This is a genomic window from Acinetobacter sp. AB03, assembly GCF_058107045.1.
The window spans coordinates 3222349-3268628 of record NZ_JBUEBA010000002.1; the positions used below are offsets into that span (position 1 = coordinate 3222349).

46 protein-coding genes are annotated in these 46280 nt (G+C 43.4%); 23 read left to right on the forward strand and 23 right to left on the reverse strand.

Annotated features, from left to right (window positions below):
• The first annotated feature begins 69 nt into the window (after nt 1-69).
• Both ACY3FQ_RS16175 and ACY3FQ_RS16180 read left to right on the forward strand, forming a co-directional pair.
• Entirely contained in the window at nt 70-702 is a 633-nt protein-coding gene (locus tag ACY3FQ_RS16175) for a hypothetical protein (RefSeq protein WP_201952971.1), read from the forward strand.
• Nucleotides 703-729: 27 nt separating this feature from the next.
• Entirely contained in the window at nt 730-1041 is a 312-nt protein-coding gene (locus tag ACY3FQ_RS16180; RefSeq protein WP_125272768.1) for an ankyrin repeat domain-containing protein, read from the forward strand.
• Nucleotides 1042-1326: 285 nt separating this feature from the next.
• Here ACY3FQ_RS16180 and ACY3FQ_RS16185 read toward each other — a convergent pair whose 3' ends face one another.
• Nucleotides 1327-2022: a TIGR04219 family outer membrane beta-barrel protein gene (locus ACY3FQ_RS16185; RefSeq protein ID WP_125275085.1), complete on the reverse strand. Its 696-nt coding sequence runs from the start codon at nt 2020-2022 to the stop codon at nt 1327-1329.
• Nucleotides 2023-2153: 131 nt separating this feature from the next.
• On the opposite strand from ACY3FQ_RS16185, the gene ACY3FQ_RS16190 reads away from it, so the two are divergent.
• From ACY3FQ_RS16190 to ACY3FQ_RS16200, 3 genes are all read left to right on the forward strand, one after another.
• A complete protein-coding gene (locus tag ACY3FQ_RS16190; RefSeq protein WP_125275086.1) occupies nt 2154-3596 on the forward strand; it encodes an aldehyde dehydrogenase family protein in 1443 nt (480 codons plus the stop codon).
• Nucleotides 3597-3967: 371 nt separating this feature from the next.
• Nucleotides 3968-5446 (forward strand): sodium-dependent transporter, encoded by a 1479-nt coding sequence (locus tag ACY3FQ_RS16195; protein ID WP_125275087.1) that lies wholly within the window; start codon nt 3968-3970, stop codon nt 5444-5446.
• A gap of 9 nt (nt 5447-5455) precedes the next feature.
• Nucleotides 5456-5599: a methionine/alanine import family NSS transporter small subunit gene (locus ACY3FQ_RS16200; RefSeq protein ID WP_004691882.1), complete on the forward strand. Its 144-nt coding sequence runs from the start codon at nt 5456-5458 to the stop codon at nt 5597-5599.
• Nucleotides 5600-5773: 174 nt separating this feature from the next.
• On the opposite strand, the gene ACY3FQ_RS16205 is transcribed toward ACY3FQ_RS16200, so the two are convergent.
• Nucleotides 5774-6076, reverse strand: coding sequence for a fimbrial protein (locus ACY3FQ_RS16205; RefSeq protein WP_279692790.1), 303 nt, complete (start codon nt 6074-6076; stop codon nt 5774-5776).
• A gap of 223 nt (nt 6077-6299) precedes the next feature.
• On the opposite strand from ACY3FQ_RS16205, the gene ACY3FQ_RS16210 reads away from it, so the two are divergent.
• Nucleotides 6300-6440 (forward strand): hypothetical protein, encoded by a 141-nt coding sequence (locus ACY3FQ_RS16210; RefSeq protein ID WP_171455691.1) that lies wholly within the window; start codon nt 6300-6302, stop codon nt 6438-6440.
• A 176-nt stretch (nt 6441-6616) separates the two neighbouring features.
• Here the strand turns inward: ACY3FQ_RS16210 and rsmB are convergent, their stop codons facing one another.
• Nucleotides 6617-7921 (reverse strand): 16S rRNA (cytosine(967)-C(5))-methyltransferase RsmB, encoded by a 1305-nt coding sequence (gene rsmB, locus ACY3FQ_RS16215; RefSeq protein WP_125275117.1) that lies wholly within the window; start codon nt 7919-7921, stop codon nt 6617-6619.
• Nucleotides 7921-8880, reverse strand: a complete 960-nt coding sequence (gene fmt, locus ACY3FQ_RS16220) for a methionyl-tRNA formyltransferase (RefSeq protein ID WP_125275116.1) — start codon at nt 8878-8880, stop codon at nt 7921-7923. Before fmt ends, rsmB begins: the two co-directional genes overlap by 1 nt.
• Before the next feature lie 471 nt (nt 8881-9351).
• Here fmt and ilvD (ACY3FQ_RS16225) point away from each other — a divergent pair, with 471 nt between their 5' ends.
• From ilvD (ACY3FQ_RS16225) to ACY3FQ_RS16245, 5 genes are all read left to right on the forward strand, one after another.
• Nucleotides 9352-11181 carry a dihydroxy-acid dehydratase gene (ilvD, locus tag ACY3FQ_RS16225; protein ID WP_279691290.1) on the forward strand — a complete coding sequence of 610 codons (1830 nt, stop codon included), beginning with the start codon at nt 9352-9354 and terminating at the stop codon, nt 11179-11181.
• A gap of 436 nt (nt 11182-11617) precedes the next feature.
• Nucleotides 11618-13303 carry a dihydroxy-acid dehydratase gene (gene ilvD, locus ACY3FQ_RS16230; RefSeq protein ID WP_489774365.1) on the forward strand — a complete coding sequence of 562 codons (1686 nt, stop codon included), beginning with the start codon at nt 11618-11620 and terminating at the stop codon, nt 13301-13303.
• 71 nt (nt 13304-13374) lie between these two features.
• A complete protein-coding gene (locus ACY3FQ_RS16235; protein ID WP_114837538.1) occupies nt 13375-14673 on the forward strand; it encodes a hypothetical protein in 1299 nt (432 codons plus the stop codon).
• Nucleotides 14674-14878: 205 nt separating this feature from the next.
• Entirely contained in the window at nt 14879-16981 is a 2103-nt protein-coding gene (locus ACY3FQ_RS16240) for a TonB-dependent siderophore receptor (protein WP_489774366.1), read from the forward strand.
• A gap of 161 nt (nt 16982-17142) precedes the next feature.
• Nucleotides 17143-17880: a sulfite exporter TauE/SafE family protein gene (locus ACY3FQ_RS16245; protein ID WP_062031789.1), complete on the forward strand. Its 738-nt coding sequence runs from the start codon at nt 17143-17145 to the stop codon at nt 17878-17880.
• Here ACY3FQ_RS16245 and ACY3FQ_RS16250 read toward each other — a convergent pair.
• The 4 genes from ACY3FQ_RS16250 to ACY3FQ_RS16265 form a co-directional block, all read right to left on the reverse strand.
• Nucleotides 17877-18782 (reverse strand): LysR family transcriptional regulator, encoded by a 906-nt coding sequence (locus ACY3FQ_RS16250; RefSeq protein WP_114837491.1) that lies wholly within the window; start codon nt 18780-18782, stop codon nt 17877-17879. The two genes, ACY3FQ_RS16245 and ACY3FQ_RS16250, sit on opposite strands and share 4 nt — an antisense overlap.
• A gap of 149 nt (nt 18783-18931) precedes the next feature.
• Entirely contained in the window at nt 18932-20233 is a 1302-nt protein-coding gene (locus ACY3FQ_RS16255; RefSeq protein ID WP_058951473.1) for a solute carrier family 23 protein, read from the reverse strand.
• Between the two features lie 301 nt (nt 20234-20534).
• Complete coding sequence (gene ppc / locus ACY3FQ_RS16260) at nt 20535-23219, reverse strand: phosphoenolpyruvate carboxylase (protein WP_114837489.1); 2685 nt, start codon at nt 23217-23219, stop codon at nt 20535-20537.
• 205 nt (nt 23220-23424) lie between these two features.
• Nucleotides 23425-24051 (reverse strand): TetR/AcrR family transcriptional regulator, encoded by a 627-nt coding sequence (locus ACY3FQ_RS16265; RefSeq protein WP_419381028.1) that lies wholly within the window; start codon nt 24049-24051, stop codon nt 23425-23427.
• Nucleotides 24052-24200: 149 nt separating this feature from the next.
• Between ACY3FQ_RS16265 and ACY3FQ_RS16270 the strand changes: the two genes are divergently transcribed.
• From ACY3FQ_RS16270 to dnaJ, 4 genes are all read left to right on the forward strand, one after another.
• Nucleotides 24201-25301: an efflux RND transporter periplasmic adaptor subunit gene (locus tag ACY3FQ_RS16270; RefSeq protein ID WP_419381029.1), complete on the forward strand. Its 1101-nt coding sequence runs from the start codon at nt 24201-24203 to the stop codon at nt 25299-25301.
• Between the two features lie 2 nt (nt 25302-25303).
• Nucleotides 25304-28441, forward strand: a complete 3138-nt coding sequence (locus ACY3FQ_RS16275) for an efflux RND transporter permease subunit (RefSeq protein WP_205667437.1) — start codon at nt 25304-25306, stop codon at nt 28439-28441.
• Nucleotides 28442-28572: 131 nt separating this feature from the next.
• On the forward strand, nt 28573-28950 hold the full coding sequence (locus tag ACY3FQ_RS16280; RefSeq protein ID WP_004691852.1) for a hypothetical protein: 378 nt from the start codon (nt 28573-28575) through the stop codon (nt 28948-28950).
• Nucleotides 28951-29053: 103 nt separating this feature from the next.
• Nucleotides 29054-30172: a molecular chaperone DnaJ gene (dnaJ, locus tag ACY3FQ_RS16285; protein WP_004978425.1), complete on the forward strand. Its 1119-nt coding sequence runs from the start codon at nt 29054-29056 to the stop codon at nt 30170-30172.
• Between the two features lie 63 nt (nt 30173-30235).
• Here the strand turns inward: dnaJ and ACY3FQ_RS16290 are convergent, their stop codons facing one another.
• The gene (locus ACY3FQ_RS16290; protein WP_063454361.1) at nt 30236-30475 is read right to left on the reverse strand and encodes a hypothetical protein; all 240 of its coding nucleotides are present in this window, start codon (nt 30473-30475) and stop codon (nt 30236-30238) included.
• Between the two features lie 197 nt (nt 30476-30672).
• On the opposite strand from ACY3FQ_RS16290, the gene dapB reads away from it, so the two are divergent.
• Nucleotides 30673-31494: a 4-hydroxy-tetrahydrodipicolinate reductase gene (gene dapB, locus ACY3FQ_RS16295; protein ID WP_104221742.1), complete on the forward strand. Its 822-nt coding sequence runs from the start codon at nt 30673-30675 to the stop codon at nt 31492-31494.
• Nucleotides 31495-31553: 59 nt separating this feature from the next.
• The gene (locus ACY3FQ_RS16300; protein ID WP_058951481.1) at nt 31554-32201 is read left to right on the forward strand and encodes an START domain-containing protein; all 648 of its coding nucleotides are present in this window, start codon (nt 31554-31556) and stop codon (nt 32199-32201) included.
• A 48-nt stretch (nt 32202-32249) separates the two neighbouring features.
• Here the strand turns inward: ACY3FQ_RS16300 and ACY3FQ_RS16305 are convergent, their stop codons facing one another.
• Nucleotides 32250-32651: a hypothetical protein gene (locus ACY3FQ_RS16305; RefSeq protein WP_005401444.1), complete on the reverse strand. Its 402-nt coding sequence runs from the start codon at nt 32649-32651 to the stop codon at nt 32250-32252.
• A gap of 99 nt (nt 32652-32750) precedes the next feature.
• Here ACY3FQ_RS16305 and ACY3FQ_RS16310 point away from each other — a divergent pair, with 99 nt between their 5' ends.
• Nucleotides 32751-34202 (forward strand): aminotransferase-like domain-containing protein, encoded by a 1452-nt coding sequence (locus ACY3FQ_RS16310; protein ID WP_058951483.1) that lies wholly within the window; start codon nt 32751-32753, stop codon nt 34200-34202.
• Between the two features lie 30 nt (nt 34203-34232).
• Here ACY3FQ_RS16310 and ahr read toward each other — a convergent pair whose 3' ends face one another.
• From ahr to ACY3FQ_RS16350, 8 genes are all read right to left on the reverse strand, one after another.
• Nucleotides 34233-35255: an NADPH-dependent aldehyde reductase Ahr gene (gene ahr, locus ACY3FQ_RS16315; protein WP_178928249.1), complete on the reverse strand. Its 1023-nt coding sequence runs from the start codon at nt 35253-35255 to the stop codon at nt 34233-34235.
• Between the two features lie 36 nt (nt 35256-35291).
• Nucleotides 35292-35846: a DNA-3-methyladenine glycosylase I gene (locus ACY3FQ_RS16320; RefSeq protein WP_178928248.1), complete on the reverse strand. Its 555-nt coding sequence runs from the start codon at nt 35844-35846 to the stop codon at nt 35292-35294.
• 19 nt (nt 35847-35865) lie between these two features.
• Nucleotides 35866-36111 carry a hypothetical protein gene (locus tag ACY3FQ_RS16325; protein WP_004691836.1) on the reverse strand — a complete coding sequence of 82 codons (246 nt, stop codon included), beginning with the start codon at nt 36109-36111 and terminating at the stop codon, nt 35866-35868.
• 15 nt (nt 36112-36126) lie between these two features.
• Entirely contained in the window at nt 36127-36669 is a 543-nt protein-coding gene (locus ACY3FQ_RS16330) for a M23 family metallopeptidase (RefSeq protein WP_171253710.1), read from the reverse strand.
• A gap of 84 nt (nt 36670-36753) precedes the next feature.
• Nucleotides 36754-37788, reverse strand: coding sequence for an A/G-specific adenine glycosylase (mutY, locus tag ACY3FQ_RS16335; RefSeq protein WP_178928247.1), 1035 nt, complete (start codon nt 37786-37788; stop codon nt 36754-36756).
• Nucleotides 37789-37896: 108 nt separating this feature from the next.
• Nucleotides 37897-38259: an HIT family protein gene (locus ACY3FQ_RS16340; protein ID WP_004691832.1), complete on the reverse strand. Its 363-nt coding sequence runs from the start codon at nt 38257-38259 to the stop codon at nt 37897-37899.
• Nucleotides 38260-38333: 74 nt separating this feature from the next.
• Nucleotides 38334-39074 carry a dienelactone hydrolase family protein gene (locus ACY3FQ_RS16345; protein ID WP_063454365.1) on the reverse strand — a complete coding sequence of 247 codons (741 nt, stop codon included), beginning with the start codon at nt 39072-39074 and terminating at the stop codon, nt 38334-38336.
• Between the two features lie 167 nt (nt 39075-39241).
• On the reverse strand, nt 39242-39400 hold the full coding sequence (locus ACY3FQ_RS16350) for a DUF1328 domain-containing protein (RefSeq protein WP_004647174.1): 159 nt from the start codon (nt 39398-39400) through the stop codon (nt 39242-39244).
• Between the two features lie 202 nt (nt 39401-39602).
• Between ACY3FQ_RS16350 and ACY3FQ_RS16355 the strand changes: the two genes are divergently transcribed.
• Together ACY3FQ_RS16355 and ACY3FQ_RS16360 are read left to right on the forward strand one after the other, a co-directional pair.
• Complete coding sequence (locus ACY3FQ_RS16355) at nt 39603-40055, forward strand: YcgN family cysteine cluster protein (RefSeq protein ID WP_039890724.1); 453 nt, start codon at nt 39603-39605, stop codon at nt 40053-40055.
• Nucleotides 40056-40154: 99 nt separating this feature from the next.
• The gene (locus ACY3FQ_RS16360; protein WP_159151825.1) at nt 40155-41432 is read left to right on the forward strand and encodes a replication-associated recombination protein A; all 1278 of its coding nucleotides are present in this window, start codon (nt 40155-40157) and stop codon (nt 41430-41432) included.
• A gap of 98 nt (nt 41433-41530) precedes the next feature.
• Here the strand turns inward: ACY3FQ_RS16360 and ACY3FQ_RS16365 are convergent, their stop codons facing one another.
• Complete coding sequence (locus tag ACY3FQ_RS16365; RefSeq protein WP_178928245.1) at nt 41531-42151, reverse strand: LysE family translocator; 621 nt, start codon at nt 42149-42151, stop codon at nt 41531-41533.
• Between the two features lie 86 nt (nt 42152-42237).
• Between ACY3FQ_RS16365 and ACY3FQ_RS16370 the strand changes: the two genes are divergently transcribed.
• The 3 genes from ACY3FQ_RS16370 to ACY3FQ_RS16380 are packed head-to-tail and all read left to right on the forward strand — an operon-like array spanning nt 42238 to nt 42706.
• Nucleotides 42238-42381, forward strand: coding sequence for a winged helix-turn-helix transcriptional regulator (locus tag ACY3FQ_RS16370; RefSeq protein WP_228275924.1), 144 nt, complete (start codon nt 42238-42240; stop codon nt 42379-42381).
• Nucleotides 42369-42446, forward strand: a complete 78-nt coding sequence (locus tag ACY3FQ_RS16375; RefSeq protein ID WP_323126727.1) for a hypothetical protein — start codon at nt 42369-42371, stop codon at nt 42444-42446. Before ACY3FQ_RS16370 ends, ACY3FQ_RS16375 begins: the two co-directional genes overlap by 13 nt.
• On the forward strand, nt 42431-42706 hold the full coding sequence (locus ACY3FQ_RS16380) for an Lrp/AsnC ligand binding domain-containing protein (RefSeq protein ID WP_279731274.1): 276 nt from the start codon (nt 42431-42433) through the stop codon (nt 42704-42706). Before ACY3FQ_RS16375 ends, ACY3FQ_RS16380 begins: the two co-directional genes overlap by 16 nt.
• Nucleotides 42707-42863: 157 nt before the next feature.
• Here ACY3FQ_RS16380 and ACY3FQ_RS16385 read toward each other — a convergent pair whose 3' ends face one another.
• The 4 genes from ACY3FQ_RS16385 to ACY3FQ_RS16400 form a co-directional block, all read right to left on the reverse strand.
• The gene (locus tag ACY3FQ_RS16385; protein WP_063454366.1) at nt 42864-43640 is read right to left on the reverse strand and encodes an ABC transporter ATP-binding protein; all 777 of its coding nucleotides are present in this window, start codon (nt 43638-43640) and stop codon (nt 42864-42866) included.
• An 8-nt stretch (nt 43641-43648) separates the two neighbouring features.
• Nucleotides 43649-44362 (reverse strand): ABC transporter permease, encoded by a 714-nt coding sequence (locus tag ACY3FQ_RS16390; protein ID WP_419381031.1) that lies wholly within the window; start codon nt 44360-44362, stop codon nt 43649-43651.
• Nucleotides 44359-45048: an ABC transporter permease gene (locus tag ACY3FQ_RS16395; RefSeq protein ID WP_159151827.1), complete on the reverse strand. Its 690-nt coding sequence runs from the start codon at nt 45046-45048 to the stop codon at nt 44359-44361. The genes ACY3FQ_RS16390 and ACY3FQ_RS16395 overlap by 4 nt, the downstream gene beginning before the upstream one ends.
• Before the next feature lie 84 nt (nt 45049-45132).
• A complete protein-coding gene (locus tag ACY3FQ_RS16400; RefSeq protein ID WP_004691819.1) occupies nt 45133-45918 on the reverse strand; it encodes an ABC transporter substrate-binding protein in 786 nt (261 codons plus the stop codon).
• Nucleotides 45919-46280 lie beyond the last annotated feature (362 nt).

The following is a 46280-nucleotide window of genomic DNA, read 5'->3' on the forward strand; positions in this document are numbered from 1 at the left end:
AACTTAACGGTTAGGGGTGTTTTTTATTGCGAAAGTAATATATTGTTTGAATTTTAAACAGATATTAAAATGAAAGATTTACAAAAAATTTATACTGATAAAGTAAACGAGGCACTTTTTAGATTACAGAAGTGTGAAAGTCTTATAGAGTCATATTTCGAAATCAAAGATTTATTAGATTTAGAATCCTCAATATTACATTTACGTAAAGCATTAGAAATATTTGCTTTAGCTTCGATCGCCCCAAATAAAATTAAATATCAAGAATATCGTGCTCAAGCTGATAAAAATCCTGACTATACAAAAGATTATAAAGCCAGCTCAATTTTAAAAGCTTTAAGTGGAATAAATTCTGACTTTTACCCTATACCTTTGTTACCAACTGAGAAGTTAGAGAATGGGACTTGGCATTTTGATAGAAAAACAGGAAAATTCTTTGACAAAAATCAGTTTATTAAATTGTATGATCGATTAGGAAAATATTTACACGCTGATAATCCTTGGGGCAACAATAAAGAATGGGAAGATTTTGCTTTAGTAGTAAGGGATGGTATAAGTTCCATCCGTGATCTTTTTAAGCTGTATTTTACTGTAATACGGACACCAGAATTTACAGGTGTATGGGTTCTAGAGACACGTGAAAATGTGGTTCAATTTCTTGTTGCTGAATCTCATGGCGAATTTATCGTTGAGAATTATTAATTTGAAAGGTTATTAAAGAGAATTATTATGAAACTCAACTCTTTCTCTCCATTCTCAGAAGATGATGAAGAACTTAATTTGCCTGAACTGGTCTATTGGGCTTCTCTTGGCGATATGGAACAAGTCGAACAATTATTGGCTGACGGTATAGACCCAAACCAGACTGATGACGAAGGCTATAGTGCATTACAGGCTGCCGCCGAAAATGATCATTTGGCGGTGGTGAAGCTACTGGTGAGTAAAGGGGCAAATGTGGCTTATAAAGGCGAATATACTGCGCTGCAGCTTGCAGAAATGGCAGAGCATGATGAAGTAATTGCTTATCTTAAAAGTCTTTAAATCACGCATAAAATGATAAATAAAAAGAAGCCCCATCATCCTGACGGGGCTTCTTAGTATTCAGTTTCTTGTCGTTTAAATTCCTTATCAACGACCGCTTCCTGCGTATCTTGTTATTTTCAATGAGACTTCCTGTCTCTTTATGTTTTATATGATAGGGCAAAGTTTTCAATTGAACTATTCGCCAATGACGACGATGGTTGTAGGCTTAAGCTTACATGGCAAATATATACTTGATAATAAAAAAAGCGGAATCACCAGACTCCGCTTTTTCATTAATTTGATTTAGAAATGAATGTCTAAACCAACATATGGCCCTTTAAAATCAAATTTAAGATCATTTTTTTCATAATCATCTAATTCGATGTTTAAGATACGGTAGCCTGCTTTCAATCCTACATCGACCAATAAATTATCAATAAAGTTATATTGTAATTCTGCTTGGGCATCTGTGATTTTAGCATCATTAAAGTTGCTGTAGAGTAACTCGCCTTTAGCACTCAAACCTGTAAACGGTAGTTTGACCCCAGCTGAACCGTAGATTATTGGAATGGTTTTATCGATATCAGTTTTTGTTAAATTCAACGTTTTGACATCGCCATTCAAATTGGTTGCACCAAAACCAACATCTGCATTCACAACGTTATCGAGAATTTCATAATATAGAATGAAATCGGTATGATCGATATCTAAGTCATAAACAGGTTGACCTAAAACTTCATTTTCAGTTTGTGTTTTTAAATTCACATAACGGATTTTTGCATTTGGAATTAATGGAACAGGGTGTTCAACAGCAAGAGAAATTTGCGCAGCCCCTTTACGGTCAAGGTCTTGATCTTGAGCAGAAGTTTGGGTTGCCATATTTGCTTTACCGTCGTATGCCCAGTAGCTCACATCACCTTTGACACCAATAACATCTGCTTGTGCTAAACCACAAAGGCTTGTTCCTAAAGCAAGCATCGATATTTTTAAAATTTTCATCATATAGTCCTAATTTATGAGCATAAACCATAATGAATTGTTGTGAATTCATCATAGATTGGGCGAATCATATAGTGATCTGTAAAATTATGCAGTAGTCTAATTTTATTTTTTTGAAAAGAGAATAAGAAATGAAAGAGCAAGAAAACGTTGTTGAATATCCATTATATTTGGCTGGTAAAGCGGTAAAAACAGCAGCGTGGTTAGATGTACATCATAAATATCAGGCTCAGGTTTTCGCACGAGTTGCTTTGGCTGATGCTAAAACACTAGAAAAGGCAATTGCATCAGCTGTTAAAGCTGAAGCTGAAATGGCTGCTTTAAAACCGTTTGAAAAACAAAAAATATTGTTGCATTGCGTGAAACGGTTCAATGAATTGCGTGGTGAATTGACTGAGATTTTGATTGCGGAAGGCGGCAAGCCTCGTGGTGCAGCAAGTGCTGAGGTTGAACGGCTGATTAATACCTTCCAATTGGCTGCGGATGCAGTGACTCAAATGGATGATGGTCGAATAATACCTTTAGCTGTAACACCAGCAGCTTCTCGTTATTGTGGGATGGTTAAACAGGTGCCGATTGGCGCAGTTTCCTTAATTAGTCCATTTAATTTTCCTTTGAATTTAGTGGCGCATAAGATCGCACCTGCAATTGCAGCGGGTTGTCCTTTTGTACTGAAACCAGCAAGTTTAACGCCAATTAGTTCGCTTAAAATTGCAGAGGTATTGGCCGAAACAGATTTGCCTAAAGATTCTTGGTCAGTATTGCCTTGCGATCGCCAAGCGGCGGATATTTTAGTTACCGATGATCGTTTTAAGTTGCTCAGCTTTACGGGTTCTGATCAAGTCGGCTGGGATATGAAAGCGAGAGCAGGTCGTAAAAAGGTTACGCTTGAATTGGGGGGTAATGCTGCGGTGATGATTGAGGCGGATGCAATCATTGATGATGCTTTGATTGACCGTTTAATTGGTGCAGCTTATGGTCATGCAGGTCAGATTTGTATCAGCGTGCAGCGGATTTTAGTGCATGCTGATATTTATGCGGATCTAAAAAAGAAATTAATCGCAAAATTAAAAAAGATTAAAGTTGATGATCCAAGCTTAGCAACGACGTTGGTCGGTCCAATGATTAAAGAAGCTGAAGCGATTCGACTGAAAAAATGGATTGATAAAGCCGAGAAGAAAGGTGCAAAAATACTTGTTGGTGGTGTTTTAGATGGTGTTTGTTTTGAACCTACCTTATTGGAAAATGTTGATTCAAAGTTAGAAATTTATAAAGATGAAGCATTTGGCCCTGTTGCTATTTTAGAAAAATATAAGGATTTCGAGCAAGGAATTGCAACAATTAATCAAAGTCGTTTTGGATTACAAGCAGGAGTTTATACACAAAATCTCAATAAAATGTTGTATGCATGGGACCATTTACATGTAGGAGGTGTAATTATCAATGATGTGCCAACCTTCCGTGTCGATAATATGCCGTATGGCGGTGTGAAAGACTCAGGCTTGGGTCGAGAGGGAATTCAATCCGCGATTCGAGATATGCAGGAAGAACGGTTGCTGGCGATCAAGCAATAGATTATTCAGGTAGACCTTGTGATTCTGCACCTAATAGTTTTCTGTATCTTAAATTTATCATTTGACTATAAGGTCAACTATTGACTGAGTTGAAAAATAATCAATCGCTCGAAAAGTGTGATTTTTTCGTCAGGAATTTACAGTAAAAAGAAATAAAAACAGGTATTGTTCAGCTATTAAAAGCAGAAAAACAAAATCCAATCTTTAAGGAAGATGGTTTGGTTTTTGCTTGTTTGTACATGGAAATAAGAGACCCACAAGGTTGAACTTTCATGCAAGCAAAACAAGATTTTTACGGTACTTTTCTCTCTGTTGGATAATAACAAGTGAACGCAGTTTGAAAAGTGCCACATGAATATATTAGGTGTTCTATGGCAGATTCTCGTGAAAACTGGACATCACGATCTGGTTTTATTATTGCAGCTGTAGGTTCAGCTGTAGGTTTAGGTAATATCTGGCGCTTTCCATATGTTGCTTATGAAAATGGTGGTGGTGCCTTTCTTATCCCGTATTTATTGGCACTTATCACTGCGGGTTTACCGCTTTTATTTTTAGATTATGCCACAGGTCATCGTGCTCGTAATTCTCCACCGAAAGCTTATCGTTCTTTGTTTAAAGGCGGTGAAACATTAGGTTGGTGGCAAGTCTGTGTCTGTATTATCATCGGTTTATATTACGCTAGTGTTTTGACTTGGGCGGGAAGTTATATTTATTTTTCGATCGGGCAAGCGTGGGGTGGTGATCCTGAAAGCTTCTTCTTTAATACTTACCTACAAACTTCAAAAGCTTCAGGTTTTGATTTTCAGTTTGTTAGTCATCTATTCTGGCCAATCGTGGGAATTTGGGCATTAACACTCATCATTCTTTATGGTGGGGTTAAAAAAGGTGTTGAATTATCGAACAAGATTTTCATGCCTTTACTGTTCGTCTTGTTCACTATCCTTGTTGTTCAATCTTTACGTTTACCTGGTGCGGTTCAAGGCTTAAATGCTTTCTTTACGCCAAACTGGGCAGCGATGATGGACTATAAAGTTTGGTTAGCAGCTTATGGTCATACGTTCTTCTCACTTTCTGTAGGTTTCGGGATCATGGTGACTTATGCATCTTACCTAAAGCCAAAGACCAACTTGACTGGTTCGGGGCTGATCGTTGGTTTTGCCAATGCTTCAACTGAAATTTTGGCGGGTATTGGTATTTTTGCTGCATTGGGCTTTATGGCGCATACCGCAGGCAAAGAAGTTCAAGATGTGGTGAGTGGTGGTATCGGTTTGGCATTTATTGCTTTCCCGAAAATCATTTCAAGTCTTGGTGCAGGTGCTGATTTATTCGGTCTATTGTTCTTCTCATCATTATTTGTTGCCGGTATTTCTTCTATGGTTAGTATCTTGGAAGTGCCAATTGCAGCGATGCAGGATAAGTTAAAATGGAGCCGTAAAAAAGCAGTTACCATTATCGGTGGTGGTAGTGCACTGGTTTCAGTGATCTTATTCTCAAGTGTGAATGCGATTAAATTGGTAGATATCGTGGATCACTTTATCAATAACATTGGCATTGTGGGTGGCGCGCTTGTTTCTATTCTTTGTATTACTTGGTTTAAGCGTTCAGCATTGATTGAGCTGCGTGATCACGTAAACCGTATTTCTACCATTCAACTCGGTAAGGGTTGGGCATTTACCTTGACCGTGATTACTTCACTCGTGTTATTAACGACGTTGAGTATGACGTTATTTAATTTGGTGAAAAATGGTTACGATACTTATAGCATGAGTCTGCAAGGGCCATTTGGTTGGGGCAGTGTGATTTTCTGTGCCGTCGTCGCAATCGTACTCAGTAAAGTTAAAGATCGCTAGGAGAAAAAAATGAATACTTCAGCAATCGTAATGATGGTGATTTCGATGTTGTTTGTTTGGGGAGGACTTGTGTTGTCTATTCTCCACTTGATGAAAAATCCAGAAGAGCTCGATGATGTTCTTGAAGAAGTGAAAGACCAGCATACGTTGTAATATTGGATGAGAAAGGCAATTCATTGATTTCATGTGAAATCAGTGAACGATAAAAAAACCGAGTGAATGTCACTCGGTTTTTTATGGATTTTTAACAGGTTTAAGTAAGAATTAGACAGCTTTAAGAGAGCAGTAGCACTGACCTAATAATGGCCTGTGCTGGGATTCAATTAATTAATCGTAGATTAAGTTAACTGTCGCAATACTTTTCACAATTCCTGGTGTTACGGGAACAGTCTCGGCATAGTAGGATGCCTTTAAGGCTTTAGATACACTTTTCGAGTTCTTCAGTGTTCCAAATGTAAACTTATTATTCAGATTTAAAGGACTGATTGGAATGGGAGCATTTGATGTATCAGTTAGTCTAATTTTGATATTTGAACCACCCGAACCAGAAGAAATACTATTGACTAATATTTCATTTGGATTAGTCATTGCTGGTGCAAAATTATCGGATATGGTGGCTGAATAGCTCAAATCAATTTCCGCACGGAAAGCATGGTACACGGCGTTTTAATATTTATGTAGATGAGGATTAAAGAAGATTGAGTCTAAGTACAATTCACAAGCAAAATACCCAACCACCAATAAAAAAATCCAATGCCTGAGTGTATGGGATTTTTTATGTCTATTTTATTTTACTGAAAAGGTACGCCTTAAAATTTGGCTCAATTAGGGGCGCTTTGCATTTCAAATCTTTGTGCAACAAAGCCGTTTTGGGACCATTGGTTCTGGTGGTACGGTTTCTAAAGCATTTAAAGCGCGTTACTATTCAAATGTCGATACTGTACCAGCAACGCTGGTTCAGGCACAGGCTACGATTACGCTGATATATAATTAAACAGAAAATGAAGGGTTTATCAATTTTTGCTATTTAATGTGTTTGACTGCATGACTAAACGATAGTACGCAATCAGTAAAAATACTTACTGCATCACTTAAAAGTATAAGTTTAGGTCAAACCTAGACCCATACCAGTTCTCCATGAAAAAAGGAGCCTTTCAGCTCCTTTTATTTTTAAATCTTTTCAATGCGACAATAATAAAAACCATCGCCACGCCCTACTTGTGGGAGTAGTTGGCGACCATGAATCTGCTCAATACCCCAATCGGCATCAATTTTAATTTCTTTCGCATCCGTATGTTCAGCAAAGAAGTCGACCATTTGCTGTTCATTTTCTGCTTTCAAAATCGAGCAGGTGATGTACAGCAATGTGCCACCCACTTTGAGTTGTTGCCACATATTTTCAAGAATCTGCTTTTGCAGTTGTACCGTTTTGGCAATATCCCCTGACTGACGCAGTAAACGAATATCGGGATGGCGCCGAATCACACCAATGGCAGAACAGGGTGCATCCAGTACGATACAATCTGCAAGCTCAGGCGAGGTCCATTTCACCGCATCGGCAGCGATAATGTCGACATACTTTTCATTTAAAGCCAAACGCTCTAAGTTTTCAGAGACACGTTTTAAGCGTTTTTCATCTTGGTCGAGCGCAATCAGTTTTTTCGGCTGATACATCTCTAAAATATGCGCTGTCTTGCCGCCAGGTGCTGCACAGGCATCAATTACGAATTTGCCATTTAAGTCGGGTAACAAAGTTGCACAGAGTTGCGCATGTTCATCTTGTACTGAAAAACCACCTACTTCAAAACCCGGTAGGCTTGGGATATGCAGACTGTCATCCAGCACAATGCCAACATTTGAAAGTTCACATGCGTGTGCTTCAATGCCTTCATCTTCTAAAATTTCAAGATATTCGTCACGGCTGACTTGTAAGGTGTTCACTCTTAAGGTTAAGGGCGCAACTTGTTTCAGCTCGTAGCTAATTTCAGCCAGTTGCTCGCCCCAGTCCTTTTTCAAACGTTTGGATAACCAACTAGGCAGATTTGAGGCTTGTTCTAAGACATCGTAGAACTGTTCCGTTTCACGTGTTGCCCGGCGCAAAATAGCATTCACCACACCGCTTAAACTTTCCATACCCAATTGTTTGGCTGCTTCTACCGTTTCAGAAATCGCGGCATGCGCTGCAACGCGGGTACACAGCAATTGGTATAAACCCACATATAAACAAGTTTCAACGACTTGGTTTTCCAGTGGCTTAGTCAACAACGGTAAAGTCACTTGTTTAAGCGCATGCCATTGGCGTAAGCAACCAAGAACTAACTCATGGTACAAGGCACGGTCTTTGTCAGACACAATCGCCATGTGTTGCTGAAGCACCGATGCCAGTGATTGACCATTTTGGACAGCCAATAACGTTTTAACAACCTGAGCACGTAAGTTTAGGGTCTTACCTGAGGCGTGGGGAGATTGTTTCATTATAAAATTTGTCCAATATTCAGTTTTTGGGTTTGTAAAATTTGTACGGCATTTAGGGGTTTACCACCCGGCCATTGCAGAGAGCTTAAACACACCGCATGTTCATCGCCACAAGCGACATGAACACCTTGTTTATCAATGGCTAAAATGGTCCCTGCAGCTTGAGCTTGGGCATTTTCTTGAGACAACATCGAACCCCAAACGCGCAGATTATTGCTTTCATCCAGTGCGATAAATGCGACAGGCCATGGGTTAAATGCGCGAATATTACGGTCAATTTGCACCGCTGTTGAAGTCCAATCAATTTGCGCTTCAGCCTTAGAGAGTTTGTTTGCATAGACTGTCAAAGCTTCATCTTGCACTTCGCGGTTGTCTAAATAGTGCTGCAATGTGCTTTCAGAGGCTAAAACTTTGACCGTCGCTTCGGCCCCTTGTTGTGCCAATTTGTCATGCAAGCTTGCAGAGGTATCTGTAGCTTCAATCGGGCAGTAGGTTTTATACATCATATCGCCCGTATCCAAACCTGCGGCCATTTTCATAATGGTGACCCCAGTTTCGGTATCTCCAGTAGAAATTGCGCGTTGAATAGGCGCTGCACCCCGCCAGCGGGGCAACAGTGAACCGTGAATGTTCAAACAGCCATATTTAGGCGTATCCAAAACCACTTGCGGCAAGATCAGGCCATAAGCAGCCACCACCATTACATCTGCATTTAAGGCCTTAAGTTCAGCTTGAGCAGCCAGACCTTCTTCTGTTGAAGACTTAAAATGCAGCGGTTGATAGACAGGAATATCATGTGCTAAAGCCAACTGCTTCACGGCTGAAGCAGTAAGTTTCTGCCCACGACCTGCTTTACGGTCAGGTTGCGTATAGACGGCTACAATTTCGTGTTCTGTTTTTAGGAGAGCGTCTAATGCCACAGCCGCAAATTCGGGCGTGCCTGCAAAGATGATTTTCAAGAAATACTCGGAAAAAAGGAGAAGATTAAAACAATTATAGCAAAACTCGAGCAGCTACAGATTTATCCTGCATAAAAAGCCGATAGAGTAGTTCTAACTAGATGATGTGCGAGAGTTTTATTCAAAAAATAGCGCAAGGCTCCTTGATAGCGCATCGCTCAAAATCTGTATTTCATATAAATAAAACTCATGCAAAATTTAAAAATTATTCATAGAAGTTTTGTATTGCAAGGCGATTGAACGGGTTATAGTAGTTTCCATATGTAATTGAATGTCAGCTCATCGGTTAAAATGTAGCACGCAAACTTACTGCCTTCGATAATTTAGGTCGAGATGCCTAAAAACGAGATTTACGCAGAATGTGAATATGTTATGTTTAAATTTTTGACAGTTTGACACTCTCAGAACTCAGATTTTAGCCAGAGTGAATGTGGACATTCATCTCAAGCACAACTATGTTGGAAAAGTACAATGCCTGACTATCGTTCAAAAACATCAACACACGGAAGAAACATGGCGGGTGCGCGTGGCTTATGGCGCGCAACGGGGATGAAAGATGAAGACTTTGGTAAGCCGATTATTGCGGTAGTCAACTCATTCACTCAATTTGTACCGGGTCACGTTCATTTAAAAGACTTAGGTCAACTTGTAGCACGCCAAATTGAGGCGGCAGGCGGCGTAGCTAAAGAATTTAATACCATTGCGGTCGATGATGGGATCGCGATGGGACACGATGGCATGCTGTATTCATTGCCTTCACGTGACTTGATTGCGGACTCAGTGGAATACATGGTCAATGCGCACTGTGCTGATGCGATGGTGTGTATTTCAAACTGTGACAAAATCACTCCGGGCATGTTGATGGCGTCTATGCGCTTGAATATTCCTGTGGTGTTCGTCTCTGGTGGGCCGATGGAAGCGGGTAAAGTGAAAATCCGTGGCAATGAACACGCGATTGACTTGGTTGATGCCATGATTGTGGCAGCCGATGACAGTTTTACCGATGAAGAAGTCGCGGAATACGAACGTTCAGCTTGTCCAACCTGTGGTTCATGTTCAGGCATGTTCACTGCAAACTCAATGAACTGTTTAACCGAAGCGTTGGGACTATCGCTTCCGGGCAATGGTTCAACTTTGGCGACACATGCGAATCGTAAAAAACTATTCGAACGTGCGGGTCAGTTGATCGTTGAAATTACCAAACGCCATTACGAACAAAACGATTACAGCTTGTTGCCGCGTTCAATTGCCACCAAAGCAGCCTTTGAAAATGCCATGACCCTTGATATTTCAATGGGCGGTTCAACCAATACCGTTTTACACTTGTTGGCAGCGGCGCATGAAGCAGAAGTTGACTTTACCATGACCGACATTGACCGTTTGTCACGTAAAGTGCCTGTGTTATGTAAAGTTGCACCTGCAAAACAAGACGTGCACATGGAAGATGTACACCGTGCAGGTGGTATCATGTCGATCTTGGGTGAGTTAGACCGTGCAGGGCTATTGGATACGTCTGTACCGACTGTGCATGAAAAAACCTTAAAAGATGCTTTGGACAAGTGGGACATCATCCGTACAGAAGACGAAGACGTGTATCAATTCTTCCGTTCAGCACCGGGTGGTGTGCCGACGCAAACCGCATTTTCACAAGACCGTTACTACTCTCGTTTAGATGGTGACCGTGACAACGGCGTGATTCGTAATGCTGAACATGCCTTCTCTCAAGATGGTGGTTTGGCTGTGCTGTACGGCAATATCGCACTTGAAGGCTGTATTGTGAAAACAGCGGGTGTGGATGATTCCATCTTGAAATTCAACGGCACGGCACGTGTGTTTGAAAGCCAAGATGCAGCGGTAGAGGCGATTCTAGGTGGAAAAATCACTCCTGGTGATGTGGTGGTGATTCGTTATGAAGGTCCGCGTGGTGGTCCGGGTATGCAAGAAATGTTGTATCCAACCAGTTACTTAAAATCGAAAGGCCTTGGTAAAGACTGTGCTTTACTCACCGATGGTCGTTTCTCGGGTGGTTCTTCAGGTCTATCGATTGGTCACGTGTCTCCTGAAGCAGCTGAAGGTGGTGCAATTGGTTTGGTGGAAGATGGCGACCGTATCGAGATCGATATTCCAAACCGTAGTATTCACTTGGCGGTGGATGAAGCAACCATGGCTGCGCGCCGTGAAGTGCAAGAAGCCAAAGGCTGGCAACCTGCTGAACAACGTCCACGTAAAGTGTCTAAAGCCTTAAAAGCTTATGCGATGCATACCACGAGTGCGTCTAAAGGTGCGGTACGTGAAATTTAAGCTGTAGTCTTTGACTGATTAAAAAAGCACTCCATTTGGGGTGCTTTTTATTTAAAAGTCATTGGTTCAGCACAATGGAGTCTTAAATAGGTTTCTCAAATTGCAGTTGATAACCTTCGGTTCGACCTACTTTTGTTTCGGCAAAAGTAGGCAAAACCATTGATCGTCCGCAAAACCTGTTTATTTTCTGCATCTAAAAGAATGCCTTGAAAAAAACCGCCCATTGAATCGGCTATGCAGGTTGCGGACGACGTTTCCGTGTATCAGACAACCTGATGGATTCAAGATCAATATATTAAGACCGTGAAGAGCTTGATGGGGATTGACTCAAAAGTCTCATTGTACTTTTATGTCTAGCCTGCTTTCTATACAATAAAAACAGAAAAAATTGCCAAGACTGTAGAGCAATACGCCGCCATCGCTAAGGACAAATACAATGAGTAAAGACAATATCCGCGAACATTCAGCTCCTGTTTATGAAGGCATCGAAAATGCACCCGCACGTTCCATGATGCGTGCCACAGGCTTTAAAGATTCCGACTTTACTCGTCCCTTTGTCGGTATTGCTTCGACGTGGGCCAATGTCACGCCGTGTAATATGCACATTGATGGTTTGGCACGTGAGGCTGAGAAAGGGGTCAATCGAGCCGGCGGAAAAGGCATTATTTTTAATACCATCACTATTTCAGATGGCATTTCTAACGGCACCGAAGGCATGAAGTATTCATTGTTGAGCCGCGAAATTATTGCAGACTCGATAGAAGCCGTGGTGGGCTGTCAGGCCTATGATGGGGTGATTGCCATTGGTGGCTGTGACAAAAACATGCCGGGTTGCATCATGGGCTTGGCCCGTTTAAACCGTCCGGGTTTGTTTGTCTATGGCGGTACAATTAAGCCGGGCGCAGGGCATACCGACATGATTTCAGTCTTTGAAGCTGTGGGGCAGCATGCCAAAGGTGAAATTAGTGCCATTCAAGTCAAACAGATTGAAGAAGTGGCGCTGCCAGGACCGGGTTCCTGTGGTGGCATGTACACTGCAAACTCGATGGCCTCTGCGATTGAAGCCTTGGGCATGAGTTTGCCGGGTTCCTCTGCACAAGAAGCGGTTTCTGATGACAAGCGGATCGACTGTCAAAAAGCAGGTGAAGCGGTGATGAATTTACTGCGCTTAGACCTGAAACCACGCGATATTATGACCAAAGCTGCATTTGAAAACTCAATTAAAGTGCTGATTGCCTTGGGTGGTTCGACCAATGGTGTGCTGCACTTACTGGCAATGGCACATACTGCTGGGGTTGAGCTGAGTTTGGATGATTTCGTCCGTATCGGGCAAGATATTCCCGTAGTGGCCGATGTGCGTCCATCTGGCAAATATTTGATGTCTGAGCTGATCGCGATTGGGGGCATTCAACCGCTGATGAAGCGAATGCTTGATACTGGCATGCTCGATGGTTCATGTTTAACGGTCACTGGAAAGACCTTGGCGGAAAATTTGGCTGAAGTTGAAGACTATCCAGAAGGTCAGCAGATTATTTTACCGTTCGACGCGCCAATTAAAAAAGACTCTCACTTAGTGGTGCTCAAGGGTAATCTTTCTCCAACAGGTGCTGTGGCTAAAATTACCGGCAAAGAAGGCCTGTACTTTGAAGGGCCCGCACGTGTCTTTGAAGGTGAAATCGGCGCGATGCGTGGCATTTTAGATGGCGAAGTTCAAGCGGGTGAAGTGGTGGTGATTCGTGGTGAAGGGCCTAAAGGTGGACCGGGCATGCCTGAAATGCTGAAACCGACCTCAGCGATAATTGGTAAAGGACTCGGTAAATCTGTGGCGCTGATCACCGATGGTCGTTTCTCTGGTGGCAGTCATGGTTTTGTCATTGGTCACGTGACCCCAGAAGCCTATGAAGGTGGGCCAATTGGTTTAGTGCAAAATGGCGATAAAATCTCAATCAATGCAGAAACCCGCGAAATGACGTGGCATATTTCGGCAGAAGAGGCCGCAGCGCGTCAAGCCGCGTGGGTGAAACCACAGCCGAATTATCGTTATGGGGCTTTGGCCAAGTTTGCAAAACTGACCACAGGTGCGGAAAAAGGCGCGGTAACTGATCTAAATTTAGATGTCTAATTGATCATTTTGCTGTGAATTGATATAAACCCTTGTAGTACTTTCAAGGGTTTAATTTAGAGGCTTTGCTCATGTCACTGTTGCGTCGATGGTTCGATCCGATTCGATCGCGTTGGTTTTATCAAAAACCGATTCGTCAAACGGTCGTATCTACAGAACAAGGCTTGAGTATTCATTTACGCCTCGACGATGTATATAGCTATTTAGCGGTTCAGCAGTTACCACAAATTGAAGAAATTTTAGCGGACGAACTGAAGCCATTGAAGGTGGTCATTTCTAGTCAAGCTGCTGAACCCCCGAACCAAATGTCGGCTTTGGAGTGGCAAACTTATTGTTTAAATGATGCTAAAATTCTGTCGCGTCAGCACCGTTTTAGCTTTCACGACACGCCAGAACAACCCAGTCCAGAGGCATTGAGCCAAGCAGAAACCATTTTGCGGCATACGCCGCTGCGTGGGCAGGACTTTTTGTATTTGCTTGAAGATGTGTTTCACATGCTGTGGCAAAAACAAGAAGGTAAGCTGCGCACCTTATATGCGATGGCCAGCCGTCATCATCAAGAGCAACATTTTCCAGAACGTATTTTTAATGATGATGCGGTACTGGCTAGTTACTTCCAGCTCGGTGACCGTCAGTATCATGCCGTCGATGATCTGCTGCGTTTAACGCGCCGTTTAAAACAACAAAAATTATTTACCGATAACCCCATTTTTTTGATCAATCATATTGATTGGCGTGAGCATTTGATTAGTGATGCTGAAGAGTTAAATGAAATTCAGGCGCTCGATCCAGAGTTAGACTTATACGTTGCGCTGGAAGATCCAATTTCATGGTTGTTATTGGCTTATATTAAAGAAGAACTGGCCGATTATTATAATATTCAGCTCAATGTCTACCCGCTCAGTTATCACGGTCGAGATGGGTTTGATTGGAGTTTGGCAACGCGTTTATCCAAACGGACAGAAATCAAATTCACACCGTTTTGCCGTCCGACGCAAGCAGCCACTTTGGCGATGGCACAGTTATTTTATAGCGTGCCTGAAGAGCAGCGCGTTGATGCCATGTATCGGATTTTGAAAGCCGTTTGGACCCAAGGCAAAGATTTATCCTTTAAATCGCATTTTGATCAACTGATGCAAGAATTGGAAATCACAGCATTGATCACCGAAGATGTAGAAGCCAAGCTTCAAGAAAATGACATGCTCTGTGAAATGAAGTCCCAGCCTGATTTCCCCGTGATTGAACTGCGTGTGGATGGGCAGAGCTATGTCTTTAATAGTCTGTATCGCGTCTGGATGATTGAAAGTATTTTCAGTAATGTGCTGGAAGATCAATATAAAACCGACCCTGTGGATGAAAGCGAAGGCTGAGTTTTGTATACCTCTTATTGATCAAAACAGTCCAATAACACATGAAACCTAAAGCCGATGGTGTTTTTAGGCTGAGTTATTAAAGTGCTTATTAATAATGTTAATGAGGTTTAACAATTAAATTTATTGTTAAATTTTATTAATAAATAGGCTTCCAAATGAAAATGATTATAATTGGCATTCTTTCTGTCTGTTGATCGATGTTATGCGTTTTCATATTTCTTCTTTGAGCTTATCCATTCTGGCCGTGATGCCTACAGCAGCGTTTGCTCAGGGTGAGACACAGGAAACAGCATCATCCCAAGTTTTACCGACTTTGCAATTTGAAGCCCAAGATGCAGATGAAAAAGCATATGCAGCAAAAAATGCATCAGCTGTTTTGCGTTCAGACGCACCGCTGTTTGAAACAGCACAATCGATCAGCGTGATTAGTGAAAAACAACTCGAACAGAAACAAGCGAAAACACTGTCTGAAGCTTTGCAGGGTGTAGCGGGGGTCACCGCAGGACAGTATGGTCGCCGTGGTTGGGATGACTTTATTATTCGTGGGCAGGTTTCGAGTTCGCAAACGTATATTGATGGTTTACGCATACAAGCATCGGACAATGTTTTAAGAGCAGAAGATATCTCGGGTCTTGAGTCGATTGAAGTGGTGAAAGGTCCTACATCTGTAGGTTTTGGTTTAGCTTTGCCGGGCGGTTTAGTCAATTTGACCACAAAGCGGCCACAAGCAGAAACTGCTTATAAAGGCACATTAAGCTACGGTAGTTATGGTTTAAAAGAAGGAACTTTCGATCTTAATTATGCACCAAATAATACTGATAAAGGGGCGTTTCGTGTTGTTGGGAGAGTGTCTGATCAGGATGATCCAACAGATCATGTTTATTTTAAAAATTATTATATTGCGCCGTCTTATAATTTTGACTTAGGCGACAAAGATGATTTGTCTGTCATCGCCAGTTACCAGCGCCGTGAATATGTCCGTCAACAGGGTATTCCATATAGTGGTGGAAATTATAAGAAATATTCACATAGCCTGTTCTTTGGCGATCCTGACTATGGCTATGACGTTGATGTTTATCGTTTAGGTTCGAACTATGCACATTATTTTGATAATGCTTGGACTTTTAAACAAAACTTTGCTGTGACTAAAACCGAGACATTGGGTGATTCGATTTTAGCATCTGGTCGAAGTACATTACCTACAATTAAACGAGCAATCAACAATCAAGATAAACAAGATATTAATTATACCTTAGATAATAATTTACAGCGAAATTTCAATTTCGAGCATATAAACTATGATGTAATGGTTGGTTTAGATATGATGCGTGAGCGTAGTGATTATTATCGTCGAACAGATACGATCAATGATTTTGATGTAAATAATCCAAGTTATGGAAATATAAGTATCAAAAAAGTAGGTGTGCCAACGGAAGAAATCACCTATAGCCAATATGCAGGTTTGTATTTAAGAAACACCATTAAAATTGATGATGACTGGATTATTGGGCTCTCTGGACGCCATGACTGGACTCAAGTTGAAATTGACAATATCTTAACAAATACAACAACTAAAAACTCAGATAATGCTTTTACGGGTAGTGCATCGGTGATGTACCGTATCAATGATATGTTTGCATCATATATCAGTTATGCAACCTCTTTCTTTCCTGTGAGTGATGCTGGTGCAGATGGTACGCTGCTGGACCCAGAAGAAGGGGAACAATATGAAGTTGGTGTGAAGTTCCAAGGGCTGAATCAAAGACTGCAAGGCTATGTGGCTTATTATGATTTAACTCGTCAGAATGTCACAGAAGCAGATGCTTCAGGGAATTTTTCAATTCAAACAGGTGAGCAAGTCACAAAGGGCTTTGAAACAGAGTTATCAGCTGCTCTAACTGATCAATGGAACCTGACCGCAACCTATAGTTATATTCCTACAGCCAAAATTACTGAAAGTGAAACTAGCAGCGATATTGGCAAGCGAATTAACCATGTGCCTAAAAATGCCGCCTCTTTATCAACCCAATACTTCTTTGCTGATGAGCAATTGGGCTGGAATATTGGTGCCAGTGCGAATTATCAAGGCGAGCGTACAGCACAACGTGGGACTGATTATGTACCGCTATCGAGCTATACGCTGTACGACGTCAGTGCTGGCTATGAAGCTAAAAATTGGGGCGCAAAATTCAGCGTAAAAAACCTGTTTGATAAAGAGTATTTAGTCGGAACCACGCCAAATGCACAATTGGTGAGCTGGGGCGATCCACGTACTTTCCGCTTCAGCCTAAATTTCAAATACTAAGCAGAATTACAGCGCATCACATCTGGATTCAATAACAGTTGAGTCCAGACCATTCTTTCCAGTAAGCCTCAATCTTTGGTTGAGGCTTACTTCTAAAAACAGTGATATGAGCCCAGATTTAAATTTTATAGCATGGCGCTAAGTGTTTAGAGAGAAGCGTCATGCTTGCTTTTGTTATTTTTGTTTTTGCTGTCGCAGGCATGATTAAGGGCACCATTGGCCTAGGTTTGCCCGCCGTGTCGATGGGACTTTTATCTTTGGTGATTAGTCCATTTCAAGCGGCAACTTTGCTCATAATCCCTTCCATGGTTACGAACTTCTGGCAATTGTTTGCAGAAGGGCGTGTACTGCGACTGGTACAACGCTTTTGGCCATTGCTGGTGGGCATGATCATTGGTTCAGTTTGGAGTGTTTTTCCTACACTTGGACATGGCGAATTTCAAAGTGAAGCGCTGTTGGGCGGGATGTTGGCCATTTATGGTCTATATGGTTTGTTTGCCAAAAACATGCCCAACTTAGCCCCGTATGAAAAATATTTATCACCAATCATGGGCTATTTGGGCGGTGCTTTGACGGTGGCGACAGGGGTGGTGGTGATTCCCGTGGTTCCATATTTGCAGTCCTTGCATTTGAAACGGGATGATTTGGTACAATCGCTCGGCCTTGCCTTTACCGTTTCAACTTTATGTCTTGCTGTGTATTTACATCTAAATCCTGTTGAAGACACTCCCATTGACTATCAACTGTCGTTGATCGCTCTGCTTCCTGCATTGCTCGGAATGTGGTTGGGCACTAAAATTCGCTACCGCATCCCTGAGCAGGCCTTTCGTAAGGTGTTTTTTGTGGGCCTAGTCTTATTTGGCAGTTATATGGTTTTACATCAACTGGGCTGGCTTTAATGCGGCATGAGTTGGTCATGTTGGCTCAAGAGGAATTGACTAAAGCGTTGATAATCTGCGGGGAGCTGATCAAAACACCGTGCTGCTAACAGCAACTTGCGGTTGGCCCATTTGCCTAAGAGTTCAATCTGCTGAAAGTCATACTGCACTTTTAAACGCAGTGCTGCCCGTTTGGGAATAATCGCAATGCCGACGCCATTGGCGACGACTTGGGCGATCGCGGCAAAGTTCGGCACCCGTAGACGATAATGGATGTCACAGCCTAAGCGTTTGGCTTGCGCTTCTATGGACTGTTGTAAGGAGTGATATTGCATGAGGCCCACAAACGGATGTTGCAATAATTCACCCAGCTCCAGTTGAGCCGCAGTGGCAAGTGGATGCTGGCTTGGGCAGATCAGTACCAACGGGTCTTCAGCAAACTCTTGAGTTTCAAGCTGCCCTGCATCAAAAAAACCAGAGATCAGCCCCAACTGCGCCGTACCTGTACTGAGGGCCTGAATGATGTCATTGGTTTCGGCTTCTTTTAATTCAATATGGAGCTTCGGATTTTCCATTAAATACTGCGGCAATAAATGAGGTAAGTACTCACTCTGCGCCGATGAGTTGCACCACAATATAATGTTGCTCGTTGCACTGTGAGCAAAGGGCAGCATGGCTTGTTGTAATTGCTGCTGTTGTTGCAGTAAGTGCTGCGCATGTTCCGCAAAGGTTTGTCCAGCAAGGGTCGCTTTTACCCCAGTTGCATGGCGGGTAAATAAACTCACTTCAAAATGCTGTTCTAATTTTTTAATCCGCTCACTGGCGGCTTGTAAAGAAATGGCGGAACGTTCTGCACCTTTGGTCAAACTGCCTGTACTCAGGATATTGATAAACAATTGCAGATCAAAAAAATCAAGGCGCATGGCAGGGTCAAAGCGGAAAATGTTGCTTTATCTTAGTCCTTTTTGCGTTTTGAGACATACCTTTAGGTGTAATAGGAGTCAGAGCATTAGACCAAAAAAAGCAGCCCGAAGGCTGCGATCAACAATGGATAATCAAAATATCAGATAGATTAATCTTTTTGCCCTAAGCTGAAGAACCAGTTTAAGAACAACGCTGCAAACGTAGCAGTACCAATACCACCCAAGTTAAAGTTGCCAATTTGTAAGGCAAAATCACCTGTACCTAAAATGATGGTGACTGCTGCGACCATCAGGTTTTTGTTCTGTGAAAAATCGACTTTGTTTTCAATCCAAATTTTTGCACCCGCGATGGTAATCAAACCAAACACTACAATCGACGCACCGGTTAAAATCGCGGTCGGAATGGTATGGATGATGGCACCAAATTTCGGTGACAGACCCAAGAAAATGGCAAACACACCTGCGATGGCAAAAATGATGGTCGAGTAAACTCGTGTGACTGCCATGACTCCAATGTTTTCACCATAGGTGGTCATGCCTGGTGCGCCGACACCGCCTGCTAATGTCGTTGCGACACCATCGGCAACAAACGCTTTACCAATGTGCGGATCAAGGTTTTCACCGGTCATCGCACTCACGGCTTTAATGTGACCGAGGTTTTCTGCCACCAAAATTAACGCAATTGGTGCAATGATCATCATGGCATTGGCATTAAATTCAGGCGCATGAAAAGTCGGTAAACCAAACCAAGCGGCTTGTTGAATTGGTGCAAAATTAATCGCTGTGCCATAGCCCATAACGTTGGTCACGATGAAATAGACCAAGTAAGACAGTAACAAACCAATTAATAATAAGAGACGCTGCAATAAACCACGGGTAAAGACTGCAATCGAGCCCATACATAATACGGTAACCAGTGCCATCCACATATTAAAGGAATTGCCCGCAACGCCTTTGACCGTCACTGGGGCAAGGTTGAGACCAATAATCATCACCACAGCACCTGTCACCACAGGCGGCATCAGTTTTTCAATCCACTTGGTGCCCGTTGCCATGACCATAAAACCAAACAAGGTATAGAGCACGCCGCAGGCAATAATACCGCCGCCCGCCATAGCTAAATTTGGATTGAGTGCGCCTGTGCCCGATGCGGTATAGCCCGTTGCTGCAATCACAACCCCAATAAAGGCAAAACTTGAACCTAAATAGCTTGGAACACGTCCACCCGTCATAATAAAGAACAAGATGGTACAAATCCCGGACATTAAAATGGCAAGGTTGGGATCGAAGCCCATTAAGAAAGGGGCAAGAACCGTTGCTCCAAACATGGCAAAGGCATGCTGAACACCTAAAATTGCACTTTGTGAAGCAGGGAGGTATTCACTTGTGCCAACAGGACGTGCATCGATATTGCCTTCGTACGGGCGCCATTTGGGAAACCAATTGGACATTTTTTGAGCACTCTAAAGATAAATTGTGCACATCATACTCTTGTTTTTTAGAAGATTTAATCAGTGATACAAAAAATTGTTCAAACTAATCTCATGACTTTTCAGAACTTTTTACCGCATGGTAAAAATTTTTATTTTTAAAAATAATGATAAATCAAGGTTTAATTGGTAAATTTAGCCAATCGCTCATTCATAAATATTTATGATTGGATTGATAAAAAAAATTATAAAAGGTTTGACCATGCGGTCAATAAAAAAGCACATCATAGTGATGTGCTTTAAATGGAGCGGGCTTAAAACTTTATCCTGTGTTACGAAGACCTGCTGCAATACCGGCGATACTCACCATAAGTGCATGATCTACAGGTGTATTTGTTTCCTGACGCTCTTCTAGGTAGCGGCGGCGACGTTTCATTAACTCTGCTTGGAGTAAATGCAGCGGCAATAAATACGGTTTGCGCACTCTCATCGACTGATCTAAAACCTCGTTACTGCTGAGGAGTTTAGACTCACCTTTAAGCGCCAAGAGGGTTTGCACCGCATACTTTAAGCGCTGACGCAGATGTTCACCGAGCACTTTCAAGTCTTCATCATCGGTCAGGTGCGACTCATAATACAGCGCCACATGAGCATCAGACTTTGAGAGCACCATTTCCAACATATCAATCAGGGTTTGGAAATACGGCCATGCCACCAGCATTTCATCTAAGGTGGCTTTATGACCTTGATCAATCACTTGGTTAATTGCCGCGCCAGTACCTAGCCAAGCGGGTAACATCAAACGAATCTGGGTCCACGCAAATACCCAAGGAATGGCACGTAGGGACTCAATGCCGCCAGTGACTTTACGTTTTGCAGGGCGTGAGCCAAGCGGTAACATTTGCAGTTCAAGCTCTGGCGTGACTGTACGTAAGTACTTTACGAAGTGCGGGTTTTCTCGCACAGTCTGACGATACACTTGTACCGACAAATCGGTCATGCTGTGCATTAATTCGCGCCACTCAGGTTTTGGGACGGGCGGTGGAAGTAAAGTGGCTTCTAAAGTGGCAGCGGTATAAATCTCTAAGTTTTGTAGCGCAATGCCTTCTAAGCCAAACTTGAAGCGAATCATTTCACCTTGTTCAGTGACTCGAATTGCACCTGAAATCGAGCCAGGTGGCTGTGAAAACAAGGCTTGTTGTGTTGGCGCACCGCCACGGCTGATGGAACCGCCACGACCATGAAATAGTGTGAGTTGTACGCCATGCGTTTTTGCAATCGCGGTTAATTCTTCTTGCGCACGGTACTGTGCCCAATTGGCTGACATAAAGCCTGCATCTTTTGCTGAGTCCGAATAGCCAATCATCACTTCATGCTTGCCCTGAATATGCTGTTTATACCAATGCATATTGAATAGGGTATTCATGGTGGCTGCGGCGCCATCTAAGTCTTTTAATGTTTCAAACAATGGCACCACACGTAGAGGGTGTTGGATACCCGCTTCTTTTTGCAAAAGCAGTACCGCCAACACATCACTTGGATATTCAGCCATCGAAATAATATAGGCACCTAAACTTTCTTGAGGCTGAGCTGCCAAAGTGCGCATGGTGGCAAATACTTCTTGTACTTCAGGCTGCTCAATTAAGCTTTGTGCAGGTTCATTCAAATGCTTCGGCAACAGCGGACGTTTGCTTTGTAGCTCTTGTAATAAGAAGTTTTGGCGCGCTTGTTCGGTCCACGTTTCAAAATTACCCAGACCCAAATATTCAGTAATGGCCGAAATCGCTTGGCGATGACGTCCTGACTCTTGGCGAATATCCAGTTTCAGCAGTTCAATCCCGAAACAGTTCACCCGATGGATAAAGTCCAGCAGTTTCCCATTGGCAATTTCAGGCAGATTGCTGGCAATCAAAGAGCGATAGCACAGCAGTAGAGGTTGTAACAGTTCATCTTTGGCTTTAATCACCAAGCTGTCATCGGCATCGGCACCGCGCAGTTTTTCTGCGAGCCAATGGCGCGTAGCTTTCAGCCGTTCGCGAGTATCGCGCAAATATTCACGGTAGGGTTCAGGATGGTCTTGACCCAAGGCTTGGCGCAGTTCATCGCTACAGTTTTGAATCGACAGTTCCCAACGCAAGTCTTCAATGTCACGTAAGTAAAGGTCAGCCGCTTTCCAACGCGATAGCCACAGGACTTCTTGCGTAATGTTGTGTGTCACATTCGGGTTGCCGTCACGGTCACCACCCATCCATGAAGCGAAACGTACAGGTGCGACATTTAAAGGCAGACGTTGGCCACAGTGTTCAATCACCATGTCGTCTAGTTCACGCATGAACTTCGGGACAGCATTCCATAAGGTTTGCTCAATGGTAGTAAAGCCCCATTTTGCTTCATCGACTGGGGTTGGACGGTGTTGACGAATTTCATCGGTCTGCCACGCCGAACAGATCAGTTGTTTTAAATCTTCAAGAACGGTCTGACGTTCACGAGGGGTCAGTTTTTGCTGATCCATTTTAAATAAGGCATCGTTGATACCATCATATTTTTGGATCAGGGTACGGCGGCTAACTTCAGTGGGGTGAGCGGTCAGAACCAGTTCAATATTTAAATCACAGATTTGCTGGAACAGCGTATCGGTTGAAATGTCGTTATTTTTAAATTTAGCAAAGAGGTGGTCGAGCGGATTTGGAGAGGGTGCGGTCTCATCAAATTCACTTTGACGACGGCTACGGACCACATGGTATTGCTCCGCAATATTGGCAAAGTTCAAAAAGTGGGTAAAGGCACGTGTCAGCGGCAGAATTTCATCATCTTCAAGGCTGAAAAACAGTTGTTCCAGCTGCTTTTCGGCTTCAACTTGACCATCCCGTGCCCCTTTGGATAAGGCCCGAATTTGCTCGACCTGATTAAACAAATCTTGTCCTGCATGCTCCTTGAGGGTTTCACCCAATAGGTTGCCGAGTAATCGGACATCTTCACGTAGTGGAGCATCAATTTGTTGAATCATGATTATTATTCCCTCGTTGTTCTTAATTTGACTATACCCCGATTCGATGACAATCCAAGTAGGGGCAGACAAAAGTAGGGGATTAATTGCTGAATTTAGAAGCAAATGAACAACTTAGGGCAAGCAATTGTTTTAAAATAAAGAGGGGTTTTAATTCCAAATATTTGAATTAATTATAAAAAATATAAATTTAATTAACCGGATCTTAAGGTGTTTTTAAAGGGTATTTTAATAAAAAAATCGCAATGGCTTCTTGAATCAGTTGCTCGCGTTGTTCGGCATTGGGCACTTCATTCATCCCCAACAACATTTCTTGGTGACGATATCCAAACAGCAGAGACATTAATAAGGTGATGACCTCGTTGACCTGTTCAAACTGAAGAACGCCTAAGGCCTGAGCTTGGTCAAAGAACTGTTCCCAAATCGCCCGCATTTTGAGGTGAGAGGCTTTATAGAAGTTCTCTAGCAATGGGTTTTGTTCAGCGGCCAGCTGTAATAGTAAGTACTCCAGCTTGATGGCCTCAGGCAAGTTAATAATATGCATCGATAGCGCACAAATCTGTTCGAGCATGGGCATAAAGTCTTCGGCACGTTGCAATTGAAATGAACGTCCCAGCATCAGCTTTTCACAGGTTTCCTCAATTGCACAACTGAACAGATTGGCTTTGTCCTGAAAATGGTTATATACCGTGAGTTTGGTGACGTGCGCTTCCTTGGCAATATGGTCCATGTTGGAGCCGTGGTAGCCATGTTGTAAAAACAACTGACGTGCCACCTCCAAAATACGTTGCCGTTTTTCTAAATCTTTGGGACGTCCTGCTGAAGCTTGCACACATTTTCCTAAAAAAAGTTCAAAAAGTCATTTACATCTGAGCATATCTTTAATTAGTGTACTATGCAGTATATTAATTAAAAAATAACCAAGTTAAGTCTGGATATTGTGCCTGATTAATTGGTGGTTATGGAAGAAGAGCAGACCTCATGAGCAAAATTCAGACCCTTGTGGCAAGTATGATGGTGGTGTGTAGTATCACCTTGTGGGGATGTAGCAAAGACACGACCGAACCAGAGTCGGTGCCTTTGGTAATGGTGAGCCAACCGAATACCACGCATCTAGAACAAAAAAGCTATGCAGGCGAAGTGCAAGCCCGCCAACAAACGGCACTGTCCTTTCGTGTTGGGGGACAAGTCACGGAGCGTTTGGTCGATGTGGGTGACCAAGTCAAAGTTGGACAAGTTTTAGCACGCTTAGATGTACAAGATGCCCAGTTGCAACTCAATGCAGCCAAAGCACAGTTAGAAAGTGCCCAAGCGGCTGAAAAAAATGCGCAGGATGAACTCAAACGCTTTAAGCAATTATTACCGAGTAATGCAGTGAGTCGTTCACAGTACGACAGCGTTGAAAATCAATATAAAGCCGCACTATCGAGCTTGAAACAAGCACAAGCCAATTATAACGTTACTCAAAATCAAACCAGTTATAACCAACTGATCGCCAATAAAAACGGCGTAATTACCGAGCGTAATATTGAAATTGGACAGGTGATTTCAGCAGGGCAACCCGCGTTTCAACTGGCCATTTCAGGTGATCGTGAAGTGGTAATTGGTGTGCCTGAACAAGCGATTGCTCAGATTAAAGTTGGACAGGATGCAATCGTCACCTTGTGGTCTAAACCCGATGAACGTTTTGCTTCCTACGTCCGTGAAATTTCACCTGCCGCAGATCAGTCACGTACTTTTAGTGTCAAAGTGGCTTTGCGTGAAGGACAAAATACGATTCAACTGGGACAGAGTGCTCGGGTGTTTTTCAGCTCAACTGAAAGCAATGTGTTGAGTGTACCGTTAGCCAGTGTTTCTGCTGCGGGTAAAAATGCCTATGTCTGGGTGGTGAATGCTGACAACAGTATTCGTAAAGTGCCTGTCAGTGTGGGGGAGTATGGTCGAGACAGCGTTACCATTCGTTCAGGTTTACAGCCAAAGGACTATGTCGTGGTGGGTGGGGTGCATTTACTGCGTGAAAAACAAAAAATTCAACCGATTAGCCGTGACAATAAAACGGTCAAGATTGCGACAGGGAGTTAAGCATGAACTATAACCTGTCGGAATGGGCCTTAAAAAATAAGGGCTTGGTCCTTTATTTGATGTTGTTGCTGGGCATCGTGGGGGTGGTGTCTTATTCCAAACTTGCACAAAGCGAAGACCCGCCTTTTACCTTTAAAGTGATGGTGGTACAGACCTATTGGCCGGGTGCAACGGCGCGTGAGGTGTCTGAACAAGTGACCGACCGTATTGAAAAAGAGCTGATGACCACGGGTAAGTATGAGCGCATTATGGCCTACTCCAGACCCGGCGAGTCGATGGTGACTTTCGTGGCACGAGATGCCATGCGCTCCAGTGAGATACCGGATGTGTGGTATGACGTACGCAAGAAAGTTGGAGACATCAAACATCAGCTGCCCAATGGGGTACAAGGACCATTCTTTAATGATGAGTTTGGCGATACTTTCGGCAACATTTATGTGCTGACCGGTAAAGACTTTGATTATGCAGTGATGAAAGAATATGCCGACCGTCTACAGTTACAACTGCAACGCGTCAAAGATGTCGCGAAGGTCAACTTAGTTGGGTTGCAAGATCAAAAGATTTGGATTGAAATTTCCAACACCAAGTCGGCACAGTTAGGCATTCCTGTGACAGCGGTGCAACAAGCCCTGCAACAGCAAAATACCATGGCCAGTGCAGGCTTTTTTGAAACAGAGTCGGATCGTATTCAACTCCGAGTCACAGGGCAAATTAAGAGCGTTGAAGAACTGCAACGTATGCCTTTATTGGTCAATGGAAAAACCATCCAGCTGAGCGATGTGGCTGATGTCTATCGTGGCTTTAGTGAACCCGCTCAACCCCGTATGCGCTTTATGGGGGAAAATGGCATTGGCATTGCGGTGTCGATGCGTAAAGGTGGCGACATCTTGGCTTTGGGTAAAAATTTAGAAACTGAGTTTTCCAAGCTGCAAAAAACCTTACCTTTAGGTATGGAGCTGAAAAAAGTTTCAGATCAGCCTGTTGCGGTGAAGCGTAGTGTCAACGAGTTCATGAAAGTTTTGGCTGAAGCGGTGATTATTGTACTGCTAGTCAGCTTTTTCTCGCTGGGTTTCCGTACTGGACTGGTGGTGGCATTCTCCATTCCACTGGTCTTGGCCATGACCTTTGCAGGCATGAATATTTTTGATGTCGGTCTACATAAAATTTCCTTGGGTGCACTGATTTTAGCGCTGGGACTCTTGGTCGATGACGCTATTATTGCCGTGGAAATGATGGCGATCAAAATGGAGCAAGGCTACAGTCGACTACAAGCAGCAGGGCATGCGTGGCGAACCACTGCCTTTCCTATGTTGACGGGAACCTTGATTACCGCTGCGGGCTTTTTACCGATTGCTACAGCAGCGTCCAGTACAGGTGAATACACTCGCTCTATTTTCCAAGTGGTGACCATTGCCTTAATTGTGTCATGGTTTGCAGCGGTGCTTTTTGTCCCTTATTTGGGTGACAAACTCCTGCCCGATTTTAATAAAGAGCTGATTCAAAAAGCGCCGTGGTATAGCCGTTTGTGGGCACGTTTGCGCAAACAGCCAGAACCTCTGCCGATGGTGCATCATGCAGGTGAGCATCATGATCCTTATCAAACCAAGTTCTATCAAGGTTTTCGCCGTTGGGTCGATCTGTGTGTGACCTATCGTAAAACGGTCATTGCGACGACGGTGGCTATTTTTGTGCTCTCGGTGTTGATGTTTAAGTTAGTACCACAGCAGTTTTTCCCACCCTCGAATCGTGCCGAAATTTTGGTCGACTTAAAACTTGAAGAAGGTGCATCTTTAACAGCAACTGAAAATGCGGTGAAAAAAGTTGAACAGTTCCTGTCGAAGCAAGAAGGTATAGATAATTATGTGGCATATGTGGGCACAGGCTCGCCACGTTTTTATTTACCGCTCGATCAGCAGCTACCACAGGCCAGCTTTGCTCAGTTTGTGGTCTTGGCCTCTTCACTGGATGATCGCAATGAAATTCGTAAATCCTTAGACACCCAAATCCGCCAGTTATTGCCCGATGTGCGTACTCGCGTCTCTTTACTTGAAAACGGTCCCCCTGTCGGTTATCCACTTCAATATCGCGTGTCGGGTGAAGACTTAACTCAAGTGCGTGCTTGGGCGGATAAAGTCGCAGCGATGCTGGGTGCTAACCCCAACACGACTAATGTGCATTTGGACTGGGGTGAACCAAGCAAGATGATCAATTTAGAGATTGACCAAGACCGTGCCCGCCAAATGGGGGTATCGAGTTTAGATTTGGCCAATTTCTTGAACAGCTCAATTTCGGGTGCCACCATTAACCAATACCGTGAGAAACGTGAGCTAATTGAAATCCGTTTACGTGGCGATCAAGCCGAGCGGGTTGAAGTGGCATCACTGGCAAGCCTTGCCGTTCCAACCTCAAATGGCGGAACAGTACCATTGGCACAAATTGCAAAAATTGATTATAGCTTTGAAGAAGGTTTGATTTGGCATCGTAACCGCCTACCGACTATTACGGTACGTGCAGATATTCGAACTAAGTTACAGCCGGCCACTGTGGTGGATGAAATGGCCGAACAGATGAATCAGCTGCGTGCGGAACTGCCGAATGGCTATTTGGTTGAAGTCGGCGGTACAGTGGAAGAGTCTGCACGTGGGGGTAAATCGGTTGCAGCAGGCATGCCTTTATTCTTGGCCGTGGTCATGACTTTGCTGATGATTCAACTGCGCAGTATGTCTCGTGCCACGATTGTCTTGCTCACCGCGCCTTTAGGTTTGATCGGTGTGGTGTTGTTCCTGCTGTTGTTCAATAAACCTTTTGGCTTTGTTGCGATGTTGGGGACCATTGCCTTGTCGGGCATGATCATGCGTAACTCGCTGATCTTGATTGATCAGATTGAGCAAGACATTCAAGCGGGGCATGAATCATGGGATGCAATCATCGATGCGACGGTGCGACGTTGTCGTCCAATTGTGCTGACGGCATTGGCAGCAGTTTTGGCGATGATCCCATTGTCTAGAAGTATTTTCTTTGGACCTATGGCCGTTGCGATCATGGGCGGACTGATTGTGGCGACGCTATTAACCCTGTTCTTTTTACCAGCCTTGTACGCGCAGTGGTTTAAAGTAAAAAAAATTAGCCATAAGCCGTAAATTTATGCCAATATCAGGTGCGAAACGTTGAAAATTTCAATATAGTAGCACCTGAAATTTATGGCATTTTTATAAAGCAGTTTTTTGCTACACATTAAAAAATAAACGATGTGGCAAATGGGGTTAAACGCATGATGCAAGACAATGTAACTAAGTATCGCCGCTCTATCGCGATTTCTTATGTCTTCATGTTTTTGGCTTTGTTTACTGTGATTAGCGGCGCATTTTCCTACTGGTATGCCCGAAAAGTCACGCAAATTGATCATGCCGAAGTGTGGTTACAAGCGCAAGCACTTTGGGTCATGCGCAATATTGTGATTTATAGCATTTTGGCGTTATTTGCAGCATTGTGGTTTATTCCTCTTATTTTCTTCACTTGGGACAGCGCATTATGGGTGACTGGATGCACGGTTGCAGGTGTGGTTTTTAGCTGTATTGCATTTCTCTTCCTTCTAAATGCATGGTTTAAAGGCCTGTCTAAATTTTTGAAAAATAAAGCAGTTTTCTAATTCTACTGATTTTTTTCAAACACCCCCTTGTAAAACTTGGTTTGAACCCAATTTCAGACCACAGTTGAGTATTAAATAAATTCCGTGAGGAGCATCGCCAGACATGGCTAAACGTGATTATTATGAGGTTTTAGGTGTTGCTAAAACCGCTAGTGATGATGAAATTAAAAAAGCCTACCGTAAGTTGGCGATGAAATATCATCCGGACCGCAACCCTGACAATGCTGAAGCTGAAGAGAAATTTAAAGAAGCGGCTGAAGCTTATGAAATTTTATCGGATAGCGAAAAGCGCAGCATGTATGACCGTATGGGGCATCAAGCCTTTGAAGGTGGTATGGGCGGCGGAGGCGGCTTCGGTGGTGGTTTCAGCGCAGAAGACATTTTCAGTCAATTCGGTGACATTTTCGGTGGTGCATTTGGTGGCGGCGGCGGTCGTGGTCAACAGCGTGCACGTCGTGGTTCTGACTTACGTTATGTGATGGAACTGACGTTGGAAGAAGCAGTAAGAGGGGTGAAAAAAACCATTACTTTTACCGCACCAGCGCCGTGTGAAACTTGTGACGGTAAGGGCTCTAAAAACCCGAACGATGTTGAAACCTGTAAAACTTGTCATGGTGCAGGTCAGGTTCGCATGCAGCAAGGTTTCTTCTCTGTACAGCAGACTTGTAGCACTTGTCGCGGTCAGGGCAAGATCATTAAGAACCCATGTAATACCTGTCATGGTTCAGGCGTTAAAGACCGTCAACAAACCTTAGAAGTGACGATTCCTGCGGGCGTCGACAATGGTGACCGCGTTCGTTTAACGGGCAAAGGCGAAGCGATTCGTGATGGTCAGTCAGGCGACTTGTACGTAGAAGTGGTGGTGCGTGAGCACGAAATCTTCCAACGTGATGGTGCAGACCTGTATATGGATGTCCCTGTGAGCATTGCTGATGCTGCTTTGGGTAAAGAAATTGAAATCCCGACACTCGAAGGTCGTGTGAGTTTGAAAATTCCTGAAGGCACACAAACGGGTAAAATGTTCCGTTTACGTGGTAAAGGGGTTAAACCTGTACGTACCAGTATGCAAGGTGACTTACTGTGCCGTATCGTGATTGAAACACCCGTTAACTTGACGGCACGTCAACGTGAACTGTTGAAAGAGTTGCAAGAGACCTTGGATGGAGATGATCACAAATCATCACCAAAGAAGAAGTCTTTCTTTGACCGACTGTTTGATTAATTAAATACGGTACGTGTGAATCGGTGTTGAAAAGAGCGGGAATATTTTCCCGCTTTTTTTATGTTATTGCGCTTCTGTTGGCAGCTCAGGTTGATCGATCTCTTCAACCGACACCATTTCTTCAGCCATAGGTGCAGCGGCTTGTACTTGTTGCTCGGCCTGTGCTTTGGGATGTGTGCTAGTAGTGATCTTGACCTGTGACAAACTTTCTAAGGTGTCGCCTGCTTGAACAGCGGGTTCAGCCTGAACCTGTGCCCAACTACCCCCAAACGCCATCGCTAGAAAAAGTACCTTGGCTTTCATTCTATTTTCCTCATTTTAAAGTTGTTTTTAAAAGCGAACCTAGTCTGCGTAAGATTGATTGCAAATTTGTGAAAAGCATGAGAAAGCATGTCTGAAAATAAAGCGATTTTTTCGATGAAAATGGCCAACAAACCTTAGTCTGGGCAATCAGTTTTGCTATAGTAAGAGCAATTTTGAAGCTAGATTAGGAATATGTTATGTCAGCAGCTCCACGCATTGGTGTCTTAGGTGCCGGCGGTCGTATGGGTCGCATCCTTATTCAAGCGGTACACGAAGCAGGCTATCAACTGGCTGCGGCAGTGGAACGCCCTGAAAGCTCACTGGTTGGTACAGATGCAGGTGAGCTTGCAGGTATTGGCAGCCTCGGCGTGAAGGTGGTGGGTAGTCTGGAAGCGGTAGTGAAAGATTGTGATGTGATCATTGATTTCACTGCACCAGTAGCGACCGTTCAGCATTTAAAAATTTGTCGTGAAGCTGGGGTGGCCATTGTCATTGGGACCACGGGTATGAATGACGAACAAAAAGCTTATTTGGATGACTCTGCGACTCAAATACCTGTGGTCTATGCAGCCAACTATTCTGTGGGGGTCAACGTTTCGATTAAACTGTTGGAAATGGCGTCTAAAGTCTTTGGCGACACAGTGGATATTGAAGTGATTGAAGCGCATCACCGTCATAAAGTCGATGCACCATCAGGCACAGCGTTGATGATGGGTGAGGCCATTGCGGGTGCTTTAGGTCGTGACTTGAAAACCGATGCAGTGTATTGCCGTGAAGGTCATACAGGACCCCGTGAGCGTCAAAGTATTGGTTTCCAAACCATTCGAGGCGGCGATATTGTCGGTGAACATACAGCTATGTTTATTGCTGATGGTGAGCGTGTTGAAATTACCCATAAAGCGACTAACCGTATGAACTTTGCTTCGGGTGCGGTACGTGCTGCGGCTTGGGTGGTAGGACGTGAAGCACGTAAATATGACATGAAAGATGTACTGGGTTTTAACGACATTCAAGTTTAAAAACCTGCTTCATTCGCCATAAAAACAAGATAAAAAACTAAAATAAGACGAAGAATAGAATGAAAAAAGTCATGTATATGGCTTGTGTTGTTGTCGTGATGACGACAGCACAGGCCAAACCTATGGATCAAGCCAAACTCAGTATTCATAAAAATAATATTAAAGTTTGGACCTATCAAAATGCGCAAAATCCGGTCTTTTTATATAAGGCTGAAACCACGTTTGATGTACCGATTGAAAAAGCAGTGTCATTGATCTTAGATGTTGACCATGCGGTGAAATGGGTGCCGTATATGGGCAGTGTGAAAGTCTTGTCGCGCGATGATAAAAAAGGCGAGTTTCAGCTGTATATGGTGCTGGATTTTCCTTTTCCTTTAAAAGATCGCGACTTGGTGGTGCAGGGGAAAATGACCAAGGACAGTCAGGGCATTATTAGCATTAAAAATAAAGCGATTGATAAAAACATCCTTAAAAATCCAGATTATGTGCGTCTAAATCATTATGAGGGCGATTGGACCTTTCAGAAACTGGGACCAAATAAAGTCAAGGTTTCGACCTCGGGCTATGCCAACCCTGAGGGATCGATACCACTGAAGTTTGTGAATATGTTTGTCCAACAACAACCCTATCAAATGCTGCAAAAAATGAAAAATCAATTGCTGGAACAAGAGGGGACACCTGCCCACTTACCGACTGCCTTACGTTAATTTTGAAGACGAAGAAGCCTGCAATGCAGGCTTTTTATGTTTTAAAACTTAAGGCTGTTGATAAGCGCTCAGCAGCTCTAAGGTTGAAGCCTTAGGCAGGTCTAACTGGATTAAACTGAGCATGGCATCTCCTTCACCAGCGAGCGAGATCTTGAAGTTTTCAGCACTGCTTTGGTCACATTGAAACTGTAAATTTTTCTGGCGGGGCAAGTTCATCTGCATTTGACGTTCATTGTTTAACTGATATTGATAAGTTCGTTGGGTCGAGGTTTCAGTCAAGCTCGGCGCTAAACTTAAAAACTGATAATCAGTTAAATTTTGCGTTTTCAGAAACCCTTCAATCAGTGCTTTACAAATAAAATGCTGCTGTTGTACCTGCTGTGAAACATGTGGCGGTTGGCAAGCCGATAAGCTCAATAAGCAAAAGAGAGATATGATTATTTTTTTCATAAAAGTGCCTATTTATGGTTGTGAACGAATGACAAAAGCATAATTCTGTTGGCATAATGGATACAGATACATAAAATTTTAAAAAACAGGTACAGATGAATGGCATTTCAGTATCAAAGCTTAGCTGCACAGTTGCTTGAAAAAATTCAAAATGCTGAATTACCCGCAGGGCAAAAGTTGCTGTCGTTACGCCAGTTTGCTAACTTACAAAAGGTCAGCTTGAATACGGCCAAGAGCTGTTATGAGCTACTCGAGTCGCAGGGGTATATTCATGTGAAAAATAAGTCGGGCTATTTTGTCAGTTATCAGAAAAATACCAGCTCATCTATTCCTGTACCGCAGCATCCTGATTTTCAGTCTCAAGCCCGTGATATTTCTAATTTAGAGCTACAGCTAGAAATTCAACAGTCTTCCATTAATAGCCGTCTCATCCATTTGGGAGCGATTCAGCTTTCTCCAAAACATGTGCCTGTAGAGGCGCTCCGCCGCTCCATTCAACGTGCTTTAAAACACAGTCAACCTGAAGATTTTTTATATAGCGATAAGCAGGGTCATATTCGCTTACGGCAGGCTTTGTCTGAGCATTGGGCTGAAGATGGCTTTTATATTTCGCAGGATGATATCTACATCAGCAATGGCTGTATGCCTGCGTTGTCGGTGATGATCCAACACCTCAGCAAGGAAGGCGACAGCGTGATTGTGCCGACCCCAAATTTTAATGGCCAGTTGCAAATGCTGGCGGGGTTAAAGCGAAAAATTATTGAAATTCCAGCCGATACCCAAGGCTTTGATCTTGAACGTTTAGAGCAGGTCATGCAAAGTTCAGGCGCAAAAGCGTGCTTACTCACGGCCAATTATCAAAATCCATTGGGGTTTTGCTTAAGCAATGCAGAAAAAGAAAAAATTGCACAACTGGCGGCACGCTATCAGTGCTATGTGATTGAAGATGATATTTATGGTGAATGTAGTTTCAGCTCGAGTCGTCCGCTGCCGATTAAGTATTGGGATCAGCAGGGTTATGTGATTTTCTGTGGTTCGGTTTCCAAGTCACTTTCAACTGCGTATCGGGTAGGTTGGTTTTGTATTCCGCAGCGCTTAGCGCATTTGAAGGCTACGTTACTGATGCAAAATATCACAGTGAATACACCCTTGCAGTTGGCACTGGCCGATCTCATTTATAGTCGTGCTTATCGGGAGCATTTACAGCAGTTAAAGCCGATTTTGAAACAGCAAGTTGAGCAATACCGACACATGATTCAGCTTGCCTTTAACGGAGTTGAGTTACGTATCAATCAACCCTTAGGTGGTTATGCGCTGTGGTTACAGCTGCCCGAGTGTATTGATGGTTTAGATATGTACTATTTTGCTCAACAGCATGGCATCAATATAGTGCCAGGAGAAGTCTTTGGTGAAGGGCAGCGTTATAAAAACTGTATCCGCCTCAATGCAGGCCATGAACTTTCAACAGATATTCGCGCAGCGGTCACCTTGTTGGCCGATTGGGTGAAAGCGCAACTCAGCAGTTCGACGTTGGTCAAACAAGCGGTATAAAAAAAGCGCCTGTTTTTAGGCGCTTATCGATTAAAAGTCAGCTTTGAGGACGATCCGATAACGGGCTTTTCCAGAATGTAACCGTTCCAGTGCTTCATTCAACTGTGACATAGGATACAGTTCAATTTGTGGCGCAATGTTTTTACGTGCAGCGAATTTGAGTAGCTGACGTAATGCCGCAGGTGAGCCAGTGGGTGAACCCGTGATAGACTTTGCTCCACCAATCAGACTACCTGCATTTAATTTGATGGGCTCTAGAGGCAAGCCTAGCAGATGGATCGTGCCATTTGGTGCCAGTGTACTGATATAGGCAGGCCAATTGAGCGTGACATTCACGGTGCTGAGGATGAGATCAAATTTGCCCCGCTGGGTTTTAAGCGCATCCACATCACGGCTATTCACCACATGATCTGCACCCATGGCCTTGAGTTCTTCCGTTTTGTCGAGGTTCGAGGTGAATGCCGTGATTTCACAGCCCCATCCTCGAAGGAGCTTAATGGCCATATGCCCTAAACCACCGATGCCAATCACCCCAACATGGTGAATGGCTTGAATGCGGTGTTTTAAAATCGGATCAAAAACGGTAATACCGCCGCACAATAAAGGACCTGCTGACTCAGGATCCAGCTCTTCAGGTAAAGGAATAATCCACTGCCAACCTGCGCGAACTTTGTCGGCAAAGCCACCTGCATGACCGACGATGGTTGCTGTCGGCCCTCCTGTACAGAGCACTTGTTGGCCCGAAACACAGGGGTCACAGTGTTGGCAGCTTTCTGCCGTCCAGCCTATACCGACGCGCTGTCCAAGTTTAAGTCCTTTGGCTTCTGAGCCTAAGCGACTGATGGTGCCAATAATTTCATGACCAGCGACAACGGGATAGACCGAGGAGTTCCATTCATTATTAATGACCGAAACATCGGAATGGCACAATCCACAATATTCGACTTGGACTTCGACTTGATGTGGTTGCAGTTCACCCGCATCGAATTGATAGGGTTGTAACGCTGCGCCTGCTTGCATTGCCGCATAGGCACGAATGGTGTTATCCGACATATTCTATATCCTTATTTTCCTGTTTTTTATGTACTTTTATTTAAAATGACAGCTATTTTCATGGTCATTGACCATACCGACCGCTTGCATAAAGGCATAGCAGGTGGTGGGTCCGACAAATTTAAAGCCCTGTTTTTTTAGGGTTTTAGACATATTTTGGCTTTGAGGTGTCTGTGCAGGTGCTGTGCGGTAGTCTGGGACATCATTGTTGATTGCGTGTTGCTCGACAAAGTTCCAGAGCCACTCAACGGGGTTGATGCCTTGTTGCTTTAGGGCTTGCCATGCAAGCGCATTGTCACGAATGGCGGTCAGCTTCCCGATATGGCGAATTAAGCCGATATCTTGGACTTTTTCGGCTAAGTCTGTATCACTCAAAGCTGCAATTTGTTCAATAGAATATTGAAAAAACTGGCGATGATAATGTTCACGCTTTTTCAGGACGGTAATCCATGACAGCCCCGCTTGTTGACCTTCGAGGCAGAGCATCGCAAATAACTGCTTTTCATCATGTAGTGGTTTACCCCACTCATGATCATGGTAGTCGATGTAAAGTGGGTCTGAGGAGCACCATCCGCAGCGTTGAGTGGTCATGAACATGCTCCTGATCTTTTTATAGGGTAAAGGGTGCCCATTGGTCATGTTGATTGTCCCAATAAAATAATTGGGCGTGTTCGAGGTCGGAAAAGTTAATCCAAACATCTTTTCCTGTTTTTTCAGCAAATCCAGTACTGATTAAAAGCGCATCTTCAGTAATTTCCATGATCCAACCTTGGTGGTTTTGTCCAGCCAAGATGATTTTTTGTTGATTGCCTGATTCAGCAAATTCGACCAGACGGTTGATCAACGCTTCTGACATGAAAAATTCCTAAAGTTAACGTAAATAAGGATAGGGATTTACTGCACCACGGCCTTTACCTTGTAAATAAAGTCCATAATGCAAATGTGGGGCTGTGTGCCGTGCATTGCCTGTATTGCCGACATAGCCGATCAGGTCGCCTTTTTTGACATATTCGCCGACACTTAAGCCGCGTTTATGGTCATCAAGATGAGCATAGTAATGCCAAGTGCCTGCTGGCCCCATAATCCAAACCACTTTACCACCCAAATTGTTATTGCGTAAGTCTGCAACGAGACCTTCTGTGGCAGAAAAAACTTTTGTTCCACGTGGAGCCAGAATGTCGATGCCTTCATGCGTCCGTCCGCTACTGCGGGATGCACCCCAAGTATCTGTGAGTCCATGACGTTTAATACCTTGAACGGGTACAGGCAGTTGCTGAGCTAAACGCATGTTTTTCAGCTGTTGGACTTGTGAGGCAGGTAAATGGCTTCCACTCGGTGCAGGCGGAGTGGTGCGGCAAGCTGCAAGTAACAGAATCACAAAACTTAAACTGGCAAGCGCAGAAAGGCTGGGCAAACAATTACGCACGAACAATCCTTTATTATTTCAGTGATCTAATTTTAAAGTGTCAGGGTGAACCCAATGGATCACCCAACTATGTCACAGTTGAATTGCCGAGATCAATTTTTTCATCGCAGTTGGGATGCCCATTTCTGTGACGTTTTGTATGTCTAGCCATGTGCTGGCCAATTCTATACTTAAATGTTCGAGCTGGTCGGCATCGACTTCAAAGCAAAGCGCTTCTAGTTGCCAAGTGAAATGGGTGAAACTATGCGAAATGTCAGTGCGTTGCGAGACTTGTTTCAGTCCTAGACTTTGGCACAGTTGCGAGAACTCATCACGATTTTCAAAAATAGGTAAACACCATAAACCGCCCCAGAGTCCACTATTGGGACGCTGTTGCCACAGCCATTGATTGTGATGACGCAGTACCAAAACTTGGGCTGACTTCACAGGCACAGCTTTCTTGGGTTTTTTAAAAGGCAGTTCAGTTTCTAGCCCTTGCGCATGGGCCTTACAGTGTTGCTGCATTGGGCAGTATAAACACAGCGGTTTTTTAGGGGTACAGACGGTTGCCCCCAAATCCATGATAGCTTGGGTATAGTCGTGGTTACGTTCAGTTGGACAGAGTTCAGTGGCCAGTTGCCACATGCTGCGTTCATGCACAGGTTTGCTTAGATCATCCTCAATGGCAAAAAAGCGTGCGAGCACGCGTTTCACGTTGCCATCCATAATGACGCCGTACTGACGTAAACCTAAAGACATCAGCGCCCCTGCGGTTGATGGACCAATACCTGGCAGTTCAATCCAGTCCTCTAAAGTTTGAGGAAAGTGCCCCTGACGTGCCACAACCCCTGCGGCTCTATGTAGATTACGTGCACGGGCATAGTAGCCTAGGCCTGCCCAGTAGGGTGCGACCTCATCCCATGATGCTGTCCCTAAAGCTGCAACCGTTGGGAAGCGTTCGATAAAACGCTCGAAGTATTGCAGCACGGTTTTGACTTGGGTCTGTTGCAGCATAATTTCAGACACCCAGACTTTGTAGGGATCATCGGCTACTTGCCATGGCAGGTCATGTCGACCATGAACATCGAACCAAGTCAGTAATGCATCTGAAAAAGAGAAAGGAGACATCTGAGGCACAAGCAAAAAATTCGGCTTAGTATAACTGAATGTCTTTTCTGAGCCCGAGTTTTTGCGCATAAAAAATGGCGCTTACGCGCCATTTAAAACCATAAAAATTTAGTCTTTCGTCATGCCCCAACGTGCATCGAGTTTTAGCTCTTGGTCTTTGTAGCGTGGAATAATATGGATATGTAAGTGTTCAGACACATTCCCAAATATTTCACCATCATTAAAACCAATATGAAAACCTGAAGGTTGATGACGCAATTGGAGTTCATTACGTGCCAATTCTAGTAAAGACATTAAACTTTTACGTTCTTTGTCGGTAATGTCAAAAAATGAGCTCACATGACGTAGAGGGATAATGACACAGTGACCTTTAGACAATGCATTGGGTTCGGGTAAAATCACCCCAAAGTCATTTTTATCAAGCACGTCATATTCATCAAAATTACAATATTGGCAGTGGGTCTCAGTCATTGTTATCTCCTCTAAAATCTAATTATGTATCCTGTTGGATCTGAAAAATCAAATATTTGAATTCTCAGCTCTAGTTAAGCACTGAGATTGCGTTCTAGCAAGTCATACATTGCATCTAGCCCTTGTCTTTCTGCTTCTGGGTTATAGCCCAAGTCTACGCTATTGGCTTTGGCACGCTCATCGGCCAATGGATTGCTAAAACCATGTTTCGCATCTTCAAAAATGATCACTTCATGGTTCACTTTTGCCGCATGCATCTCTTCACGGAAGCTGGCAACATCATCCAAAGTGACCATGCTGTCTAACTCGCCATGTAAAACTAAAATTTCACCTTGAATTTGACCTTCGACCGCAGGGGCTTTCGGTGCCAATGTTGCATGGAAAGTCGCCACAGCTTTAAGTGGTGCGCCTGAGCGAGCTAAGTCTAAAACCACTTTACCGCCATAACAAAAACCAATCGCCGCCAGTTGATCTGCATTCACTTCAGGCTGGGCAGCAAGCGTATCTAAACCTGCTTTAGCCCGGTTGACGATGGTGTCTGCATCGGCAAAAGTTTGCATCATCCATTCATAGGCTTGTTTCGCATCTGTGGTAACATTTTTGTCGCCGTACATATCAATCGCCAGTGCGGCATAACCGTGTTCAGCCAGTTCGCGAGCACGTTGTTCAGTATATTCATTTCGGCCCCACCATTCGGGTGCAACGATGATACCTGCATGCGGTGTTTGAGAGCTTGGTGCTGCAAAATAACCAACTAAGCGTTGTCCATCGGCTGCGTTATATTGAATTTCTCGAGTTTGAATACTGATTGTCATGCTCAAATCCTGATAGATGATCTGCTCTGATTAAAGCATAAAAACTTTTACAAGGATTTGAAAAATATTCCGATGTACATGAGAAATGTGAGAAATTATTTTTTAAAGGCACATATAAAAAAAGAAGGATCTGAATCCTTCTTTTTCTTTATTAAGAGTTGTGTACTTTAGACTTTGCCACGGGATAAAAATCCGACAATCGCAAGAATCACAGCAATCACCAATAAAATAATCGCAAAGTCTTTGGATAAACCTGCTACGCCGCCAAAACCAAGTAAACTTGCAATCAGTGCAATCACTGCGAAGATAATCGCCCAACGAAACATAATTTTTCTCCATAGATGTTCTTATTTATTACTCTATTAGTATAGAAACAACGTTCGGACACACTGTGTTACTTTTGTTTAAAAAGTGTTCTGTTTGTATTTTAAGTTTATGAATATGATGTAAATATTGACACTTTAGATAGCTCTGAAAGCCATGTGACTATAGGTTATAATAGTGCATTCAGTTTTATTGGCAGTGGTTATGTCCAACGAATTAAGACCAGAGTTTTGGAAGCATTATGCGCTCACTGAGCTACGTTCAGCAGAGTGGGAAGCGTTGTGTGATGGTTGTGGTCTATGCTGTTTGGTGAAACTTGAAGATGAAGAAAGCCAAGAAGTCGCCTATACCAAAGTGGCCTGTAAACTGCTGGACTGTCAAACGGCCAGTTGTCGGGATTACCCGAACCGTAAGCAGCATGTGCCCGATTGTATCCAGCTCACGCCCGAACTTTTAGACACGATTCATTGGTTACCACCGAGCTGTGCTTACCGTCGTCTGCATGAAGGTAAAAATTTGCCCAGATGGCACTATTTGAACACGGGCTCACGTCAAAGTATCCTGAAAGCGAAAAAGTCTGCGGCAGGACGCTGTATTTCTGAAGAAGAGATTCAGGATGATGACATCGAAGACTATATTGTGCGTTGGGTTCGCTAGTCGATAAAAGCACAATCAAATTGCATGAAAAGCTTGTGTCATTTGCCTGAATTTGCCATAACATAAGCATTCGATGAACGCATGATAAGTCCTAGCCCTATGTCCGATAGCAATATTCCACTGCCTGAACGTTTACGCCCGCGTGATTTATCTGAAATTATTGGGCAGGATCACTTATTGGGTGAGCAGGCACCGCTCCGCCAAATGATCGATCAAGGGCATTTGCCATCGATCATTTTTTGGGGGCCGCCAGGCGTGGGGAAAACCACGATTGCTTTACTGTTGGCGCAAGCGATTGATCGACCTTTTGTCAGTCTATCTGCACTCAATACGGGGGTTAAAGAGCTCCGTGAGATCATTGCTGATGGCGGAGATTTAATGCCACCTGTGGTGTTTATTGACGAAATTCATCGTTTTAACAAATCGCAGCAAGATGCCTTACTGAATGCTGTGGAGAAAGGCAAAATTACCCTCATTGGTGCCACCACTGAAAATCCTTCTTTTGAAGTCAACAGTGCATTGTTGTCGCGTTGTCAGGTCTATACCTTAAATGCGCTCAATGCCGATGCGATTCAAACTTTATTATTACAAGCGATTAAGAACGATCCGTTTTTAAAAGAGCGCTACATTCAGATCGAAGAATTTGAAGCTTTGGTGCAATTTGCCGCAGGTGATGCACGTAAAGCTTTGAATCTCATTGAGCTCATTGCGGGTACCTTCGAGCCTGACGTTGAAAATATCGTGACCAATGCAATGGTGGTCAAAGTTGCACAGCAAAATATCGCCCGTTATGACAAATCGGGTGAGCAGCATTATGATTTAGTGTCAGCTTTTATTAAGTCAATTCGAGGGAGTGATCCTGATGCCACGTTATATTGGATGGCACGCATGCTCAAAGGTGGTGAAGATCCTGTTTTTATTGCCCGTCGGATGTTGATTGCTGCCTCTGAGGACATTGGTAACTCAAACCCCAATGCACTGCTGCTTGCTGGAGAATGCTTCCGTTCTGTTCAAGCGGTGGGCATGCCAGAGTGTCGAATTATTCTTGGGCAGTGTGCGGTGTATTTGGCGACCAGTGCCAAAAGTAACAGTACTTATCTTGCGATCAACAAAGCGTTGGATTTGGCTGAGAAAACAGCGAATTTACCTGTGCCGCTGCATTTAAGAAATGCACCGACCAAGTTGATGAAAGAGCAGGGCTATGGCGTCGACTACTTATATCCGCACAACTATCCAGAGCATTTTGTAATGCAAGAATATTTACCCCCTGAGCTCAAAGGAACCAAACTGTATGAGTCGGCACGCAATAAGCGTGAGGTTGAGGGTGAGCGTTTACAGCAGCGCCGTTGGCAACAAGAACAGCAACAGCAGCAGTAACAAAAAAGCCTGATTCACAAATCAGGCTTTTTTGTTTTTGAGGCTTAGGATTTAGTCACATTCATTGAGCAGTTTTTTCTTTAAGCACTGTAGCGTTTTTATATTCCGATGTGCGTATTCATCAATTTTAATGCCGCAGGTAACACAGCGACCAATAAGGCGATTGCCATCGTGATGTTAAAGCTCAAGGCAAAGCGCGGTTTCATCAGAAATTGGCGTAAGAAAAGGCCACCGACTGCCCAAACCCCGACACATGGAATGGAAACTACCATTAAAATTAGGGCCGCATAAAGAATATCGCTGGCATGAGGGTTTAAAGCAAAATAAGTGGCAATGGTGCTGATGGAGATAATCCACGCTTTGGGATTGACCCACTGAAAAAGAGCCCCTTGTAGAAAACCCATCGATGGTTTTTGTTCTAATTCGATGTTAAGTGGCCCACTGGACGCGATTTTCCATGCGAGCCACAGAATATAAGCTGTGCCGATTAAACTTAAAATAAATTGGAGCTGGGGCAGGGCCAGAAACACCTGATTTAAGCCGATGCCGATGGCGAAGAGTTGCACGGCCACACCAAAGGCAATGCCTAAAACCAGAGGTAGGGTTTTACTGATGCCAAATCGTGCACCAGACAGCATGACCAGTGCATTATTGGGCCCAGGGGTGCAGGTCATTACGACACAGAACAGCAGATAAGAGACAAACAGTGAAGCGTTCATAAAGGGGATGGAGTAATCAAATAAGTATCATTTTATTGTTGATCTATCACAATTTGGTTGTATATTGATCGTTAATACTGAGTTTTATGCAACAAATGATTGAATTAGATCGATTAGACCGAAAAATATTGTGTGAGCTTGAGCGCGATGCACATTTAACCAATATTAAACTGGCAGAACGCGTGGGTTTGTGTCACCCTCGGCCTGTTTACGACGCGTGCAAGAGTTAGAAAGAATTGGTGTGATTCGAGGCTATAAAGCGGTGATTGACCGTTCCTTTTGGGTGTTGGTTTAACGGTTTATGTGACCATTGGTCTGTCTTGTCACTCAAAAGAAAGCTTGAGTCAGTTTGAGGATGTGATCACTGCAACGGATGAAGTTACTGAGTGTCATACCATTACAGGCTCAGTTGAGTATTTACTTAGGGTTGAAGTGGCTGACATTAAGTCTTATAAAAAGTTTCATACTGATGTTTTGGGAACGATCCCTTCCATTAGCTCGATCACCAGTTTTTTGGTGATGGATACCACTAAAAATCGATATACCAATCTATAAAAGCTTAGGTGGAAAGGTAAAAACCGAGCGAAATGGCTCGGTTTTTTATCTGAGTGCATATAGTTTCGCGGGATCAGATCAAACAAGGCGCTTTATCTTTTCAACTAAGTATCGAATGTTGAATCATTGCTGCATCAAGCTTTTGAAGACTATTCAATTATTTAAAGTTACCCTCTAAAAACTGTTGCAGGCGTTCACTTTTGGGGTGAATCAAAACTTCTTTTGGATCACCTTGTTCCTCAATTTTGCCTTGATCTAAGAAAATGACATGATTGGACACATGGCGTGCGAAGCCCATTTCATGGGTGACCACAATCATGGTTCGGCCTTCTTCAGCCAAACTTTGCATCACTTTCAACACCTCACCCACCAGTTCAGGATCTAGAGCACTGGTTGGCTCATCAAACAACATCACTTCAGGTTCCATCGCTAAGGCACGGGCAATTGCGACACGCTGTTGCTGTCCTCCTGACAAAAAAGACGGATATTTCTTTTCGACACTTTCTGCGAGCCCAACTTTTCTTAAATATTTTCGTGCACGCTCTTCCGCCTCACTTCGCTTTAGTCCCAAGACATGAATGGGTCCTTCAATAATATTTTCTAATACCGTCATATGCGACCACAAATTGAAATGTTGAAACACCATCATCAGTTGGGTGCGCATTTTTTGTAGTTGTTTGGGATTTTTTGCTTTGAGATTGCCATTTTTATCCAAGCTAGTCTCTAACTGCTCACCATTGAGTTGAATGCTACCTTGGCTCGGTTGCTCTAGAAAATTGATGCAACGAAGAAAGGTACTTTTACCTGAACCTGAGGAACCAATAATACTAATCACATCACCTGCATGTGCCTCAAGGGAAACCCCTTTTAAGACTTCATGATCGCCAAAACTTTTACAAAGGTCTCGAATCACCAGTTTTGCTGAATTTTCCATTGTTTCTCCTAATGATTCGATGGTTTTAAAAACGCAAGCCAGCGTTGTTCCAATTTACGAAAGATCCAAATGAGGATAAATGCCAGACAGGCATATAGCACAGCGGCAATGCCAAAGGCATCAAACGTGGCATAAGTGGCAGCATTGACATCCCGTGCAATTTTGAGAATATCAGGCACGGTTGCAGTGAAGGCAATGGTGGTTGCGTGCAGCATCAAAATGACTTCATTGCCATAAAACGGCAATGCTCGGCGTAGCATCGACGGAATAATAATGCGGGTATAGCGTTTCCAAGGCGACATTCCAAAGGCTTTTGCTGCCTCAATTTCGCCGTAGGGAATCGAACGTATCGCCCCTGCAAAAATTTCAGTGGTATAAGCTGCTGTATTGAGTGCAAACGCTAAAATGGTGCAATTAAGCCCTTCTCTAAAAAACTCATCGAGCCGTTCATGGGCATGCACAAATTCAAGGCTATAAATTCCAGTATAGATAATCAGTAGCTGCACATATAAGGGGGTACCACGGAAAATATAAGTAAAAAACCAAACAGGTCCACGTACAAAAGTATGCTCAGAAACTCGAGCAATTGACAAAGGCACAGCCAGAACAAAACCAATCGCAATCGATAAGACCAGTAGCCACACGGTCATGGCGACCCCAGTCATTTGAAAACCATCGGTCCACAGATAGGACTGCCAGTATTGTTGAATAATTTCAATCATAGTTGTCCCTTTTTCACACCAGCAGAATAACGACGTTCCAGCCACATGAGAATCAAATTCGAAAGGGTGGTGATGGCCAGATAAATGACGGCTGCAACAATACTGAAATAGAACACTTGCATGCTGCTTCGACCTGCATCTTGGGTAATTTTGACGATGTCGGTCAAACCAATTAAGGACACCAAGGCAGTGGCTTTGATGAGGACTTGCCAGTTGTTGCCAATCCCCGGTAAGGCAAAGCGCATCATTTGTGGAAAGAGGACACGCCTGAAGACTTGAAATGGGGTCATGCCATAGGCATATGCAGCTTCAAGTTGCCCTTTGGGGACGGCTTGAAATGCGCCACGGAAGGTTTCCGTAAAATAAGCCCCATAAATAAAGGCTAAGGTAATCACCCCTGCTACAAAGGGATTGATGTCAATTTGCTCCATATGAATCGATTCGGTAATCGAGTTCAGTCCAAGTTGCAGGCTATAGAACAACAACAACATGATCACCAGATCAGGAACACTACGAATGAGCGTGGTATAGAGGGTTGCCACATGACGTAAGATTTGAATACGAGAGAGTTTGGCACTTGCCCCAAATAATCCAATAATGATCGAAAGTACCAGTGATAACAAAGCAAGCTGTATGGTCATCCAAGTGCCACCGAGTAATACGGGACCATAGCCAGAAAGAAACATACTCAGTTTCTCCGAGTAAAAATATAAAATTTTATAAATCAGCAGTATATAAAAAGTGTCGGTGTTGAACCGACACCCTATAAATTAATAAATGCTGAAGGAGAAGTATTTTTTCTCGAGTTTCTTATAGGTGCCGTCGGCAATAATTTCAGCTAACGCTTTATCAATATTCTTTTTCAGATCGACATCTTCTTTACGTAAGCCGATTGCAGCCCCCACACCGAGTGTTTTGGCATCGACCACATTATTACCTGCAAAAGCAAAGCCTTTACCTTTCGCCGATTTTAGGAAACCTGCATCGACCATAATCGCATCTTGTAATGTTGCATCTAGACGTCCCGAAACCATGTCTTGGTAAAGCACATCTTGGTTTGGATAAGGAACTACATTGACACCTTTAGGCGCCCAATAGGCTTTTGCATAGCCTTCTTGAATCGTACCTTGTTGTACACCCACACGTTTGCCTTTTAGGGATGCAGGCGTAGGGAGTAAAGGAGAGCCTTTCTTCGCGACCATGCGGGTAGGCGTGTTGTAAATTTTATTACTAAACGCGATTTGTTTTGCACGATCCGTAGTGACCGTCATTGAAGACAGAATACCGTCGAATTTCTTCGCTTTGAGCGCAGGAATCATCCCATCAAAGGAGTTTTCTACCCACACGCATTTGGCTTTTAATTTGGCACAAATAGCATTGCCCAAGTCGATGTCAAAACCGACCAGCTTATTGTCTGGTGTTTTATATTCAAAAGGTGCATATGCGGATTCTGTGCCAAAACGAATGGTTTTCCATTCTTTTGCTTGGACAGTACTGCTCAGTGCTACGGCTACGAATGTAGTAGAAAGTAGTAATTTTTTTTGCCAGTTTTTCATTTTAAATATAGCCATCCGTAAAAAATCAAATCTAGGAAATAAGACGAAGATAGAATTTACCCTACTGAGTACTTTTGAATAAAAGCAACATCTATACCAGCTTTCTGCTCTTAGGGGATCGATGGATCTTGTCGCCATGAGAGATGAGGAAATAAGGGTATTTTTTCGGTTGGAATAATTTTTATCTGAGAACGTCCTGTTCATATGTTTTTATCATATTAAAAAATGAAGTTGAGACATAGCTGAAATATACCTGAAGTCTTGTGCGCTATGACGTACAGGATTGTTGATTTTTTAACAGTGGCTCAATGTTTTACAAGACTATTTTTCAGTGCTGAATATAGTCAAATCATTATAAAACT

What these genes read in the sequence shown, in the direction of transcription:
- ppc (WP_114837489.1), bottom strand. Translation starts at nt 23,219, where the DNA reads ATGATTCAACAAATTGATGCTCCACTACGTGAAGATGTCCGATTACTC.
- ACY3FQ_RS16180 (WP_125272768.1), top strand. Translation starts at nt 730, where the DNA reads ATGAAACTCAACTCTTTCTCTCCATTCTCAGAAGATGATGAAGAACTT.
- ACY3FQ_RS16340 (WP_004691832.1), bottom strand. Translation starts at nt 38,259, where the DNA reads ATGACTGAGACCCACTGCCAATATTGTAATTTTGATGAATATGACGTG.
- ACY3FQ_RS16250 (WP_114837491.1), bottom strand. Translation starts at nt 18,782, where the DNA reads ATGCGCCTTGATTTTTTTGATCTGCAATTGTTTATCAATATCCTGAGT.
- dnaJ (WP_004978425.1), top strand. Translation starts at nt 29,054, where the DNA reads ATGGCTAAACGTGATTATTATGAGGTTTTAGGTGTTGCTAAAACCGCT.
- ACY3FQ_RS16175 (WP_201952971.1), top strand. Translation starts at nt 70, where the DNA reads ATGAAAGATTTACAAAAAATTTATACTGATAAAGTAAACGAGGCACTT.
- ACY3FQ_RS16305 (WP_005401444.1), bottom strand. Translation starts at nt 32,651, where the DNA reads ATGAAAAAAATAATCATATCTCTCTTTTGCTTATTGAGCTTATCGGCT.
- ACY3FQ_RS16280 (WP_004691852.1), top strand. Translation starts at nt 28,573, where the DNA reads ATGATGCAAGACAATGTAACTAAGTATCGCCGCTCTATCGCGATTTCT.
- ACY3FQ_RS16190 (WP_125275086.1), top strand. Translation starts at nt 2,154, where the DNA reads ATGAAAGAGCAAGAAAACGTTGTTGAATATCCATTATATTTGGCTGGT.
- ACY3FQ_RS16270 (WP_419381029.1), top strand. Translation starts at nt 24,201, where the DNA reads ATGAGCAAAATTCAGACCCTTGTGGCAAGTATGATGGTGGTGTGTAGT.
- ACY3FQ_RS16235 (WP_114837538.1), top strand. Translation starts at nt 13,375, where the DNA reads ATGTCACTGTTGCGTCGATGGTTCGATCCGATTCGATCGCGTTGGTTT.
- ACY3FQ_RS16385 (WP_063454366.1), bottom strand. Translation starts at nt 43,640, where the DNA reads ATGGAAAATTCAGCAAAACTGGTGATTCGAGACCTTTGTAAAAGTTTT.
- ACY3FQ_RS16200 (WP_004691882.1), top strand. Translation starts at nt 5,456, where the DNA reads ATGAATACTTCAGCAATCGTAATGATGGTGATTTCGATGTTGTTTGTT.
- ACY3FQ_RS16350 (WP_004647174.1), bottom strand. Translation starts at nt 39,400, where the DNA reads ATGTTTCGTTGGGCGATTATCTTCGCAGTGATTGCACTGATTGCAAGT.
- ACY3FQ_RS16185 (WP_125275085.1), bottom strand. Translation starts at nt 2,022, where the DNA reads ATGAAAATTTTAAAAATATCGATGCTTGCTTTAGGAACAAGCCTTTGT.
- ilvD (WP_279691290.1), top strand. Translation starts at nt 9,352, where the DNA reads ATGCCTGACTATCGTTCAAAAACATCAACACACGGAAGAAACATGGCG.
- ACY3FQ_RS16255 (WP_058951473.1), bottom strand. Translation starts at nt 20,233, where the DNA reads ATGTCCAATTGGTTTCCCAAATGGCGCCCGTACGAAGGCAATATCGAT.
- ACY3FQ_RS16400 (WP_004691819.1), bottom strand. Translation starts at nt 45,918, where the DNA reads ATGAAAAACTGGCAAAAAAAATTACTACTTTCTACTACATTCGTAGCC.
- ACY3FQ_RS16240 (WP_489774366.1), top strand. Translation starts at nt 14,879, where the DNA reads ATGCGTTTTCATATTTCTTCTTTGAGCTTATCCATTCTGGCCGTGATG.
- ACY3FQ_RS16365 (WP_178928245.1), bottom strand. Translation starts at nt 42,151, where the DNA reads ATGAACGCTTCACTGTTTGTCTCTTATCTGCTGTTCTGTGTCGTAATG.
- ACY3FQ_RS16275 (WP_205667437.1), top strand. Translation starts at nt 25,304, where the DNA reads ATGAACTATAACCTGTCGGAATGGGCCTTAAAAAATAAGGGCTTGGTC.
- ACY3FQ_RS16320 (WP_178928248.1), bottom strand. Translation starts at nt 35,846, where the DNA reads ATGACCACTCAACGCTGCGGATGGTGCTCCTCAGACCCACTTTACATC.
- ACY3FQ_RS16395 (WP_159151827.1), bottom strand. Translation starts at nt 45,048, where the DNA reads ATGTTTCTTTCTGGCTATGGTCCCGTATTACTCGGTGGCACTTGGATG.
- dapB (WP_104221742.1), top strand. Translation starts at nt 30,673, where the DNA reads ATGTCAGCAGCTCCACGCATTGGTGTCTTAGGTGCCGGCGGTCGTATG.
- ACY3FQ_RS16195 (WP_125275087.1), top strand. Translation starts at nt 3,968, where the DNA reads ATGGCAGATTCTCGTGAAAACTGGACATCACGATCTGGTTTTATTATT.
- ACY3FQ_RS16300 (WP_058951481.1), top strand. Translation starts at nt 31,554, where the DNA reads ATGAAAAAAGTCATGTATATGGCTTGTGTTGTTGTCGTGATGACGACA.
- ACY3FQ_RS16370 (WP_228275924.1), top strand. Translation starts at nt 42,238, where the DNA reads ATGCAACAAATGATTGAATTAGATCGATTAGACCGAAAAATATTGTGT.
- mutY (WP_178928247.1), bottom strand. Translation starts at nt 37,788, where the DNA reads ATGTCTCCTTTCTCTTTTTCAGATGCATTACTGACTTGGTTCGATGTT.
- ACY3FQ_RS16290 (WP_063454361.1), bottom strand. Translation starts at nt 30,475, where the DNA reads ATGAAAGCCAAGGTACTTTTTCTAGCGATGGCGTTTGGGGGTAGTTGG.
- ACY3FQ_RS16245 (WP_062031789.1), top strand. Translation starts at nt 17,143, where the DNA reads ATGCTTGCTTTTGTTATTTTTGTTTTTGCTGTCGCAGGCATGATTAAG.
- ACY3FQ_RS16345 (WP_063454365.1), bottom strand. Translation starts at nt 39,074, where the DNA reads ATGACAATCAGTATTCAAACTCGAGAAATTCAATATAACGCAGCCGAT.
- ilvD (WP_489774365.1), top strand. Translation starts at nt 11,618, where the DNA reads ATGAGTAAAGACAATATCCGCGAACATTCAGCTCCTGTTTATGAAGGC.
- rsmB (WP_125275117.1), bottom strand. Translation starts at nt 7,921, where the DNA reads ATGAAACAATCTCCCCACGCCTCAGGTAAGACCCTAAACTTACGTGCT.
- ACY3FQ_RS16310 (WP_058951483.1), top strand. Translation starts at nt 32,751, where the DNA reads ATGGCATTTCAGTATCAAAGCTTAGCTGCACAGTTGCTTGAAAAAATT.
- ACY3FQ_RS16325 (WP_004691836.1), bottom strand. Translation starts at nt 36,111, where the DNA reads ATGTCAGAAGCGTTGATCAACCGTCTGGTCGAATTTGCTGAATCAGGC.
- ACY3FQ_RS16355 (WP_039890724.1), top strand. Translation starts at nt 39,603, where the DNA reads ATGTCCAACGAATTAAGACCAGAGTTTTGGAAGCATTATGCGCTCACT.
- ACY3FQ_RS16360 (WP_159151825.1), top strand. Translation starts at nt 40,155, where the DNA reads ATGTCCGATAGCAATATTCCACTGCCTGAACGTTTACGCCCGCGTGAT.
- ahr (WP_178928249.1), bottom strand. Translation starts at nt 35,255, where the DNA reads ATGTCGGATAACACCATTCGTGCCTATGCGGCAATGCAAGCAGGCGCA.
- ACY3FQ_RS16390 (WP_419381031.1), bottom strand. Translation starts at nt 44,362, where the DNA reads ATGATTGAAATTATTCAACAATACTGGCAGTCCTATCTGTGGACCGAT.